This window comes from Alteromonas sp. I10, assembly GCF_003201515.1.
GTDB classification, from domain to species: Bacteria; Pseudomonadota; Gammaproteobacteria; order Enterobacterales; family Alteromonadaceae; genus Alteromonas; species Alteromonas macleodii.
Window position 1 is genome coordinate 403,700 of sequence record NZ_QJJN01000003.1, and the last position, 57,671, is coordinate 461,370.

The 57,671-nt window shown below is 45.7% G+C and carries 48 protein-coding genes (1 of these 48 cut by a window edge); 19 read left to right on the forward strand and 29 right to left on the reverse strand.

Annotated features, from left to right (window positions below):
• Positions 1-114: 114 nt before the first annotated feature.
• The gene (locus tag BZA03_RS08595) at positions 115-1,197 is read right to left on the reverse strand and encodes a hypothetical protein (protein ID WP_110288519.1); all 1,083 of its coding nucleotides are present in this window, start codon (positions 1,195-1,197) and stop codon (positions 115-117) included.
• A 236-nt stretch (positions 1,198-1,433) separates the two neighbouring features.
• Between BZA03_RS08595 and BZA03_RS08600 the strand changes: the two genes are divergently transcribed.
• Both BZA03_RS08600 and BZA03_RS08605 read left to right on the forward strand, forming a co-directional pair.
• The gene (locus BZA03_RS08600; protein WP_014948223.1) at positions 1,434-2,666 is read left to right on the forward strand and encodes a methyltransferase; all 1,233 of its coding nucleotides are present in this window, start codon (positions 1,434-1,436) and stop codon (positions 2,664-2,666) included.
• A 49-nt stretch (positions 2,667-2,715) separates the two neighbouring features.
• Complete coding sequence (locus BZA03_RS08605) at positions 2,716-3,324, forward strand: peptidylprolyl isomerase (protein ID WP_110288566.1); 609 nt, start codon at positions 2,716-2,718, stop codon at positions 3,322-3,324.
• Positions 3,325-3,361: 37 nt separating this feature from the next.
• On the opposite strand, the gene BZA03_RS08610 is transcribed toward BZA03_RS08605, so the two are convergent.
• The 5 genes from BZA03_RS08610 to efp form a co-directional block, all read right to left on the reverse strand.
• Positions 3,362-3,880, reverse strand: coding sequence for a GNAT family N-acetyltransferase (locus BZA03_RS08610; protein WP_110288520.1), 519 nt, complete (start codon positions 3,878-3,880; stop codon positions 3,362-3,364).
• Positions 3,881-3,979: 99 nt separating this feature from the next.
• Positions 3,980-4,597, reverse strand: a complete 618-nt coding sequence (locus BZA03_RS08615; RefSeq protein WP_110288521.1) for a gamma-glutamylcyclotransferase — start codon at positions 4,595-4,597, stop codon at positions 3,980-3,982.
• Between the two features lie 169 nt (positions 4,598-4,766).
• Entirely contained in the window at positions 4,767-7,253 is a 2,487-nt protein-coding gene (locus tag BZA03_RS08620) for a TonB-dependent receptor (protein ID WP_110288522.1), read from the reverse strand.
• Positions 7,254-7,426: 173 nt separating this feature from the next.
• A complete protein-coding gene (epmA, locus tag BZA03_RS08625) occupies positions 7,427-8,416 on the reverse strand; it encodes an elongation factor P--(R)-beta-lysine ligase (protein ID WP_258364616.1) in 990 nt (329 codons plus the stop codon).
• 64 nt (positions 8,417-8,480) lie between these two features.
• Positions 8,481-9,050 carry an elongation factor P gene (efp, locus tag BZA03_RS08630; RefSeq protein ID WP_014948217.1) on the reverse strand — a complete coding sequence of 190 codons (570 nt, stop codon included), beginning with the start codon at positions 9,048-9,050 and terminating at the stop codon, positions 8,481-8,483.
• A 36-nt stretch (positions 9,051-9,086) separates the two neighbouring features.
• Between efp and epmB the strand changes: the two genes are divergently transcribed.
• Positions 9,087-10,112 (forward strand): EF-P beta-lysylation protein EpmB, encoded by a 1,026-nt coding sequence (epmB, locus tag BZA03_RS08635; RefSeq protein ID WP_110288524.1) that lies wholly within the window; start codon positions 9,087-9,089, stop codon positions 10,110-10,112.
• A gap of 1 nt (position 10,113) precedes the next feature.
• Here the strand turns inward: epmB and BZA03_RS08640 are convergent, their stop codons facing one another.
• Positions 10,114-10,305, reverse strand: a complete 192-nt coding sequence (locus tag BZA03_RS08640; protein ID WP_014948215.1) for a hypothetical protein — start codon at positions 10,303-10,305, stop codon at positions 10,114-10,116.
• A 279-nt stretch (positions 10,306-10,584) separates the two neighbouring features.
• Between BZA03_RS08640 and BZA03_RS08645 the strand changes: the two genes are divergently transcribed.
• Positions 10,585-10,917, forward strand: a complete 333-nt coding sequence (locus BZA03_RS08645; protein WP_014975645.1) for a hypothetical protein — start codon at positions 10,585-10,587, stop codon at positions 10,915-10,917.
• Positions 10,918-11,019: 102 nt separating this feature from the next.
• On the opposite strand, the gene BZA03_RS08650 is transcribed toward BZA03_RS08645, so the two are convergent.
• Together BZA03_RS08650 and BZA03_RS08655 are read right to left on the reverse strand one after the other, a co-directional pair.
• Positions 11,020-12,315, reverse strand: a complete 1,296-nt coding sequence (locus BZA03_RS08650; RefSeq protein ID WP_110288525.1) for a hypothetical protein — start codon at positions 12,313-12,315, stop codon at positions 11,020-11,022.
• Between the two features lie 178 nt (positions 12,316-12,493).
• Positions 12,494-13,195 (reverse strand): HAD family phosphatase, encoded by a 702-nt coding sequence (locus BZA03_RS08655; protein ID WP_110288526.1) that lies wholly within the window; start codon positions 13,193-13,195, stop codon positions 12,494-12,496.
• Between the two features lie 212 nt (positions 13,196-13,407).
• On the opposite strand from BZA03_RS08655, the gene BZA03_RS08660 reads away from it, so the two are divergent.
• A complete protein-coding gene (locus BZA03_RS08660) occupies positions 13,408-14,082 on the forward strand; it encodes a hypothetical protein (RefSeq protein ID WP_014975642.1) in 675 nt (224 codons plus the stop codon).
• A 124-nt stretch (positions 14,083-14,206) separates the two neighbouring features.
• Here the strand turns inward: BZA03_RS08660 and parE are convergent, their stop codons facing one another.
• From parE to nudF, 5 genes are all read right to left on the reverse strand, one after another.
• A complete protein-coding gene (parE, locus tag BZA03_RS08665) occupies positions 14,207-16,102 on the reverse strand; it encodes a DNA topoisomerase IV subunit B (RefSeq protein ID WP_014975634.1) in 1,896 nt (631 codons plus the stop codon).
• 113 nt (positions 16,103-16,215) lie between these two features.
• Positions 16,216-16,797, reverse strand: coding sequence for a YqiA/YcfP family alpha/beta fold hydrolase (locus tag BZA03_RS08670; protein ID WP_014948209.1), 582 nt, complete (start codon positions 16,795-16,797; stop codon positions 16,216-16,218).
• A 127-nt stretch (positions 16,798-16,924) separates the two neighbouring features.
• The gene (locus BZA03_RS08675; RefSeq protein ID WP_110288527.1) at positions 16,925-17,728 is read right to left on the reverse strand and encodes a metallophosphoesterase; all 804 of its coding nucleotides are present in this window, start codon (positions 17,726-17,728) and stop codon (positions 16,925-16,927) included.
• The gene (locus BZA03_RS08680; RefSeq protein WP_014978277.1) at positions 17,725-18,120 is read right to left on the reverse strand and encodes a DUF1249 domain-containing protein; all 396 of its coding nucleotides are present in this window, start codon (positions 18,118-18,120) and stop codon (positions 17,725-17,727) included. Before BZA03_RS08680 ends, BZA03_RS08675 begins: the two co-directional genes overlap by 4 nt.
• Before the next feature lie 41 nt (positions 18,121-18,161).
• Complete coding sequence (nudF, locus tag BZA03_RS08685; protein WP_110288528.1) at positions 18,162-18,788, reverse strand: ADP-ribose diphosphatase; 627 nt, start codon at positions 18,786-18,788, stop codon at positions 18,162-18,164.
• A gap of 296 nt (positions 18,789-19,084) precedes the next feature.
• Between nudF and tolC the strand changes: the two genes are divergently transcribed.
• Positions 19,085-20,482, forward strand: a complete 1,398-nt coding sequence (gene tolC, locus BZA03_RS08690) for an outer membrane channel protein TolC (protein WP_014975630.1) — start codon at positions 19,085-19,087, stop codon at positions 20,480-20,482.
• A gap of 135 nt (positions 20,483-20,617) precedes the next feature.
• On the opposite strand, the gene BZA03_RS20410 is transcribed toward tolC, so the two are convergent.
• Entirely contained in the window at positions 20,618-20,770 is a 153-nt protein-coding gene (locus BZA03_RS20410; RefSeq protein ID WP_014948204.1) for a hypothetical protein, read from the reverse strand.
• Positions 20,771-20,980: 210 nt separating this feature from the next.
• On the opposite strand from BZA03_RS20410, the gene BZA03_RS08695 reads away from it, so the two are divergent.
• Complete coding sequence (locus tag BZA03_RS08695; protein ID WP_110288529.1) at positions 20,981-21,835, forward strand: ion transporter; 855 nt, start codon at positions 20,981-20,983, stop codon at positions 21,833-21,835.
• Positions 21,836-21,947: 112 nt separating this feature from the next.
• On the opposite strand, the gene prsT is transcribed toward BZA03_RS08695, so the two are convergent.
• A complete protein-coding gene (gene prsT, locus BZA03_RS08700) occupies positions 21,948-24,722 on the reverse strand; it encodes an XrtA/PEP-CTERM system TPR-repeat protein PrsT (RefSeq protein ID WP_110288530.1) in 2,775 nt (924 codons plus the stop codon).
• A gap of 305 nt (positions 24,723-25,027) precedes the next feature.
• Here prsT and BZA03_RS08705 point away from each other — a divergent pair, with 305 nt between their 5' ends.
• From BZA03_RS08705 to BZA03_RS08725, 4 genes are all read left to right on the forward strand, one after another.
• Entirely contained in the window at positions 25,028-26,818 is a 1,791-nt protein-coding gene (locus BZA03_RS08705) for a DEAD/DEAH box helicase (RefSeq protein ID WP_014948201.1), read from the forward strand.
• Between the two features lie 129 nt (positions 26,819-26,947).
• Positions 26,948-28,330, forward strand: a complete 1,383-nt coding sequence (cysG, locus tag BZA03_RS08710; protein WP_101563455.1) for a siroheme synthase CysG — start codon at positions 26,948-26,950, stop codon at positions 28,328-28,330.
• Positions 28,331-28,647: 317 nt separating this feature from the next.
• Positions 28,648-30,216 (forward strand): tryptophan halogenase family protein, encoded by a 1,569-nt coding sequence (locus tag BZA03_RS08715; protein ID WP_110288531.1) that lies wholly within the window; start codon positions 28,648-28,650, stop codon positions 30,214-30,216.
• Positions 30,217-30,350: 134 nt separating this feature from the next.
• Entirely contained in the window at positions 30,351-31,355 is a 1,005-nt protein-coding gene (locus BZA03_RS08725) for a hypothetical protein (RefSeq protein WP_258364613.1), read from the forward strand.
• A gap of 7 nt (positions 31,356-31,362) precedes the next feature.
• On the opposite strand, the gene ccoG is transcribed toward BZA03_RS08725, so the two are convergent.
• From ccoG to BZA03_RS08740, 3 genes are all read right to left on the reverse strand, one after another.
• Positions 31,363-32,736: a cytochrome c oxidase accessory protein CcoG gene (ccoG, locus tag BZA03_RS08730; protein ID WP_110288534.1), complete on the reverse strand. Its 1,374-nt coding sequence runs from the start codon at positions 32,734-32,736 to the stop codon at positions 31,363-31,365.
• Positions 32,737-32,971: 235 nt separating this feature from the next.
• Positions 32,972-34,369: a PLP-dependent aminotransferase family protein gene (locus BZA03_RS08735; RefSeq protein WP_014975624.1), complete on the reverse strand. Its 1,398-nt coding sequence runs from the start codon at positions 34,367-34,369 to the stop codon at positions 32,972-32,974.
• Positions 34,370-34,462: 93 nt separating this feature from the next.
• Complete coding sequence (locus tag BZA03_RS08740; protein WP_014978266.1) at positions 34,463-35,860, reverse strand: PhoH family protein; 1,398 nt, start codon at positions 35,858-35,860, stop codon at positions 34,463-34,465.
• A gap of 521 nt (positions 35,861-36,381) precedes the next feature.
• On the opposite strand from BZA03_RS08740, the gene BZA03_RS08745 reads away from it, so the two are divergent.
• Positions 36,382-37,779, forward strand: a complete 1,398-nt coding sequence (locus tag BZA03_RS08745) for a hypothetical protein (protein WP_110288535.1) — start codon at positions 36,382-36,384, stop codon at positions 37,777-37,779.
• A gap of 1 nt (position 37,780) precedes the next feature.
• On the opposite strand, the gene BZA03_RS08750 is transcribed toward BZA03_RS08745, so the two are convergent.
• Positions 37,781-38,572 (reverse strand): DUF4019 domain-containing protein, encoded by a 792-nt coding sequence (locus BZA03_RS08750; RefSeq protein WP_110288536.1) that lies wholly within the window; start codon positions 38,570-38,572, stop codon positions 37,781-37,783.
• A 329-nt stretch (positions 38,573-38,901) separates the two neighbouring features.
• Here BZA03_RS08750 and rapA point away from each other — a divergent pair, with 329 nt between their 5' ends.
• The 6 genes from rapA to BZA03_RS08780 all read left to right on the forward strand — a co-directional run bounded on the left by rapA (position 38,902) and on the right by BZA03_RS08780 (position 47,693).
• Positions 38,902-41,763, forward strand: a complete 2,862-nt coding sequence (rapA, locus tag BZA03_RS08755) for an RNA polymerase-associated protein RapA (RefSeq protein WP_110288537.1) — start codon at positions 38,902-38,904, stop codon at positions 41,761-41,763.
• Between the two features lie 49 nt (positions 41,764-41,812).
• The gene (gene rluA / locus BZA03_RS08760; RefSeq protein ID WP_014948190.1) at positions 41,813-42,529 is read left to right on the forward strand and encodes a bifunctional tRNA pseudouridine(32) synthase/23S rRNA pseudouridine(746) synthase RluA; all 717 of its coding nucleotides are present in this window, start codon (positions 41,813-41,815) and stop codon (positions 42,527-42,529) included.
• Between the two features lie 149 nt (positions 42,530-42,678).
• Positions 42,679-43,566: a DUF3530 family protein gene (locus BZA03_RS08765; RefSeq protein ID WP_039224451.1), complete on the forward strand. Its 888-nt coding sequence runs from the start codon at positions 42,679-42,681 to the stop codon at positions 43,564-43,566.
• 142 nt (positions 43,567-43,708) lie between these two features.
• The gene (locus BZA03_RS08770) at positions 43,709-44,032 is read left to right on the forward strand and encodes a hypothetical protein (RefSeq protein WP_014948188.1); all 324 of its coding nucleotides are present in this window, start codon (positions 43,709-43,711) and stop codon (positions 44,030-44,032) included.
• Positions 44,033-44,075: 43 nt separating this feature from the next.
• Complete coding sequence (locus BZA03_RS08775; protein ID WP_110288538.1) at positions 44,076-45,422, forward strand: MFS transporter; 1,347 nt, start codon at positions 44,076-44,078, stop codon at positions 45,420-45,422.
• Positions 45,423-45,500: 78 nt separating this feature from the next.
• Positions 45,501-47,693, forward strand: a complete 2,193-nt coding sequence (locus BZA03_RS08780) for a response regulator (RefSeq protein WP_258364614.1) — start codon at positions 45,501-45,503, stop codon at positions 47,691-47,693.
• On the opposite strand, the gene BZA03_RS08785 is transcribed toward BZA03_RS08780, so the two are convergent.
• From BZA03_RS08785 to rppH, 7 genes are all read right to left on the reverse strand, one after another.
• A complete protein-coding gene (locus BZA03_RS08785; RefSeq protein WP_110288539.1) occupies positions 47,688-48,677 on the reverse strand; it encodes a sensor domain-containing diguanylate cyclase in 990 nt (329 codons plus the stop codon). The genes BZA03_RS08780 and BZA03_RS08785 overlap by 6 nt on opposite strands.
• Positions 48,674-49,744, reverse strand: coding sequence for a response regulator (locus BZA03_RS08790; RefSeq protein WP_039224447.1), 1,071 nt, complete (start codon positions 49,742-49,744; stop codon positions 48,674-48,676). The genes BZA03_RS08785 and BZA03_RS08790 overlap by 4 nt, the downstream gene beginning before the upstream one ends.
• 9 nt (positions 49,745-49,753) lie before the next feature.
• Positions 49,754-50,587, reverse strand: coding sequence for a thymidylate synthase (locus BZA03_RS08795; RefSeq protein ID WP_110288540.1), 834 nt, complete (start codon positions 50,585-50,587; stop codon positions 49,754-49,756).
• A gap of 8 nt (positions 50,588-50,595) precedes the next feature.
• Positions 50,596-51,408 carry a prolipoprotein diacylglyceryl transferase gene (lgt, locus tag BZA03_RS08800; protein WP_014978255.1) on the reverse strand — a complete coding sequence of 271 codons (813 nt, stop codon included), beginning with the start codon at positions 51,406-51,408 and terminating at the stop codon, positions 50,596-50,598.
• Positions 51,409-51,412: 4 nt separating this feature from the next.
• On the reverse strand, positions 51,413-52,219 hold the full coding sequence (locus tag BZA03_RS08805) for a sulfite exporter TauE/SafE family protein (RefSeq protein ID WP_014975612.1): 807 nt from the start codon (positions 52,217-52,219) through the stop codon (positions 51,413-51,415).
• 3 nt (positions 52,220-52,222) lie between these two features.
• The gene (gene ptsP, locus BZA03_RS08810; protein ID WP_039224899.1) at positions 52,223-54,514 is read right to left on the reverse strand and encodes a phosphoenolpyruvate--protein phosphotransferase; all 2,292 of its coding nucleotides are present in this window, start codon (positions 54,512-54,514) and stop codon (positions 52,223-52,225) included.
• 123 nt (positions 54,515-54,637) lie between these two features.
• Entirely contained in the window at positions 54,638-55,180 is a 543-nt protein-coding gene (gene rppH, locus BZA03_RS08815) for an RNA pyrophosphohydrolase (RefSeq protein WP_014948179.1), read from the reverse strand.
• 113 nt (positions 55,181-55,293) lie between these two features.
• On the opposite strand from rppH, the gene mutH reads away from it, so the two are divergent.
• The gene (mutH, locus tag BZA03_RS08820; RefSeq protein ID WP_014948178.1) at positions 55,294-55,971 is read left to right on the forward strand and encodes a DNA mismatch repair endonuclease MutH; all 678 of its coding nucleotides are present in this window, start codon (positions 55,294-55,296) and stop codon (positions 55,969-55,971) included.
• 31 nt (positions 55,972-56,002) lie between these two features.
• Here mutH and BZA03_RS08825 read toward each other — a convergent pair whose 3' ends face one another.
• A complete protein-coding gene (locus BZA03_RS08825) occupies positions 56,003-57,082 on the reverse strand; it encodes an AraC family transcriptional regulator (protein WP_049587333.1) in 1,080 nt (359 codons plus the stop codon).
• Between the two features lie 76 nt (positions 57,083-57,158).
• Positions 57,159-57,671, reverse strand: partial view of an inorganic triphosphatase gene (locus BZA03_RS08830; protein ID WP_039224442.1) — the final stretch only. Its footprint extends 993 nt past the window's final position; the window shows 513 of its 1,506 coding nt (coding positions 994-1,506); its start codon lies beyond the right edge, outside the window; it ends in the stop codon at positions 57,159-57,161.

Genomic DNA, 57,671 nt, shown 5'->3' on the forward strand with positions numbered 1-57,671 from the left:
TTTTTAATTTTGGCTATGGGCACTTGATCTCAAAAGTGCTTAAACACACTTTTGAAGTTCCCCCAATTACACCTTAATTACGCATGCATTGCTAATGTGGATTGATGTTAACTTCTATAAGCGTGATTTTTCTTTGAAGTCGTCATCTGCAGGTGTGGCACTGTATGCACCGCTGTCTTGAATAACGCCTTTATTCTTGTTCATCCACGTTTTGATTACGGTACTGCTCGCCGATGCGCTCGGTACTTGGGTATTGCTTCCGTCAAGTGTCAACGGGCTGAAAGCTCGTGACCAAAAATAGTGAGTCACTGCAGCACCGTGCTTCTCAGCCACTTGCCACCAAGCAAAATTCCATGGTTTTAGCTCTGAAAATGCAATGCTATTCATTAGGCTAGCGTTATTGTCACCAGCAAGAAATGTGCTGGTAACCGGCGAGCTACGATACGCTTCAATGGCAATTCCCTTAGCTTTTAGTGCATCAACAGTGCTTTTACTTCTCTCACCAGTCCAATCGTTATTCAGATAAGATTTTTCACCTATGGAATAGAAAGGGTCGAGCAATGCGATACGATTTGGCCGATATGATGATGTCAGAACACCTCTATTTACCGCATCGTCTAATTTCTCTGAAATAGTAAGCGCTAGTTGATTCCCCAAAGAGTGACCCGCTATGCGGAGCTCGCTACCATTAAAGTTAGGCATTCCATTCGTGAGTGAGTTGTAAAGTAACTGTGTTACCGAAGAGCTTGGTCCCGAGCTGTAGCTGCCATTTGACGACTTCCAGCGCATATTTCGAGGACCAGAAGCCGAATGAATCTTGGCTTCTGCATCTTTAACTTCAGACTCATCTGCAAACTGGTTCCAATACAGAATCCCTACATTATACCCTCTATCTAACCAATACCATGCGAGGTCTTCGTTAGGTCCTCCCGAGTTTGAACGATTCAACGTCTCGCGACGACGCTCCGTTACCGAGCCATTTTGCCATCCGTGAATGTAGATGACCGTTTTATTATTGGCGTTGTAGTATGGATTAGGCTCATTAACATTCGCTTTTTTCGCGTCGTTGTAGTCAAACCAATACAAACCGTAATCTAAATTACTAAAGGCGGCATCAGGGAAAGTTACTTCAGCTTTAACATTTAGAGAGAGCGTTGAAAAGGCAATGGACAGTAGAATTATCAGTCGTTTTTTCATAGTTTTCTCAGTTAATTATCAAGTGGTCAGACGAGACTTAATTAACAATATTTTCACACAAATAAAACAAAGTAAACGTTTTACCTTTTATTTTCATCGAAACATTCGCGTTTTGAGTCGTCTTGGCTGTTAGAGCCGCGTAGCTGATATGATAAGATAGGCAGCGCGTACATAAACCAAATAGGCATTCCCAAAAGTATGTGAGTGCTTTGAGCCTTCTCTGAAAACAGACTCCAATGAATACAGAATTTATTTTTGCCGACCGACAATTCTCGCTTATTCGCTACCCTGAAAAGCACCAGCACATAAGCCTTCAAGCATGGGATAGCGCTGATGAACTCGTTATTGAGCACATTGAGAGCTTATTAAGTGAAGCGTCGCTTTCAATTGGCAGTGGTGACAATGATGGCTCAATGATGATTTTTAACGACGATTTCGGCGCGTTAGGTTGTTGGTTTTCGCACTTAGCACCTTACTGGGTATCTGACTCCTACATATCTTTGCGATCACTCTCTGAGAATTTAAAAGCCAATCATTTACTGGGTAATGCAGAAACGAGCAATAAAAACGGCCTGCTAACCGCGCCGCTGAAAACCTTGACTAGCGTGCAAAGCTTAACGTTTAAGCCAGAAAAGGCGCCGAGTCTTGTTGTGCTGAAGGTCCCCCGCGCCCTTGCACTTCTTGAACAGCAGCTTATTGATTTACAAAAATATATAACACCTGACACGCGTGTTATCGCAACCGGTAAAGTGAAGACCATCACAAAATCCGTACTCAACCTATTTGAACGATATATTGGCCCCACCACCACGTCCCTTGCCAAGAAGAAATCGCGGCTTGTGTTCGCTTCGCCTCGTGAGTCAATAAAACTATCTGACTCGCCCTATCCGACGCGTTGGCAGTGTAAAAGTACGATGGGAACGGCGTTAACTATAGACAATCTGGCGAATACGTTTTCCCGACAGTCATTAGATATAGGCGCTCGCATTATGCTTGAACATATGACGGTGAGCGCTAATGATGTGGTGGTAGATTTAGGCTGCGGCAACGGAGTACTGGGGGTTAATGCCCTTTCTCTTGCCCCTGATGCCAAAGTAATATTTGTGGATGAGTCCTATATGGCATTAGAAAGTGCCAGACTCAATGTGCTCAACAACTTCCCGGATAAAATTGATCAATGTGAGTTTGTTGCAAGTAATTGCCTTGAAACATTAATCAATAGAGAGAATAAACCTGCTGTTACCAAAATTCTGTGTAACCCACCGTTTCATCAACAAAACGCAATCACTGACCATATTGCATGGCAAATGTTCACTGATTCCCGGGACGTACTTATTAAAAGCGGTCACTTAGTGGTGGTTGGTAACCGACACCTCGACTATCACATTAAACTTAAAAAGTTGTTTGGTGGCGCTAAGGTACTTGCGAGTGACAAAAAGTTCGTTATCTTAGGCACTGCAAAACGATAAGCGATCAAAAAACATGCGCGAATTAAGGAAAACATCTAAAGGCATTTTTATGAAGAAAATACTTTTATCACTGCTGACCGCCATCATGCTAATAGGCAGCAGTTCACCCGTTATGGCCAAGAAAGACGATGGGTCTCAGGTTCAGCCAGATAACTATTACCCTCGGGTGAAAATAGAAACCACCATGGGCGATATTGTGGTTGAACTGGACAGAAGACGTGCGCCAATTACCGTAAATAACTTTCTTCGTTATGTTGACAAGCGCGCCTACGAAGACACCATTTTTCACCGCATCGTGCCTGGTTTTGTTGTGCAAGGTGGTGGTTATACGGCAGACTTCAACGGCAAGTCGAACTTTCCAGATATCTTCAATGAGTCTGGTAACGGTTTGACTAACGACCTGCACACCATTGCCATGGCAAGACAAGGTGACCCGCATACCGCAAACCGACAATTTTTCTTCAACGTGAATGACAACAGCAGCTTAAACCCCGGAAGAGACTGGGGCTACGCGGTTTTTGGCGTAATTGTTGAGGGCGAAGATGTTGTTGATGCCATGTCGGAAGTAGAAACTGAATATTCGATTCGCCTTAACGCGAATAACGTACCCATTGAGCCGATCATTATTAAAAAGATGACCGTGTTACCGCCCTTATAGCGATTAACAGATACAAGCAGCCATAAAGAGCAATGCTTTATGGCTGTAATTCCAACCTGAACAAATGCTGTTTTGGGAACGTTTTGTCGAAGTAAAAGCCTTGCTTGTTAAATCCTAAGCGCTGTAAAAGCTTCTGCGACGCCATATTTTCTGGGTGCGTCATGGCTGTTAAAAAACGATAGCCCTTAGACGCAGACCACGCAATAACACACTGACATGCCTCATAACATATACCCTTGCCTCTTGCTTCAGGCAGCATTGCAAAGCCTAAATCTGGACATTCAAATGCAAAGCGATTGAAGAGACCACAAACCCCTAACGGTTGTTTGGTTTCGGTTAATTCGACAGCCAGCAGGCCATACCCCCACTCTTCGCGCTGCGCATTTGTTTTGCCAATGTAGTCACACGCATCGTCTACTGTATCGACATTTTTACTTCCAATGTATCTAAGCCATAGCGGGTCCTGCTGCAGCGCAAGTACCCAGTGTTTATCATCAAAAGTAAGCGGCCGTAGCGTTATTTTATCGTTTGTAAAAATAGCGGTGTTTGTGTTCACACTAATCCTTTTAGCAAAGTTTTTATGACGCGCATGTAGTACTCGCTTTTGTACCTCTACATTTGAACGTATAACTAGAAGTAAGACCTAAGGCAAACACTATCTCTTTGATAGAAGCCTGTCTATGTGCTCAAAGTGGTCTGGGTTGACCACTGCCGCGCGGGGGTACTTCGGGTTCGCTCTGTCGTTTACTCTTGGGTGCTCCCACAACGATGTATGGACGATAAATCGCTCGGCTTCCTCTATACCACCGTGCTCTAAGCATCCACTCAAGCATGTATCTACGTACGTTTGATGTACGGGATAGGCGTCATTTGCCTGTGTACAGTCGAGTGTTTCGCAAATCCAAAAGGTAAATTGTGCAAGCACATCGTCTAGAGACGCAGAACCCTTGTGTTGATGAAAGTTGAGTGCTTTAGCGCTTACTTCGACAAACCGATAGTCTTTTTCTCTCTCCTGTAAGGCAGGGTTAATTTGTGTTGGGATAAGCTGGGCGTTTAATTTGCTATGCGCATTGGCCACGGCGCCAACGTAAGTCTGCTTTTCATGAAGACTTCGCGTCACCCATGCCCTTTCGAAGCCAGAAACCGTCACAGGGATCCCTGGTGTAAAAATGTTGGAGTAGCGCTCTCGGCTGTCTTTGCTAAGTAAGCTTCCATAACCTAACACCATGTGTTTTTCGGTTTGCGTACTTAACCAATTCGCTATTTCATTCATTTTCACCTCTACTTCACAACCGCTCGACGTTTACCATCTTAAGCATGTTTATCTTTGCAGTTTATTCAACTGGAAAAAATCGTACTGACCACTTTCCCCTAGTATAAAAAAAGGCGATGTACTGAGAGCCCCAATACATCGCCTTGTATACCGCAGTGGAGTTGTTTAATTAAAACAACGCTCTCACACCCATAGTAAAGTTTCTACCTGGAAGCGGTGCTTGGTCTTTTAAGAAAGATGTATGAACACGGGCTTCCTCGTCAGTTAGGTTTTCACCGCGCGCAAACACTACCCAGTCAATGCCCTGTGTGCCAAATTCATATTGCACGCTTGCGTTAACCAAGGTGTAACCGTCGGTTGCAGTCTCAAATGACGCAACTTCATTTTGGTCGTCGTACCACGTAAAGCCCACGTCAGCACTTAAACCATCGTTCACGTAGCTTAATTCACTACCAAAGCGCATAGGCGGCGTGCGCGGAAGGTTGTCGTCTTCTATTTCTGCGCGGATATAGTCACCAAATACGGTTAAGCGTAGCGTGTCTGTTAAATCAACGTAAGTTTCTGCTTCAAAGCCCCAGATGTCAGCGTCAGCCTGTTGGAAATAATAAATTGGCAAGCCTTCTTCATCGCCGTGTTCATCATGTCCATGTTCTTCGTGCTCGCTTTCTAATCCTTCCTCTTCGTGCTCATCGTGTTCTTCGTGCTCGCTGAGCGCAATTAAGCCTGTGCTTGTTTGGAAGATATAGTCATCTGCTTGATTGTAGAAGAACGACGCACTGTAGCCCCAGCTTCCGGTAAACTTACGGAAAGTAATATCTAGGTTGGTACTAACTTCTTCTTTTACGCCTTTAAGTGTTTCTTCGATATGGCCTTCCTCGTCCATATCAAATACTAGACCTACTTCGTAGCTTTGCGTTGCTAAATGCTGGCCAGCAGAGAAAAGTTCTTGCTGGCTTGGTGCACGTTCGCTGCGTGATAGGGTTACGGCAATTGAGTGACCTTCCTGGTATTCCCAGTTAGCGCCCGCTGAAAGTGATAGGCTGGTGAAGTCGTAGTCAGGGAAGTTGAAAGCAACAGCATGCTCTTCGTGTTCTTCACCCTCATGTTCCTCATCGTGCTCCTCGCCTTCATGCTCATCATGCAATACGTCAAGTTCCACTTCGCTGGCATCAGCGTCTAATGTCGTTCGCTCTAGTCGGCCACCAAGCTCAAAGGTTACATCACCTACTTTCTTTTGTTCTATAACATAAAGTGCGTAGCTTGATGTGGTATTAGCTGGGGTAAAGGCTTCTTCGCCCACGGCATTGTAGTCACTATGATTAAACTGTAGCCCGAATACGCCGTGCCAGCCGTTCACTTCTTCGTGGTAAGCAGAAAGACGGATATCGCTCGACTCATTAGTAAATACGGTACCTGGTTCACCATCTTCAATTTCAGCATGTTCGTAATCGGTGTAGGCTGCGGCAAACTTAAGGTTTGTAAGTCCACGTACTGGAGAGTGCCACTCACCGGCTGCTTGATAACGGGTCATATCTACATCAAGTAACACGCCTTCTTCAGCGTGTTCTTCATGATCATGTTCTTCAAGGTCGTGGTCTTCGCCCTCATGCTCTTCATCGTGCTCTTCCTCACCATGAGCATGACTATGGCCAGGTACGCCATATTTATTGTCGAGTTGTTCAACAGCAAAACCGAAGTAGCCTTCTTCAGCCACGTAAGATAAACCAGCAACGACGTTACGCGTCTCCATTGCGCTGCTTTCTAGCACACCGTTTGGTTCATCTTCATCGGGTTCGATAGACGCAAAACCCGGAATATCCGCGTTGTCTGTATCGCGATAAAACCCGTCGACATGCCATACAACATTACCACTGCCACCCGTTACATCTGCACGGGTATACGAGCCGTTATTCACTGTACTGTAGCTAGTTTCAGCTTCGCCTTCTACGCCGTCTATCTGATACTGAGGAATACGTTTGTCAACCACGTTAACAACACCACCAATAGCGCCACTGCCGTATTGAAGCGTCGCAGGACCGCGAAGTACTTCTACCTGGGTTGCACTTGAGAGTGTGGTGGCGACATTGTGATCTGGACCTACTCGAGATACATCAGATACATCCAAACCGTTTTGAACAATCTTGACACGCGGGCCATCGTTACCGCGAATAACTGGGCTGCTTGAAACCGGGCCAAAATAAGTGCTGTGCACACCAGGCGCGTTTTTTAGGGTTTCCCCTAAGGTTGGTGCTTCTATTTTACGTAATTTTTCAGCACCAATGACGGTCACTGGCGTAACAGATTCCAGTACTGATGATTGAAGCGCATTGGCGGTAACCACGATATTTTCGACGGATGCAGGCTTTAAAACGAAGTCTACATTTTGATCCGTATTTACGTCGCCTAAGTCGTTATCACCATGAATGTAGTTAGAAGAATAAACATGTAAATGAATATGCGGCTGCTTTACATCGTCAAAACGGTAAATACCATTTGCATCGGTGTATGCTACACGGCGGCTGCCTTCAATCTTTACTTCAGCCCCTGCAACAGGTTGCCCTGCCGTGTCGGTGACTTTTCCCGTTACTGTGGTGGCATACACAGGCGCACTTAACAGCCCTGCTATGGACAAACTTAGCAGCGAACGCATTTTCATGGGTATTCCTCTGAGGATGTTATAACATTATCTAGTGATGTTATAACATTTTTCAGCATTGCCGTGCTCATGTCAACCGCAGGCCGATGTAAGTTACCCCTTATCTACGCTAATTTAATGTTTTGTAACTATTTAGGTGCAAAGCCTTCGCTTTTCTGCCCCATTAAAAGTCTCTAAGCTCTGCTTACCGTGAAGTTGATCACTTCTTGAATGTGTTTTGCATTGGTTTTGAGCATAAGCAAACGATCGATGCCCAGCGCCACACCCGCACACGGTGGCAAACCTGCGTCAAGCGCACTTAGAAAGTTTTCATCAATGGGCTTAGTGGGAAGGCCATGTTCTTCGCGCTTTCTGTTATCCGTTTCAAAGCGCAGCCGCTGCTCTTTTGCTGCACTTAACTCATGAAAACCGTTAGCAAGTTCAGCGCCTTGGTAATACACCTCAAAGCGTTCGGCAACCCGTTCATCAACTGGACTTAGTTTGGCAAGCGCCGCCTGAGAAGCAGGGAAATCGTAGATGAAGCACGGTTTTTCGTTACCGATTTTAGGTTCGATTACATAGCTGAATAACAGTTGTAACTTGCTGTCATAGCTTAAGCTTTGCGGCGCATGAATATCTATGTTCTGCTCTTCCATTGCCTTTAGCAAAACGTCGTTATCAGCACTTAACGGGTCAATATTTAAATAGGTTTGAAAAGCTTTCTGATACGTCATCTTATCGGCCGAAGCCGTGTTTAAGGTTTCTTGCAGCAAGGCGTCAACCTCGTCCATTAGCGCAAAATGGTCAAAATCTAAGCGGTACCACTCTAGCATGGTGAACTCTGGGTTGTGCCAGCGCCCTTCACCTTCATGGCGAAACGCTTTACACACTTGATAAATACTACCGCTGTCAGCGCACAGTAACCGCTTCATGGCATATTCAGGGGAAGTTTGAAGATACAGCGTAGTTGGCTTACCGGATGAGGCAAAATTGAATTGTGTATCAAACGCATCTAAATGCTCATCGGTAACCGTACCGTTTGAAAGTAAAGGCGTATCGACCTCTAACACGTTTCTTGCGTAAAAAAACTCACGGATTGTTCTGAGTAATTCTGCTCGCGCAACACGGGCTTCATGAGTGGTAGTAGGCTGCCAAGATTGCATGTATTCAAACCTAAGAAGAATAGCTAAAACAAAAAACCGGTACACTAAGGCACCGGCTTTACACGTATACAGAATGTCTCAGATATTATTTTTGTGCGCGAGACACGTATTCGCCAGAGCGCGTATCTACACGGATAACTTCGCCTGTTTGAACGAATAGAGGAACGCGAACAACTGCACCCGTGCTAAGCGTTGCTGGCTTACCGCCAGTGCCTGCTGTATCACCTTTAAGGCCAGGATCAGTTTCAGTGATTTCAAGCTCAACGAAGTTTGGTGGCGTTACTGTGATAGGTGAACCGTTCCACAGTGTAATGGTGCAAACGTCGTTTTCTACCAACCACTTGGTATTCTCGCCTACCGCTTTTTCGTCTGCAGCGATTTGTTCGAATGTATCGTTGTTCATAAAGTGGTAGAATTCGCCGTCGGTGTACAAGTAGGCAAGTTCCGTATCCATTACGTCAGCGCCTTCTACTGATTCACCTGAGCGGAAAGTTTTTTCTAAAACTTTACCTGAAATAAGCTTGCGGATTTTTACGCGGTTAAACGCTTGGCCCTTACCCGGCTTTACGTATTCGTTTTCTAGAATGTTGCAAGGTTCGCCGTCCAGCATGATTTTCAGGCCGCCTTTGAACTCGTTAGTGCTGTAATTAGCCATAATTCCTCTGTCTAAACATAAGGTACAAAAAGTTTCGTGGAACAAATAATACCTAAAAAACCGATTTCTGTAGAGCATAACTGGCAAAAAGAATTAGCAAGTAGCTTTACTGATCCTGCAAAGCTATTGCAACACTTAGGTTTAGACCAAGAAAAATACGCACAACACATTAAAGCACGTCGTCTTTTTCCTATGCGTGTTCCACGACATTTTGTGGATCTGATGGAAAAAGAAAATCCCAACGACCCGCTGTTTTTGCAAGTCATGCCGCTCAGCGATGAATTCCTAACATCACCCGGTTATAGCGAAGATCCGTTAGACGAGCACGACACCGCAGGCAAAGGCATACTGCACAAATACGATTCTCGCGTGTTGTTAATGGTTCGCACTGGCTGTGCAGTAAACTGCCGTTACTGTTTTCGCCGCCATTTTCCTTACGCCGACAATGCGGTAAGTAAGCACCAATGGCTTGATGTGCTTGAATACCTTCGCAGTAATAACAAAATTAATGAGGTGATTTTTTCAGGTGGCGACCCACTGATGGCGAAAGATGATCATTTGTCGTGGTTAGCGAACGAAATTGCCGCCATTCCCCATATAAAACGCCTGCGTATTCATAGCCGTCTGCCGGTAGTGCTACCAGAACGAATTAGCCGTGACTTTGTTGAATGGTTTACCGCATTGCCGCTTCAAAAAGTATTAGTGCTGCACGCAAACCACGCAAATGAGATGTCAGAAACGCTAAAATCCCGATTAAACACACTACGAGAGAGAGGTGTGACTCTGCTCAATCAGTCGGTATTGCTAAAAGGCGTAAACGATTCCGGCGATGCCATAAGTGATTTAAGTGAAACGCTATTTGAGGCTGGAGTACTGCCCTATTACTTGCACGTGTTAGATAAAGTGCAGGGTGCGAGTCATTTTTATGTGAGTGATGATGAAGGCCGCGCAATTATGGAAGAAGCGATAAAGCGCCTGCCGGGCTTCTTGGTGCCAAAACTGGTGAGAGAAATTGGCGGACAACCCGGCAAAACGCCTATCGACTTACATTTGCATCCGTAACTTACGCGTAGGTATCAATGTTGGCGCCTAACGCGGGGTTTGAAGATGACGTTTTTGGTACGTCAGCGGCTGATTCCAGCAGCTGAAGCGACGCTTTTCCCTCTTGCTCTTGCTGGCTTTTTGCCAACTTAAGAGAGGCCAACTCAAGTGACGCACCGGACGTTCCAGAGGCACTAGTACCTTGTAGATCCATACCATTTTCCTTTGTTGCTTGTAGCAAAGTAAAAAAATGGGCAGAATTGCCCACCCTTACGGCGTGTTGTCCATTACATAAATAGCAAGCGGCTCAATTACCCGCAGACTTCGTAATTTACAACTGACTTCAGGTTATCGGCCTTGAAAGGCGAAACTTTAATCATTATTTACCGTGATACATTCGGCGTAGCATAAATGATAGCTGCGCAATATATATGAACATTAAGTGTGCGGCTAACGCGTGCACCGGATTACATTAGAAAGAAAAGGCGTGACCATGCAACAGAGCCAAGAGATGCAAGCTGTCCATCAACAACTTCAAGAAACACTTCAAACGCTGCACCGCAAAGCTGTTGATGCCGACCAAATACTAGATAGTTTACAGCGCGATCAAAAAGGGAAGTTTGCAGCCGTTTTCGCAGATGACAGTGGGTTTAGCACATCAGCAAAACGCTTTGGTCCATATGTTCAAGAGATTGCAAATGACTGGCAATCGCTAAAGGAACTGGATGATGATGCGGCCAAACAAGCCCTAGCGCCATTAGTTAAAAAAATAGAGCTGGCACTGGTGACCATTGCGCAATTTCAGCAATCCCTATCTAAAAGCTAGCGCGGGCTAAAATATATCTATAAACGAAAAGCCCGCTTTATTTGCGGGCTTTTTTTTGAAATTGGCTTCTCGCTTACGGCGAACTCTCACGCGCCTTACCGCTTATTTTTGATAAAGCGGAAGCAAGGCGATTCTACGCTTAATTTCCTGTACTTCTTTTAAGTACGCTTTACTGTCCACCCGCTGATATTGTTCAGTAAACGCTTGCTTACTTAAGCCTTCGGGCAGCCCTTCAATAGGCGGGATGATTTCAAGTTCACTTTGAATGCGCGCAATCGCATTTTGCACTTCCATCGCAGTATTTGGATGGGTAGCAACCTTTGCAAACTCAGTGCCCGACATATCTGCCGCCAAGTCTACAAAGCTATAGCCCGAACCACCGTTGCCCCGGTCCATTAGCTCTTTAAACTCGCCAATTGCTAAAGACATACCTTGTTCAGCCATTAACTCTAATGCAGCAGAAATAATAAAGTGACGAGCCAAATCGTTGCGCTTGTGCAGCACAGCACCTCTGCGAGGCTTTAACGCTTTTTCGGAATCTGGCTGTATGTCGCCCACCAGAGTCCCAACACGATGATGCCCAACGTAAACCGCTAAAGCGAGGATTACCGCATTATTATGCAGTACTGCATCTTGAGGGGTTTGGCTTTGCTCTCTCGCCCGCGCCATCCCTTCGCGCAAGTATTCAATAAGGGATACCGGTTTATTTGATAAGGCTATTTCTCTACCAGACAAATACCGTAAATAGTACGCAGATAACTGCTGAAGCTCGGTCTGTTCGCTTACCGACATGTTCGACGCCACCACGTTTAACTCGCTTAGCAGCTCATCTAAACGCCCAACATCAAGGGTAAGTTCACCGCTTCTCATGGTCACACGTTCAACCCGCGATAACGCAATGGTGGCTATTTCTGATTGCGTATAAGAGTTCACCGTACGCTCTAAAAACCCAAGTAAAAAACGACCCGGAATGGTTAAGTCCCCAACTTGGACTTGCTCTATACGCAAGCTATCTCCAGGCAGTACTAGTGCTGACGCATTTACATAATACCCCGTATTGTTGATAGCGTAAGTGACGTTAATGGTTCCCGCCAACGGCGTGATATTCACTACGCCCTTAAAGTCAGGTAATGCACGCTGTAACACACCCACTAAGCTTTCGACTTGGGTTTCGGTGAGCGTAACTTGATGCCCCTCTTCTCGGCGGGAAAACGCCTGTTGCAGCTGACCGAGGAGTTCATTAACGCTATCAGCACCATCTAGCTGTGTGGGCGCTGTCGATGCGACTAATGGCGTTTTTTGCACAGCCATAACCGTAATCGTAGCAACGCTTACTACAAGCAGAACAACAATGATGGCGAGAGTAATAAAAAGCCATTTTACGCTACGCAAAATCATGAGAAATCAGCTGTACCTGTCATAACAATGAATAAAAAATAAGTTAGCGCCTCTGGCGTTCTTTGCTGTAAAACAAAGAAAGTTACGCCCTAAGGTGCTGGTTATACTACGTTATCTATTTTCGCGCCACCAGTGACAAGTGGCACGACAAGTCGGCAATTAACCACCACCGCATTCACTAAAAATCGAGTTCGCAGTCCACCCAGTCTTTCAAGCTTGTATACCGCACTGTGGCACCAGACAAGTCATGATGTTTCGACAAATCCGTGGGTATCACAACGCAGGCTAGGTTTGCAGCAAGTGCCGCTGTCATGCCGGTTTGCGTGTCTTCAATTGCCACACATTCACCGGGTATTTTTCCTAGCTTGTCCATTGCAAGCGCGTAACAATCAGGTGCTGGTTTGCTGTTTTCGACATCTTCCACGGCAACCACGCAAGAAATATAAGCACTTAAACCATACTGAGATAAGGTTTTTTCCACCGACTTTTTACTTCCCCCAGTCACAATACCAATGGTGTAACCTTTGTTTGCACAATGTTCAATGGTTTCTTTAGCAAACGGCATTAAGGGAAAAGCTTGCTTATCTAAGTAGTCGCTAATGCTTTTGTGTTTTTGCTCTGCTAGCTGCTGCGGCGCTACATCAATATTAAAATGTTCGACGAGATCGACAGCATTTTGCTTTACTGGAATACCCGCCATCACTTCACAATAAAAATCCTCGCTTAATTCAACATCGTACCCCAGCAAAATGTCTTTCCACAGGTCAAAATGTACGGATTCTGAGTCAATAAGGGTACCGTCGTGATCAAATAATAGCGTTGTGGTTTTGTCGCTTACCGCTAGCTGGCGGGTTGATGAAGAAACTGAGTGCAATGCCAAAATAAACCTCCTTGCTAGTTCAATACCGGTTTTGAAAACATATTGGGTGTCATCGATACCGAAAAAACGATAACACCTTTAGCCCCTTCTGCAGTGCTTTGTTAATGGTGATTGTTTTCATGCCATATGTCAGAACATGCCAGAACAGTGCCAGTCCTGTGATACACTGGGGCATTCACAAGCCAGAACATTTTCAACGTGGAGTAAATTGGGTGCTTTACCACATTTTAGGCTTTGCCAGTGCCGCGCTGTTTTTACTGACATGGTTAGGATTATGGTCACAAATTAAGGCCATGACGCGCTTTCAAGTGCCCGTTTCTAGCGAAAGTGACGATGCTAACCACAGTCTGTCACTTAACCAGTTTGGCTCTAGCTATTTTGCCTTTTTCTCAATTTTCCTATTTGGCATTTCGGTAGAGCCTTTCAACCATTACTTGGTGTGGACACGATTTGGCGCGCTCATACTTACGCTCATTATCATTTGGAAAATATGGCAACACAGGCGCACTACAATTTCAGGCTATGTTGCCGCTGTTGCTCTGCTAGCTCTCATTGGTGGCACACTTTCCATTGCTTTTCGCCCTTTCCCAACGCTTGCACAGCTTGGCGCAAATACCTTAATGCTGGTCGTAACCGTTATCTTATTTCAAGGTTCACTGCACCAGTGGTTTGTACTGCAGCGCAGACAAAAAGTGGGGTCGCTGTCATTTGCGCTGTTTCGCAATATATTGATAAAAGACGTTAGCACTTTATTGTTTGGCCTAACAATGCCATTAAGCCAAAGCTGGCCGCTACTTATCCTAAACGGCACCAGCGTAATTATGCGTGGCAGTATTTTATTGCAGATGCACAAACTAAAACGCCGAGAAATTTCCGTATCAGGATAGTATCTCGGCGTTTTCGATTTGCTTCATGTAGCGTTAAGGTTGCTTGTCTAGCGGTCACTTGTTTGAACAGCGTTATCGATACAAGCTTCTATAAATAAGCACAAAAGCGGCGCGTTTCTGCAATCTACAACGCCACTTCGGCCATATTACCTTTGCTTTCAAGCCATGTTTTACGGTCGCCAGAACGCTTCTTAGCAAGTAGCATGTCCATCAACTCCATCATTTCTTCCGCGTCTTCAATGGTCAGCTGAACAAGGCGACGGGTGTTCGGGTCCATGGTTGTTTCGCGAAGCTGTAGCGGGTTCATTTCACCCAAGCCTTTAAAGCGCTGTACGTTGACTTTACCGCGTTTCTTTTCCGCTTCAATTCGGTCAAGAATGCCCTGCTTCTCGCCTTCATCTAGCGCGTAATACACCTCTTTGCCTACATCTATTCTAAATAGCGGCGGCATAGCGACATACACATGACCTTGTTCAACCAAGGTTCTGAAGTGACGTACAAAGAGCGCACATAGCAACGTTGCAATGTGTAGCCCATCGGAGTCAGCATCGGCAAGAATACATATTTTACCGTAGCGCAAACCAGACAGGTCCGTCGAGTCTGGATCGATACCCAGCGCAACTGAAATATCGTGAATTTCCTGTGATGCCAGTACCTGAGAAGAGTCAACTTCCCAGCTATTCAGGATTTTACCGCGCAGCGGCATAATTGCCTGAAACTCTCGGTCTCGCGCTTGCTTGGCCGAGCCACCCGCCGAGTCACCCTCTACTAAAAACAGTTCAGAGTAAGAAATATCTTGTGATGAGCAGTCGGTCAGTTTGCCTGGTAGTGCAGGCCCTTGAGTGACCTTTTTACGCGCAACCTTTTTGGTTTGACGAAGGCGGCGCTGTGCATTGTTGATACACATTTCAGCAAGGGCCTCGGCAATTTCCGTATGCTGGTTTAACCAAAGGCTGAATGCGTCTTTCACTACACCTGATACAAACGCGCTGGCCTGACGTGAAGACAGGCGCTCTTTAGTCTGCCCGGCAAACTGTGGGTCCTGCATTTTAGTCGACAGGATATAGGCACAGCGGTCCCAAATGTCATCTGGCGATAACTTAACGCCACGGGGCATTAAGTTTCTAAATTCGCAGAATTCGCGCATGGACTCTAGTAAGCCTTGGCGCAACCCGTTAACGTGTGTACCGCCTTGCGCTGTAGGAATAAGGTTAACGTAGCTTTCCGTTACCAAATCTCCACCTTCAGGCAACCACATTACTGCCCAATCGGCGGCTTCTGTATTGCCGCTGAATGTACCCACAAAAGGCGTGTCAGACGGTAAGGTTTCAAACTCTTCTACCGCTTGGTAGAGGTAGTCTTTAAGGCCGTCTTCGTAATACCACTCTTGGCTTTCTTTGGTGATCTTGTTGTCGAAACGAATGCGCAGACCCGGGCTTAATACCGCTTTAGCGCGCAAGTTGTGCACAAGTCGACTGGCTGAGAATTTAGCCGAATCGAAATATTGCGGGTCAGGCCAGAAGTGAACACGGGTTCCTGTATTGCGCTTACCGCAGGTATCAATAACTTGTAAGTCTTCGACTTTGTCGCCGTTTTCAAAGGCAATTTGGTATACGTTACTGTCTCGTCGAATAGTTACTTCTACGCGAGTTGAAAGCGCGTTAACTACCGAGATCCCCACCCCGTGAAGACCACCAGAGAAGGCATAGTTTTTATTTGAAAATTTACCACCCGCGTGAAGCTTACATAGAATAAGCTCTACGCCTGATATCCCTTCTTCAGGGTGGATATCTACCGGCATACCACGACCATCGTCGATAACTTCTAACGATTGGTCTTCATGCAAAATTACTTTGATGTTAGAGGCGTGCCCAGCAAGCGCTTCATCCACACTGTTATCGATGACTTCCTGACCCAAGTGATTTGGGCGGGTAGTGTCGGTATACATACCAGGGCGGCGTTTTACGGGGTCAAGGCCGTTTAAAACCTCGATAGCATCTGAATTGTATTGATTTGACATAGTTATGGTTGTTATTTAAGCCAGCGACAAAGAAAGAGGTACGCGGCGCTTAAGCATAGCGCCGCACAGCATAGGATTGATGTTAGCAGGGCGAGTACAGACTGGCAATGCGCTTATTTCAGCAAAAACTCGGCAATAGCAGGCAAGTGATTTTCGTAACCTACAAAGCTGTGATCGCCGCCTTCTTCAATAACCAGATGACTTTGTGCGTACTTTTCAGCCGCTAAGCGGTAATCCAGTGTTTCATCCTCGGTCTGAAGTAGCACTTTGTAATTGCCTGGCGTTTTAATTGAGGCAGCTTCTAATGCTTGGATTACCCCCATATCGCTTTCTACTATTTCAAACTTTTCTTTGCTGTAAGGGTTTTCGTGGGCACCGATAAACCCTTGCAATAGCTCGTAAGGGCGAACAGCGGGATTGATCAACACGGCTTTGCCACCAAACTTTTCAAGCAAAAACGTAGAGAGATACCCCCCCATTGAACTGCCAATAAGTTTCAGTCCGTTTTCAAGCAGTGCCGGTGTGTTCTCAATAAGTGAAATTAGCTGGTCTTCCACTTTGCTTGGAAAATTAGACAGCTCAGGAATGTGCAAGGTAACGTTCGAGTGATGCTGCTCAAAATACGCTTTGGTGGCTTGCGCCTTAATGGATTTCGGCGAACTTAAAAAGCCGTGGAGATATAAAATGTGCTGCATATTTTTCTCTACTCTGTGTTCTCTGTTCTTTTTTGTTTCTTTGTTTGCTCTAAACTCGATGCGAGTATGAAACGGGTTTTAACGCCAAACGCACCTAGCGCATCCTTCAAAGCCAAGCTCGACTGAGCTAAACCCTAACAACGGTAACGTTTACCGTGCCGTCACCCATTAAACTCATCACCTGATACCCCGGCGCTTCATTGCTAACACCAAACTCGGGCCGCATTTCCCACTGCCAACATGTAGAAGGGCTGCCGTAAGAAGGCGTATTGTGCTTTCCTATCAGCTGGCGCAACGGCGAATGTAAGTGTCCGTGTAGGAAGGCTTTTATCTGCGGATATTCATCTGTAAGCGATACTAACCGCTGAACATCAACCAAAGAGTGCTTATCCATCCAACTGTTTGAAGGCAATATGTGATGATGAAGCGCAACAAGATGATTTGTCTGCGGCGACGTAGTTAACGATTGCTCTAGCGCCTGTATATCGCTTTCTTTTACTTCCCCGGCTGCCGTTTGCTTATTGGTTAAAGCGCGGGTATCCATGCCGTGTATTTGCCAATTGCACAAGCTTAACGAGTCATTGCTTTGTAAGTGCCGACTGCCAAGATATTTTTCAAAGTACGAGTTATTGTCGTGATTACCCGCCAGCACAAACCATTTTATATTTGCTGGCTCAATATGTTGCTCCATCAATGCAATAAAATGCTGATAGCTCTCAGGGGAATTATCGCCGCTAATATCCCCAGTAACCAGCACGACTACTTGGTGCTTTGCTCTCTGCTGGGGCTCGCTGGCAACTTCTTGAACAATGTAATTTTGGATATCAGAAAGCACGCGTGCTAGTGAATCATAGGGCGCGATGCCCGCATATCCCGTCTTATCTTTGTCTTTTAGTAAGTGGCAATCACTTAGCTGAATGAGTGTTATCACGCTTCAGAAGTAACGTTTGAGGAGTGTTGCAAACAGAAGTTTAGCCATTCAGCTAAAAAGATATTCACCATGTGCTTTTCGTTACGCTGACGCATTTTTAAATTCGGATACTCGTACGACGGTTCAAGCGCTCCCGTATTTTGGCTATTGATAACCTCTGCCATACGCGCATCGTGATATAAGCGTACCGTCATGCTGGGCGTTAAATATGAGGGCATATCTTTAGTGGTTTGCTTAATGCTTAACGTACTGGTGTAGCGAGCAGACTCTACAATACGTATTTCATAAGACAGGCCGACACCAACCGAAAATTCATAGCTCAAATCTTCCGTATCGCAATCAGGCAAAATTCTCAGAACATGGGAGTAGTTCAGTTCGCAAAGCGCCTGCATTGAAGGAAGATGAGGTACGTATTTTCGTCGATTGCGTTGTGTCACGATGTCTGCCACTGCTCCAGAAGTTGTGTTTTGTGCATAAAGAACCATTGTAGCGCAATTACCGCTGCGGCGTTGTCAATATGGCCATTTTCCAACCATTCAAGGGCGGTATTTTCTTTTATTCGATGTACTTTAATGTCTTCAGACTCGTTTTCTAGGCCGTGAATACCTTGCGCTTGGCTAGCATCAGTCTTTGCTATAAAAATGTGTAATCTTTCGGTCGTGCCGCCCGGGCTCGATAAATAACTCAGCGCTTTGGTTAATTTATCTAGGGTAATACCTGCCTCTTCCATCGACTCTCTATGGCATACAGACTCCGGTGTTTCTCCTTTGTCGATCATGCCCGCGATAATTTCTATTAACCAAGGGCTTGAAGATGTGGCTAATGCCCCAATTCTAACTTGCTCAATGAGCACAAACTCTTGGAGTTCAGGATCGTAGGGTAAGACCCCCACCGCATGACCGCGTTCAAATATTTCTCGCGTGACCGTGTCGCTCCATTCTCCATTAAAACACTTGTGCTTAAATTGATACTGATTCATGGTAAAGAAACCACGATACACTGGCTTAATGTCGGTAATTTCGACGTCATTTGAGGTAAATGAAAGGAATTCCTTGCTCATTTGCTGACACTTATGGTTCAAATAGATTTATCATACATAGTACATTTACACACCAACCATGTATACGCATGAAAAATGCGATACGGCGTGTGAGCGAATAACAGAAAACTCATATTACAAGTCGTCTATTACTATAATAATTGCGTGGGTAGATCACATATTCTGTTACAGTTAATCGAATACTGTTACGAGTTTGGACTTTCGGTTTGTGGTTGAATTTTCATACACTTGGTTTTAATAAGTCGTCTCAACGAATAAACGACGACGCAACTTGAACACAACAGGAAGACGTAAGCATGAAACGAACACTTCTGTCGCTAGTTATCGGTGTTTCGATGACAACTGGTGCGCTAGCCGATGACCTAATGCAGGTATATCAACAAGCACTGGCGAACGATCCATTGGTAAACCAAGCGAAAGCGCAACGTGATGCTGCGTTCGAAGGAATCAGTCTTAGCCGCGCAAGCCTACTACCCCAAATCTCTGGCTCTGTGGGTTACACCCAATCTGAATCAGAACGCTTCCAACAAGCGGCTGGTGACAACGGCCTTCAAGTATTCACAACAGATACTGAAGTAGACACGCTTAACTACGGTTTATCACTTTCAATGTCTTTATACGACCACGCAAACTGGTTGGGTCTAGACCGCGCAGAGAAAGTAGCTGAGCAAAGCGATGCACAACTTGCCGCTAGCATGCAAGACGTTATCGTGCGTACGGTTACAGCTTACTTTGACGTATTGCGCGCGCGTGACAACGTAGAATTTGTAGGTGCTGAAAAACGCGCCATTGAACGTCAGCTTGAGCAAACACGCCAGCGCTTCGAGGTAGGTCTAACGGCTATTACTGACGTGCACGAAGCACAAGCGAACTACGACAGCACAGTAGCTCAGGAAATCCAAGCGAAAAACCAGCTTGAGTTTGCCCTTGAAGCACTTCGTGTTATTACCGGCAAGTACCACGATCGTCTTTTCGGTCTAAATACAGAGAATTTCTCTGCGACTATGCCAGTACCAGAAACGGTAGACAGCTGGCTAGAGACCGCACAGGACCAAAACCTTGCTCTATTAGTTGACCGTTTGGCCATGGACGTTGCAAAAGAAGATATTGCTATTGCGCGCTCTGGTCACTTGCCAACATTATCACTGTCTGGCAGCTACGGTCGCTCGAAAGATGATGTTGATGCTGAAGTATTAAATGACGACGGCTCTACCACACCGTTTGGGTATGAAACGCCGTACTTGGATAACCAATCAATTGGCATTACGCTGAACGTTCCAATCTATCAAGGCGGTAGCGTAAGCGCGCAAACGTCGCAAGCGAAGTACAACTACGTAGCGGCCAGCCAAGCTGCAGAGCAGACGTATCGTCAAACGGTACAGTCAGTTCGTAGCTCGTTTAATAACGTAAAAGCGTCTATCTCTACTATTCGCGCTCTTGAGCAGTCAGTGGTGTCTGCAGATAGCGCACTTAAGGCCACAGAAGCGGGCTTTGATGTCGGTACACGTACTATTGTTGACGTATTGGACAGCACCCGTAACTTGTTTGATGCCCGTCGTAACCTTGCGGGCGCACGCTATGACTTTATTCAGTCAGTGGTTACGCTTAAGCAAGCGGCAGGTACATTGACAGGTGAAGATGTGGCTATGATCAACCGTGGTCTTAAGCCAGCAGAAACCAAAACCAATGGCTAACATTAAGTAGTTGATTGCGCCAAGCGCTGTCAAAAGAATGAAAGGGTAGCCTATGCTGCCCTTTTTTATGCCTACTAGTTTTACTTAGTTAATAGCAAAAGCAGGCTCTATCCAAACGGTGATGAGAAAGGAATGCTACGCCGCGGGCGTAAATCTTTTTAGTGCACTGAGCAGTTGGCGATATTCTGCGCGCAAGGCTTCAGCATTTTGTTTTGTTGGCGCGAAATTAGATAGGCGTTCAGCCACGATATGCAATTTCTCTTGCAACAACCGTAATTCATCATCCATGATTATGCCCTTTATTTTTAAGCCTATGTATTTGGCTAGATAAACGTTTAGGTCACGTGTGGCGACACAGGTTTTAAAACGCCTTTTGTGCCCCTACATTTGTAAGCAATAAGTGCCTTTATTCAGCACTACTGATTATTTAGTATACCGCCAATCGCGCTTACCACAAGCCCTTTGGTTATTTGGTTTTTCTTTGAGTGATAAATAGAAATGCAAGCCTCTGAACTTCAAAATAAATTTGAGCGCATTCGAGCCAATAAATGGTTCGAAGCCTTTGTAATTAGCGTTATCGTTATTTCAGCGCTTCTCGTAGGTGCCAAAACCTATGAATTGCCAGCAGGCATGTCATCCGTCACGTTATTCTTAGATTGGTTTATCAGTGCATTCTTCCTGACAGAGATCACCATACGATTTTTGGCTGAAAAACGTAAACGCTACTTTTTCAAGAGCTTTTGGAACTGGTTTGACACACTGATTGTGGTTATTAGTCTCATTCCGGCAGACGATACCGAACTGGCACTTATCGCCCGTTTGGTGCGTGTGTTCCGCGTATTGCGTATGATCTCGATCATCCCCGAGCTTAGGATCCTGTTAGTTTCTTTGGTTAAAGCACTGCCCCAATTAGCATATGTCATGCTGTTGATGTTTATCATTTTCTACATTTACGCAGCTATAGGCAGTACTTTATTCGAAAACATCAATCCCGTGCTGTGGGGCGATATCACTATCTCGATGCTAACGCTCTTTAGAATTATGACATTCGAAGATTGGACCGATGTAATGTACGAGACTCAGGAGGTTTACTCGCTAAGCTGGATTTTCTACCTTACCTTTATTTTCTTTACTGCGTTCGCGTTCTTGAACATGGTGATTGGGATCGTGGTGAACGTGATGGAAAGAGAAAACGAAAAAGCACGAGCAGAAAAAGAAGCCGCTTTACTCGAAGAGCAAATTGCACAAGGAAACGTAGAGCCAACCCTTCAAGATGTAATGAAAGAACTACGAGAGCTAAAGGCGCAGATTACTGCTAATAACGAACATAGCACGGTAAGCAAAACCAGCTAGGCGCGTTTTGCTCCAATAGCATAATTGAAAAAGGCCACATTGATGTGGCCTTTTTCGTTTCTCGCAAATGGAAGGTTTAGATTTAAGCTACGGCATAATAAGCTATACGAGCCTAAATCCCGTACTGCTGCTTAAGCGACTCAGCCCTTTGTTTTGCAGCTTCAGACTTAAACTCTCGACTTGCTAGCTTGCGCGAGGCAAGCGCTTTTTTATCGAGTTCAAGCAATACACTCACGTGATTTAAATACACATCGTCGTTCGCAATAGGACGTGCAGAAACTTCTTCGTACAGTTTGAGGGCAGCGGCTTTATCACCTTTAGCCACATAAATCTGCGCTAGCGTATCTACTGCGTCAGCGTTCTCACGTTGCAGTGATACGGCTTTTTTAGCGAGTTCTTCAGCTCGAGTAAGGTTTTTATCTTCAAACGCCAAATACGCTAAGTTGTTTAAGACAACAAAGTTATCCGGTGTTTTAGTTAGCACCTGCTCATAGGTTTTAATGGCTGCTGCTCTGTCTTTGCCGATTTGACGCTCTGCTAACAGCATGGCGCTTGGAATGTCGTTACTGTGCGCCTGAACGTGTTTTTCAAGAAACGTAAATGCCTGAGCTTTTTTACCCGACATCTCAAGCGCCGCTATCAACAACAAAGCGTTATCTGAGTTAGGCGTAGCGTCATAGGCGGCTTTGGCATGCTCTACAGCTTGCTCAGGCGCTTTATCGATAAGATGCAAGCGCGCTATTACGCCTCTAACGAAAGGCAGAGCCTTAACATCATCGGCCGTGCTATTAATGATTTCCCATGCAGGTTTTGCCTGCCCAAGTCGGCTGTGAAAGTAAGCTTTCAATAAGGTTAACTGTGCATCTGGACGTTTAGCCAACACCTTATTGGTTAACGTCAGCCCCTGATCAAATTGCTTTTGAGAGTCGACAATCAGCAACTTACCCAATACCGCATTTTTATCTTGCGGGTAAAACGATAGCCAACGATCGAAAAACGCTGTCGCGTCTTCTACATTGTTGGTGGCGATAAGCGCTTGACCCTTTAAGTTCCAAAACGCTTGTGGCGACGCTTCATTACCTTCGACATCTGACAAAAGCGAAACCGTTTTATCAAGCTGACTGTTCAACGAGTACATTCTTGCAAGGAGAAGTCTTAAGTTCAGATTTGTTTTATTGGTGTTGAACTGTGTTTGAGTATGCTTGATAACGTCCTGTGCGTTCCCGTTTTCCATTGCGAGGGCAAACCATAGCGCTAGCGCCTGTACATCGGAGGGGTTCTTATCAATAAAGGCGCGAACAAAGGAAATCGCGTTATCGTTTTTACCTTCGGCTACCAGTAATTTAGCGCGAGAGTAAAACACCTCATTCTTTGCACCTTCTAGCTCACTGGCTTTATCTAGATATTGGGCGGCCTCTTGGTAGGCTCCCTCTGCCGTCGCAATATTCCCTAGGTAAATAAGCGGAGCTGCAGTATCAGGTGACTTTTCATGCCACTCTTTCGCTGCGCTTTTTGCTTTTTCAAGCTGACTAGTAGCAATGTAGGCGCGAAGTAATGTAGCTTGTGACGTCACAGACTCTGGCGACTGCTCTACGGCTTGTTCAAGATTAACTAAGCCATCAATATCATTTAATGATAACTGCAAAACACCTAAGCGAGATAAATCTTCTGCTGTGGTACTCACCGCTTCAGACTTTGCCACCATCTGCTGTGCACCGACTACGTTACCGTCTTTTAAAAGCTGATAACTTGCCTTAGAGAATAGTGCGGCATCAATACCTTGCTCGCCTTCTACCCTCGCTAATACTTCAAGCGCTTCATCATTTTCACCAAGCTGCAGCATGCTGTCTGCCAGCATACGAAGACCAGGGTGATTATCAGGAAGACTAGAAGCCACCATTGTCAGGTGACGCTGTGCCGCTTCAAAGTCTTGAATTTGATATGCACTGAAGCCCGCAACCAAACGCACGACCTGATCACTTCTTCCATTTTGAACGGCAATTTCCAAGTGCTCGAGGGCCTTAGCATAATTCTCGTTGGCCGACTCAATGATGCCTTTAAAGGTATTAAGCAGCGGATGGTTTTCATTTAAGGTCAACAAGTCATCTACAATAGGTTCTGCTTTGTCGAGCTCTCTTATTTCAATCAGTAGCGCTGCATAGGCAAATTTGCTGGTTACGTCGTCAGGATACTGACTCACATACACGCCGTAGACTTCGGCAGCTTTACTCGGCTCACCTTTTTGAAGATAAATTTTTGCTAACTGTTGTAGCACGTCTTTATTGGTGGGGGCTTGTTCTCGCAGCTTCTCGGTGGCGGCTAGCGCTCCATCCATGTCGTTCTCTAAAACAAAGGCATAACTGTCAATAAGGCCTTTGTAGACTGAGCTCGTATCTAGGGTTGATAAATCAGCCAGTAGCGTTTGCGCTTCTTCGTTTTTACCTAGCTGCATTAAAGCCTGTAGCTTATAAAAACCCACCTCGGCTGATTCAACTGCTGACATCCCTTCTGCGCGATAATCTACTTCGGCCAGCGCATTTTCTGCGCCTGACTGTTGGTAAGCGACCGACAATAGAGGAATGACTTGGCTAACAGGATGCCCAAGTTCCATTGCCTTGTTGAGTTCTTTTTCAGCAGCTGAAAAATTACTTTGCTGCAAGTACAGCTTGCCAAGTTCGAAGCGCGGTGCTGCGGCATCGGGCGCTTTTTGAATGGCATTTTTATATTCAACAATGGCGGCGTCGATTTGTTGAGAAGAGGCGTAGTTCCTTGCATCTGCTAAATGGCTTTCCATTGATTTTTCACTACATCCAGATAAAAGCGCGCTGGTCAGCATCACCGCTAACGTTGTGCTTTTAAGTAATGTATTGGGTTTCATTTTTGTCATTGTAATTCCTTGCCCTACCTCAACTTTTTATTGTCACATCGCTACACATTGAAAATAGCGCATGGTGTACTGTCTATTATTTCATCTAAACTGTGCAATTTCGTGGCAACCTTGCCATTATTCGAATATAATATGGTTTTTTGCAACACTGCTGGCAAGCATATCGCGAAATACGCTACGAATACGCTTCATAAACTCGCCCGAAAGGCCAGTTCATCGCTGTATAGCGTCTTGCGATAATAAACCGAAAAAGTACGGTTTAATCGTATGCCGCACCCTCCTTACTTAATGCACCAGGATCCTTAATGACCACAACTGTCGACATGACATTTAAAGACCTCAATTTACCAGAACCTATCTTACAAGCCCTTGAAAAAGTTGGCTACGAGAAACCGTCTCCTATTCAAGCTGAGAGTATTCCTCTTCTACTTGAAGGTCACGATTTACTCGGTCAGGCACAGACAGGGACAGGAAAGACCGCTGCGTTTGCCCTACCTATGTTGGCAAATATCGATCCTGAAGAACGTAAGCCGCAATTACTGGTATTGGCCCCAACCCGTGAACTAGCTATTCAGGTTGCAGAGGCGTTTCAGGTTTATGCGAGCTTTAGTCAAAAAATTAAAGTACTTCCAGTATACGGCGGTCAGTCGTACGACAACCAAATTCGCCAGCTTAAGCGCGGCGTTCAGGTTGTTGTAGGTACACCAGGCCGTATCATCGACCACATTAAGCGCAAAACGCTAGACTTAAGCGAACTTAAGTTCTTAGTGCTAGACGAAGCTGACGAAATGCTTCGTATGGGCTTTATCGATGACGTTGAACTTATTCTTAGCCACGCACCAGAAGAGCGCCAAACCGCACTGTTCTCGGCAACTATGCCTGGCCCAATTAAGAAGATTACTCAGCGATACTTGAAAGACCCTAAGCACGTTAAAATTGCGTCTAAGGTAAGTACAGCTAGCACCATTCGCCAGCGTTATTGCCAAATTGCACCACACCACAAGCTTGAAGCGCTAACGCGCATCATGGAAGTGGAAGTGTTTGACGGTATGATCATATTCGTACGTACGAAAACCGCTACGGTTGAACTAGCAGATAAACTCTCTGCTCGTGGTTACGACGTAGAACCACTAAACGGTGATATTCCTCAGGCAGCTCGTGAGCGCACTGTTGAAAAACTTAAACAGGGTAAAATTGATATCCTTGTCGCTACCGACGTTGTAGCCCGTGGTCTTGACGTTGAGCGTGTAAGCCACGTTATCAACTACGATATTCCGTACGATAGCGAATCTTACGTACACCGTATCGGCCGTACTGGTCGTGCTGGTCGTCAAGGTGATGCGATCCTATTTATCTCTCATCGCGAAAAGCGCTTGTTATTCTCTATCGAGAAAACTACCAAGCAGCCTATTGAAGCAATGCCAATTCCTTCAATTAGCGAAATTAATGAAACACGTTTAAGCCGCTTCAAACAATCAGTTGCCGAAGCAACCCAAGACGATAGCATTGAATCACTAATGCCTATTGTTGAGATGATTAAAGAAGAAAACGAAGCGTCCCCTGAAGTATTGATGGCGGCACTGCTTAAAATTGCGCAAGGCGACGAACCGTTAATTCTTAAAGAATCAGATCGTCCAGATATTAACAGCAAGCCTCAGCGCGACAGCCGCGAGAGAAACTCTCGTGACCGTGATGGTCGTGAGAGAAAGCCAAGAGTACCTCGTGGAAACCGCAAGCCTGAAGAAGGCATGCAGCGCTTCCGCATTGAAGTAGGTCACGTACATGGTGCGAAGCCTGGAAATATCGTTGGGGCTATTGCTAATGAAGCAAACATAAATTCGAAGCACATTGGCGCTATCGAAATTTATGACAACTTCAGCACGGTAGACCTTCCTGAAGGCATGCCTAAGGAGACGCGCGATACGCTACAGGGCACCCGTGTTGCTGGTCAGCGTTTGAATATTCGCGAATGGTCAGATACACCGCCGGCTAAAGGTCGTGGCGATCGTGGTAACCGTGGTGACAGAGCGCCTCGCGGCAATCGTGAAGACCGCCCTAATCGCGGAGATCGCGAAAACCGTAAGCGTAAGAACTAAATAGCAATACATTCAGCCTTTATATAACTAATAGCAATATAAAGGCTGTTTTCGTTGTTTTCTAATTAAAAAGAATTGGCGCAGAATAGTGTCAGTTCTTTTTTTGTATTTGAAGCTAAGAAAACCTTTATGGATTACTTTCCGTTATTCCTAGACGCCAGAAAACTCAATGTTCTAATTGTTGGGGCTGGTGAAGTAGCTGCCCGTAAGCTAGAGCTTATTATGAAGACACCTGCGACCATCACCGTGGTGGCGCCTTGGGTTTGCGATACGGTGAAGCAATTGGCGCAAAATGAGAAAGTAACACTTATTGAACGAGAGTTTGAAAATAGTGATCTCACCCATAAAGATATGGTCTTCATTGCCACAGATAAAGGCGATGTTAATCAACATATTCACGACTTAGCGCGCGCTAACAAAGTGTTGGTGAACGTGGTGGACAATACGCCGCTTTGCCAATTCATCACCCCCTCTATTGTTGACCGCTCTCCTATCGTTATTGCTATGAGTAGTGGTGGTGTAGCGCCTGTTTTGCTTCGTTATTTACGTCAAAAGTTAGAGACTGTACTGCCTGCTAACTTAAGTCGACTTGGCGCATTTTCTGAAAAATTCCGCGAAAAAGTAAAACAAACGCTTAATGGCGTTACCGCTCGTCGATACTTTTGGGAAGACGTGCTCGATGGTGACATTGCTGAAATGGTTGAAAAGGGCCAAGACAACAAAGCCGATGATGCATTCGAATTAGCACTGCAAGCCGCGGCTCAGGACAAAAAAGTAGAAGGGCAAGTGTATTTGGTAGGAGCAGGTCCTGGCGACCCCGATCTTCTTACCTTTCGCGCCTTGCGCTTAATGCAAAAGGCCGACGTGGTAGTCTATGATCGCTTAGTATCGCCGCAAATTCTTGAGCTTGTACGTCGTGACGCTGAGAAAATCTACGTGGGTAAGGCCAAAAGCAATCACACGCTTCCTCAAGACGACATTAACCAACTAATGGTTGATGAAGCTAAAAAAGGCAATCGTGTGGTGCGTTTAAAAGGCGGCGACCCATTCATATTTGGACGTGGTGGAGAAGAAATTCAAACACTTATTCAGCACGGCATCGACTTTCAGGTAGTTCCCGGCATTACCGCCGCAAGCGGGGCGTCTAGCTATGCTGGCATTCCACTTACTCATCGCGATCACGCCCAGTCTGTGGTATTCGCCACTGGTCACCTAAAAAATGGCACCATCGACCTCAACTGGCCTGCCCTTGCACAGAAGAATCAAACCGCTGTGTTTTATATGGGTTTGACAGGCTTGCCGATTATCTGCGAAAAGCTCATTGAACACGGTCTTGATGCCAATACGCCTATCGCTTTAGTTCAATCGGCGACTACCGAAAAGCAGGCGGTACTAACAGGCACGCTGAGTAATATTGTGGCTAAGCAAGAAGAGGCGCAATTACAGCCTCCTACACTTATTATCGTCGGTTCAGTTGTTAGTTTACGTGACGAACTAAACTGGTACCAATAATCCCTTCCTGCCCCTTTGTGTAAATAAAGGGGCTCTGTACCAGCTTTCCGCTTAAGAACGTCGGCTTCTACTTACCTCCTCTTCAACATTGCTCTGCCGCAATTTCCCAACCGACTACCAACATCTGCCCCAGTAATTTCCCTGTGTATTATTGGCAGTAAACAATGCTGCCTGCACTCGTAGTTAATTGCGTTATTTCCTGACTACCGACTAATTATGTAAACGTTTCCACTTACATTTAAGCCTCATTTAATATACATTTAAGAAAAACCAAATCGTTAACATTTTATTTTCATAAAGTAGGCTTTGGGAAAAATATGCATCAAGCGAATAGCCCCCTTCGTCGTATTGTTGTTGTAGGTGGTGGTGCCGCTGGCTGGTTAACCGCTTCAATCATCGCTGTAACGCACAAGCACGATGACAATATTAGTGTCACCTTAGTTGAGTCACCAGATGTCAGTATATTGGGTGTAGGCGAAGGGACGTGGCCTACTATGCGCAGTACGCTTCTTAATATTGGTATCAGTGAAGAAACCTTTTTAGCCCAGTGCAATGCGTCTTTTAAGCAAGGTACCAGTTTTCACAATTGGCGCTCAGACAACGTTGAACATCAGTACTACCACCCTTTCAGCCTACCATTTAGGTACTTTGAAAGCGACGTTGCGGCATGGTGGCAAAGCTACGCAGCAGAGCAAGATTTTGCACATGCTGTATGTTCCCAGGCCGCGTTATGCGACCACCATCTCGCCCCCAAGCAGCGTCAAACGCCTGCGTATGCTGGCATTGCAAACTATGGTTATCACCTTGACGCAAACAAGTTTGCAGCCCTACTTCAAAAGCACGCGACAACGGTTTTAGGTGTTCAACATATTGTGGATCATGTGGATGATGTGGTTGGCTCATCTTCAGAACCTATTTCTGCAATAGTGGGTCGTGAACACGGTAATATTACTGGTGATCTATTCATAGATTGTACAGGCTTTGCGGCAAGGTTAATTGGTCAGCACTATGGTGTCCCCTTAACATCTTGCTCCAACGTACTGGCCAACGACAGTGCTATCGCAATCCAAGCTCCCTACGTTGACAGCTCAGTTGATATTGCCTCTACCACACACTCAACAGCTCAAGACAGTGGCTGGATTTGGGACATTGGTTTGCCTTCGAGAAAAGGTGTGGGATACGTGTATAGCTCGGCGCATTGCAGTGAAGATGAAGCAAGAGCAACACTGGAGACCTACTTAAAGCACGACAAGAAAACCGCTGATGTGGATGTTAGCAAAGCGAGAAAGATCACATTCTCACCGGGCTACCGTAAAACGCTTTGGGTAGAGAATTGTGTCGCCATCGGCACATCTGCTGGCTTCCTGGAACCTTTGGAAGCGTCGGCGCTTGTCATGATTGAATTATCTGCCACCCACATAGCAAAACAACTGCCTAGAACATATAAAGAATGCCAAGCGGCTGGTCGACAGTTTAATCAGGCTTTCGAAAAAAAATGGGAAAGAATAGTCGACTTCCTAAAGCTTCATTATGTGTTGAGTGAACGTGAAGCTTCTGCGTACTGGCGTGATATGCGGAACCAAGAGAGCTGCTCCACCCAGTTACAAGATTGGCTAACCCTGTGGAAAAGCCGCAGCCCTATTTCATCTGATTTTGAACTTCGTGAGGAATTGTTCCCCGCGGCCAGCTATTTGTTTGTTCTATACGGCATGGGATTCAGGTCGCAGTACAATGATGTCTATCAAGCCAATTTGCACACTCCTGAACAGCGGCAGGCCTACGCAAAACATGTACAAAGTATTCAGCAACAACTCAGTGGTTTACCCACTAATCGACAGTTTTTGAATCAAGTAGCACAATCCCAAGGTCTCTCAATGCACTATTGACGACCTCTGCTAGGGTAATGGGCTGGCACGACCCAAAGCAAAGGCTTCAAAATAGCCTTTGCCTTGTTTTTTTCATTTTCACGCGCATACTCACAAAATGAGTGATCAATTATTGAGTTAACCCCACGATAACAATGAAGCTTCATACTTCCTCGAAAAAAAAGAACATTTGGCGCTTTATTAGCAAGGTAACGAAATACCTTGGTCTCGCTACGATCCCTGTGGTTTTCCATGTTCAGCATGCGCTCTCTGAACAACTCGAGTTCAAAAGAAAGAAGACTGATACCGGCATGCAGTTCTATTACGAATGGATTGACGGTGCGAAGCAGCGACATAACCTCAAGTTTGAAATTCCCTTTGAGTCAATTGAAGACTTGCCGCTAAGGCAAACTAATTACAAGCCCAAAATAGCACAGCGACACGTGACTGTTGCGTTGACCAAAGCAGCAAAGGCTATCGACCCCAAGGACGCAAAAGTAACAATCAAGCCCTTGAGAGAAGCCATTAATATTAAAGTGTCGGGGACTGACGAAGAGAAAATAGAAGACGTTCAAGCGCATTTACGTGACGTACAGCAAAACGCTTACGATAGCTACTTGCATGAACATTACTTCACGCGCTTTACGACTTTATTTAACCAAAGTGCCATAAAGCCAGATCACCTGCGTTACATCTCTGAGTCAGTAAAACCTTTGGTGTCCGTTTCTCAAGCGTTTTACGAGAAAGTCGCGTCTGAGTCAGATTCAAGAGCCTATTTTTCTTTAATTCTCAGTTGGCTGCAAAGCATCCCTTACGACACGTTAGAAGATAGAGTAGTGAGTAATGGCTCTGGGTATGCGCCGCCCATAAGTGTGCTTATGCAGAACCTAGGGGACTGTGACAGTAAAGCAGTGTTAGCGTCTTCAATGGTAAGAGCTTTTTTACCTACTACAAAGATGATTGTGCTTTACCTGCCCAACCACGCCTTGCTTGGAATTGCATTAACCCCCATGGCAGATGACCGAACCATAGAGCACGATGGCGACGTTTACGTGCTCTATGATCCTACGGGTCCGGCACTCATTCCTTTCGGGCAAGTATCAGAAGATACAGAGCGCAACATTGTGACCGGGCGCTACCAAGTGGAAGTAGTAGAGTAAGTTTCATCTACATTTGCCTGTTATTCCCTGAATAGAACATCACTTCACTGCCAATCACACTGTTGGTAGATTTATCGATAATAACAAAGCTAACAGATTGCATGATATTAGCCATTGGCGACAATGCTTCAACTGAAAACGGCACATTTCGCTTTTCGCCTAGTGCTACGTTTATAGTCGGTACGTTAATAAGCTGCATACCTGATGGCGTTTCTATAGCAATTTCATAGGTTTTGGCCACGCGGGATTTATTTAAAACGGTTAACGTATAAGTGTTTTCAATGTGTCCCGCGTTGTTCTCTCTGTAAAGCGCGTTGCGGTCACGGCTAATTGAAGCTTCGAAGTCCTGCCTGTCGATAGCCCACTCGCCCATTGCGAGCAGTATGGCAATGATTGCGGCGCCGTAAAGATAGTTAGTGAATTTACGCCCAGAATTCCTGCCGGCTCGCGAAAAATTGATAAGTTTGAGCGGATAGCCAAATTTGGCCATGACCTTGTCGCATGCGTCAATACACAGGCCACAGTTAATGCACTCGTACTGAATTCCTTCACGAATATCGATGCCTGCTGGGCAGACTTGAACGCATAAATTACAATCCACACAATCGCCCAAGTCTTTGTGCTGTGAAAAACGCTTCCTTGGTCCGCGGCTTTCTCCTCTGGTTTCGTTGTAAGTAACCAATGACGTACTGTTATCAAACATCGCAGCTTGAAAGCGAGAATAGGGGCACATATGCGTGCACATTTTCTCTCGAAGCCAACCGGCATTGGCATAAGTGCAAACGGCAAAGAACATTGTCCAGCCTGAAATTAACGCAGGCGCAGAGAAAGTGAAAAACTCCGTATATAGACGAGATGCCGGATAGAAGTAAGACATAAAAACCAGCGCAGTAATAAGGCTTAATGCCAACCATGCACTGTGTTTTGCCCCCTTTACGACTACTTTTGTTAGTGAGCTAGGCTGCTTATCTAAAGCCTTGCTTTGATTGTGCGTACCTTCAATACGGCGCTCTACCCAATTGAAAGCGAGAGTCCATACGGTTTGAGGGCAAGTAAAGCCACACCATACTCGCCCGTAATGACGGGTGACTAAAAACAAAACAAAAGCCGCAAGAATAAACAGAAAGGCAAAAATCATGAGGTCTTGTGGATACAACACCCATGTAAAAAGCGTGAGGGTTTGACGCCCCACGTCAAACAAAATCGCCTGCTGTCCTTGGTATTGAATAAAGGGGAGCGCAACAAACAGCGTCACTAATACTACATTCAAGTATCGACGTATTTTTTGAAAGTGCCCGGTTTCCTCACGGATATAGATTTTTTTGCTTTCTACGGGTGTACAAGCAATGATGTCTTCTTGCCGAATTTTAACTGCCGTCATTAGCTTTCTCCGAAAATTTTGCGCTAATGGTAGGGATTTAAGGCCGTTAAAATAGAAACAGATTAGGGGTTTCTTTATAGATCAGTTGCAATAGTTTTTAAGGCGCAGATATTTAAGGCGTAGGCTTTGAAGTCGCAGATTTTTAAGGTGAATGTTTTTCTTGTTTTCAAACCTGCGCCCTATACAGAATGTGCAAAAACTACGGTTTGCGTTACGCAGAGTGATAACACGTTATTTATGAAAGACTTTTTATAAATAACGAAAGCTTAAGCAGTTGATTGCGCTTCGCTTCATTCAGAGCAAACGATGCATTTAAACGAAAACAATGGTTAAACTCATTGGTTAAGCTAAACAGTTTTCCTGGCGCAATGGTGATGTGTAAACGCAACGCTTCTTTATAAATAGCCATTGCATCAACATGCCCCCGGCATTCCACCCATAAAAAATAGCCGCCGCTATGTGTATGAATAGTCGCAACGTCTGATAGAAGGTCGGTAAGCAGCGCCGTTATCGTCTTCTTACGAGCGATGAGTTTTTTTCGCAGCTGCTTTAAATGAGACTCGTAATTTTTTGTGGATAAATAGTCTACAAGCGCAAGCTGTATCGGCGCACTGGTTGCCAATGTACTCATAAGCTGCTGTTTTTGTATTTCAAGGGCACGCTTACCTGCGGCGACCCACCCTATTCTGTACCCTGCCACTAAAGACTTGGAGAACGATGAACACAACATACTATCTCCCTCTTTCATAAAATGCTTAATTGGCAGAGGTGGACGCTTATCAGCATAAAGCTCGGCATACACATCATCTTCAATAAGGGCAACATTATACTTATCCAGTAACGCGGCCACCTGCTGTTTTTGAACGTCACTCAATGAGTATCCAACAGGATTTTGAAAGTTGCTCATAAGCCAGCAGGCTTTCACATTATGATTTTTAAATGCGCGCTCAAGTGCAGCTACATCCAATCCAGTGTTGGGTGATACCGTTACAGTAATCGCTTTTAGACCTAAACGTTGAAGCGCCTGCAGCGTTCCGTAAAACACCGGCGACTCGACAACCACCCAGTCTCCTGGTGTGGTGCATGCCTGCAAACTCAAGTTCAGCGCCTCTAGCGCACCAGCGGTAATAATGATTTCATCAGGCGATATATTCACGCCTTTGGCGGCATAGCGCTTAGCGATGATTTTTCTAAGGTCCAGGTTACCTGGAGGCAAATTATCCATGGCGCTGGTCAAGGAAATTTGCTGGGCGGCAGCTGCAATAGACTTATTTAAATGTTGCCTTGGATAAAGGCTTGGGTCGGGGTACGCAAATCCTAAACTGAACATGTGAGGGTCGCGAGAGGCCTGCAGCACTTCATATACAAAGTCGTTAATGCTGACGGCTTCTGTGGCCTGTACACGTTCTTTTGAGGCATTGCTCGCTTTAGCTGTTACCAGAAAGCCCGAACGTTCTTGGGAGCTTACTATGCCTTGGCTTTCTAACATCTGATAGGCGTGCAGCACTGTCATTAGGCTGAAGCCTGTTTGTGCTGCCTGTTTACGAAGCGATGGGAGTTTTTCATTTTCTACCCACACGCCGCGCTCAATCTGCTCTTTAAGTTGGTGAGCTAAAACTTCGTATTTAGCCACGTTATACTCCGATAGTTCCCACCAGCGGAGTATAACAGTGAGGGCAGTATTCTGTTATAAAAACAATACTACCAATTTACGCGTTATCTTAGGTTATAGATTTTCTTCAGCAAAACTCGCAAGACGACTTCTTACCACGCCGTCTAGGTTTATGGTGGCACTGCCCGAGAAGTCTTTAAACTTCTCAACCAAGTAAGTAAGCCCCGATGTCACTGCGCTCAGATAGTTACTGTCTATCTGCGCCAAGTTACCGCCCACTATCAGCTTCGTTCCTTCACCACAACGTGTGATGATCGTTTTAAGCTGTGACGCGGTTAAGTTCTGCGACTCATCCAAAATCACAATCGCATTTTGAATACTTCGGCCTCGCATAAAGTTTACCGACTTATACTGAATGTTGGCTTTTTCCATGATGTAATTCATAGAACCTTTGGTATTTTCGTCGTGCTTGTGGAGTACTTCCAAAGAATCGGTAATTGCTGCCAACCAAGGCAACATTTTTTCTTCTTCCGTTCCCGGCAAGAAGCCAATGGACTCAGCAATTTCCGGCGTGCTTCGCGTGACAATGATTTTGTCATACATGTTACGCTCTACCACCATTTCAAGGGCTGCAGCTAACGCAAGGAGCGTTTTACCACTACCGGCAGGGCCTGTGAGAATAACCATATCAATGTGTGGGTCTAGCAGCGCATGAAGCGCCATGGCCTGCCCTATATTTTTGGGTGTGATGCCCCAGGCATGACGACCCATCAAGCGTTCGTAACCTAAATCCAACACCTCTAAATGATCGTCGGTGATCTCTTCTACTAAACCTGCAAACTGTTTAGTTTCGTCGAGCAAAAACTCGTTTACATACGCTTCTGGCAACATAGACTTGGGGATAGTGTGAATAGTGTCGCGCCCTTCGCTGCGGCTATCCACGCTTTTTACGCTATCCCAAAAATTACCTTCAAAGGTATGAAACCCGCGAGATAAATATTTGATGTCAGTAATTAGCTGGTCGGTGCGGTAGTCTTCAACATGAGCGAGGCCTGCCCCTTTCGCTTTAAGGCGCATGTTTAAGTCTTTGGTAACCAACACCACTTTTTGCGGCGCGAACGTCTTTTGCAAGTGCAGCGCTACGTTAATAATGCGGTTGTCATTCTCGTTGCTGGTAAACACTTGCTGAGCCTCAACCATGTTGAGGTCGGCGAATATAGATAGACTCCCTGTAGGTGCCGTTTGACCCGCGCCCAACCCTTCCATCGATACACCCGCTAGCATATCTTCTGGCGTTGCGTCGTGGAGCAAATCCTCCATAGCCCGAATGGATACCCGTGCATCACGCGCCACGTCTTTTTTGCTGTCTTTGATGTAGTCGAGCTCTTCCAATACGGTCATTGGAATAACAACGTCATGTTCTTTAAAGGAGAGAAAAGCGTGAGGTTCGTGCAGCAGAATATTGGTATCGAGGACGTAAATCTTAGTATCGGTAGAATTTTTTCTTGGCATCCTTCACTCCGGTAAATAAAGCCAGGTTAGACGTATTGTTCATTTATGAACGCACGCGCTAACAAGCTACAGTTACGGTTGTAGGAGAATGCCGCTCGAAACAGGACTTCTTCCCCTACTCGCGTCGACTGAGAAGCAGTACTACTCTTTCTGCCTCAAAGGTTCGTTTGTTAAATTAGCGAACCCTTAATTCCACCATAATCCAGTTTTTGAGATTTAGCACTGTTTTTTCTTTTTTATTTTTCGTTAGAGCAAGTGATAAGCGAAGAACCGTCCATTCACGTTATATGAGATAGCACAGCGCTCCCATTCTGCATTAACAAGAAACTGGCATACTTGGTTCGTAACAAATGCTCACACTTTAACTACAGTTAGCGCAGCTTTAGTTGCGTTTTTAATACCCAAATAGGCTAAGGTGTATTTGTTGAAGCGGTGAATTAAACACGGGGGCTAACCCATTGCCACAACACCTCAATAAAGTGGATGCGTTTAAATTAATAACACTCAGGGAAAGATCAGCTATGAATTGGCTTAACATCACAAAAATAAAAACGGCCATAAGCATGACGTTAGCGCTACTGGCGTGCTTTAACGTTGAAATTGCATGGGCGAATAGCCAAGCGCTCAATCATTCTTCCCCTTCTACTATTCTAATCAAGGTTGAGAAAAGCACGGCTGATACGTCTGAAAAATGGGTAGTCACTTACACATTAACTACGCCAGCCAAAACGCTGGCTTTTGTTAGAAACCCAGATACATCAAGAACAGCACGTTGGTTCGCGCAAGACAACGACATAGAAATCGTCTTTGATAACGTCAAACACCAAGAACTTGTACGTTCGAAGTCAGGCAAGCCCCTCTCTACCGTGTCATTTTTACTGACACCCACCTATAAACACTTGGGTAAAGATTACGCACCATTTTCTCCTTTTTCTGATGGTGGAAATACCTTTCACTCTGGGCGACTGTTTGCTTGTGCTAATGCCTGTACTGAAGAAGATAATAAATGGCACCTGACACTCAATGTTCCCAGTGATGAACACATAGTGTTGAATGGCAAAGTAATGAAAAGCAGCGTGTCGTGGACAGATAACAATGATGGAAGAGTCGTGTATGTGGGTAAGCAACAGCCAATTATTACCGATGATGTGGTTGCCCTAATTGATCCCGGGCTTCCTGAAAGCATTAAAGCTTCGCTAGAAGAAGATATACCCAACATGATGGCGTTTTTCTCCCATTCTCTTAATCCGCTTAAGGGCGAAAAGCCCATGTTATTTGCCTCTTATGCAAACGTAGACGATCACTCTACACAAGGTGGAACACTACCTAACCAGATATTTATGCATTGGAACAGACAAGACTTAAATGAGCAGGCGAATAACAGCAGCTTTGTTAACCAAACACTTTGGTTCTTTGCTCACGAAGTCGCCCATTTATATCAGCCTGGCAGTACCGAAGGTGTATCAGAGAACGAGGATCAGTCTTGGCTGCACGAGGGCAACGCCGACTACTTTGCGGCAATCGCCATGAACTTCCTCTACGAAGACGCCAATAGCTATGTTGAAAGCCGAATGACCCGCGCTTTCGAGAGCTGTACTGAAGGGCTGGCGCAGACAACGCTGGCTCGTGCTTATAAAAACGGACACTTCAATCTTTATTATTCATGCGGGATGATAATGCACCGCGCCATCGATAGCGTGGTGCAACAAAAAACGTTAGGTGAGGAGTCGCTGTTCACCGTATGGAAGCGACTTCAAAAAGCAGTGAATAGTGGCATGCCACCTGGCACAGCGACGTTCCTAACCTTGTTAGAGCCCTACAATGCACCTGAACTTATCAAAGCCATCAACAATGCAACGAGCGATGATGCTTTCAAAGCCATTCAAGGAATTGAAACTTTGTACCAGTTACCTGAGTAGGCTACTTAATGAAGTAGCCTATTGCTTTATATTCGCCATCAACTTCCACCATAGAAAGGGTCTCTACTTTCATTGTGGTCTGGGAATCAAAGTCAGTGGTGAACGACAAAATTAGGTAGTTTCCTTTAGGCAATCCAGGCAGTGAAGTTGGCGCTTGCGCTAACGCAATTTCCCTCGACTTGACTGCCCCCAATGGCTCCCTGACTAGCTGCATCGCCTCTGTCCATTTAGCTATTGAAATACCGCTTCTAAAAATAGCCCCACTCTCTTTCCAGCTTTGTTCATATTCACCGCTGTCGATAAGTTCCAGCCAACTTGTTGCATCTTCAAGGACTTCGCTACTGACATTAACTGGCTTGCCAGCTTCAATTACTTGGTTGCTACCATTGTTCGCATTGACCGTTTGCGCATAATAAATAGCAGCAAACAAACTGATGGCGAGCGCTAGCGTGATCCAAAGAACATGTTGGGGATTCAACGACGTTGGCCGGTCACCCTGCAGCTTAATTGAATGATGAGCTGCGGCATTTTCGCCCGCAGTAGAAGTTTGCGAGGTTGGCTGCCCTTGAGCATGACTTGTAGTGGCGTGGGTTTCACCCATTAAAAGCGCATCGGGCGTCGTTTCGAAAACTGAAGCAAGTGCGCCTATTGAATCGTGTGAAGCAGATTGTGTTTTCTCAATTCGCTGAATAGTACGCAAACTCAATCCAGACACATCTGCCAGATGCTGCTGACTCCATGCCCTAGCATTGCGAAGTTGTATAAGCTTTTGACTGTCTACTTTCATATCCATCTCGCGCTTCCTCCTGTTAGCTGCGATTCACATACGTTAAAAACGTAACGCGGTTAACAGTAAGAAATATCCATGGTCAGTGATACGACAGTTTTACGCTAACCCTGTGACAAAGCAAGCCTGATGGGCACGTCAACGTTATTATTCTTTTGCTACCAGCATTCTCGTTGTGAAGCAAAGAAGGCCTACTAGTGCTAATCGTCTTGTTAACGCAGGGCATAGGTACTCAATCCCCCCACCTGCAACCGCAAATCAAATGAGCTAGTATTAATGACTTATCACAACGCAATGCGTACAATACCGCCCCCCGAAAAATAGGTTGGTGATTTATGAGTTCAGATAGTCAATTTTCAGTTGGTCAGCGTTGGTTAAGCAACACAGAAATAGAGCTGGGGTTAGGTGTCGTTATTGGTAGCGACTTCCGTTCTGTCGAAGTGTTGTATCCAGCAACAGGCGAAGCGCGAAAGTATACTAAGCAAGATGCGCCGCTTACGCGACTAATTTTTGAAATTGGCGAAACGGTCAAAAGCCAAGACGGCTGGGAAATGACCATTACTGAAAAAGAAGAAAGCCAAGATCTTTTCATCTATCACGGGCTTCGCGAAGACACCAAAGCGCAAGCGCGATTACCTGAAACCATGCTAGACAGCCACATTCGCTTGAACCAACCTGAAAAGCGCCTGTTCAGTCAGCAATTAGACAACCCTAAATGGTTCGATTTGCGCGAGCGTGCTTTAGATCATCAGTATGATTACTTACGTTCAAACACCATTGGTCTTGCAGGTGCGCGCATATCGCTTATTCCGCACCAACTCCACATTGCGTCAGAGGTAGGCGGCAGACACGCACCTCGCGTATTACTTGCCGATGAAGTAGGTCTTGGTAAAACCATTGAAGCCGCGTTGATTATTCACCAGCAGCTTAAAACAGGTCGCGCAGAGCGCGTGCTTATTTTGGTTCCAGACTCGCTCATGCACCAATGGTTAGTTGAAATGCTTCGTCGCGTTAACCTTCCTTTTGCCATTTACGATGAAAGTCGTTGCGAGGCTATAGAGAAGAGCGAAGGCTTACAAGATGACGAAACGTCTGACGCGAGCGCTGTGAATCCATTTGAAAACGACCAGCTGGTACTTTGCAGTATCGACTTCCTAAGCAAGAGCGAAAAACGCCAGCAGCAAATTCAAGCTGCAGGATGGGATTTAATGGTTGTCGATGAAGCCCATCACCTTGCGTGGTCAAGTGAGGCTCCCTCTGCCGAATACTTGTGTGTGGAAGCGCTGGCAAACCAAACGCCAGGCGTATTACTGCTTACCGCAACGCCTGATCAACTTGGTCACGAAAGCCACTTTGCCCGCTTGCGCCTGCTCGACCCGGCTCGCTTCCATAGCTACGATGCATTCTTAGATGAAGAATCGAAATACAGCCAACTGGCCGATGCAGTAGCGCCATTACTTTCAGACGCCGAGCCTAACGACAAACAACGCAGCAAACTCGCAGAATTCGCGCCTGACGTAATGGAACATGCGGGTGATTTAAGCTCGCCGGAAAATCGCCATGCGCTGCTGCACCAACTTATCGATTGTCACGGCACAGGCCGTATGCTGTTTAGAAACCGCCGCGCCAATATCGAAGGCTTTCCGATGCGTAAATTAAGCGCTTACGAACTGGCTTTGCCTGAGGTTTATTCAGATGCCGTGAGCGGCGGCGACTTAACCTATTCACTGTATCCTGAACGTATGGCAAGCGTGGTTAACAGCTGGACCAAGCAAGACCCGCGCGTTGAATGGCTGCTTGATTTCATGCAAAGCGTTAAGCTAGAAAAGATTCTGCTTATTTGCGCAAGCGCCCGTACAGCGCAAGAGTTAGGTGAGGTTATTCGCACGCAAACCGGTATTCGCCACAGTGTATTCCACGAAGGCATGAGCATTGTGGAGCGCGACAAAGCGGCTCATTATTTTGCCGATGAGGAAGACGGCGCACAAATTCTACTGTGTAGTGAAATTGGTAGCGAAGGCCGTAACTTCCAGTTCGCTCACCATTTGGTGCTGTTCGATTTGCCTATTACGCCAGATCTGCTTGAACAACGTATTGGTCGTCTTGACCGTATTGGCCAAACCCAAACCGTACAAATTCACGTGCCGTATTTAGCGAAAACCGCGCAGCACGTATTACTAGATTGGTATCACGAAGGGCTGAATGCCTTCGAAAAGACCTGCCCTACAGGTTCTGGCGTGTTCGACGACGTTAAGCCTTTGCTTATTGGTGCCTGCTTACACCCTGACGATATGAGCGCGCGTGACGAGCTAGTGAACATGAGTGTTACGCTTAATAGCCAGCTCGTAGCGCAGCTTGAAGCCGGTCGCGATCGTCTTCTTGAGCTTAATGCCTCGGGTGAAGGCCGCGTAGAACAACTGCTTGAAGACATTATTACCCTTGATAGCGAACAAGATTTGTCGCGCTTTATGGGTCGCGTTTTCGATGCTATCGGTGTTCAGCAGGATGAAAAAGGCAATGACTGCTTTATTCTTATGCCAACCGAGTCGATGGTGAGCCAGCTTCCAGGTCTTGACCCAGAAGGCATGACAGTCACTTACAAGCGCCGTGTTGCCACCACGCTAGAAAACGTGCAGTTTTTAAGTTGGGATCATCCACTTGTGCATACCGCCATGGACGTAGTACTCACCGACGTACACGGAAAGAGCAGCATGGGCTTCATTGCCGAGCCGTCTTTGCCAAAAGGCGCTTATTGGGTTGAGGCGTTGTTTGTGCTGCAAGCGCAAGCGCCTAAAGCGCTTCAGTTGGGTCGCTTCTTACCTCAAACGCCCGTGCGCGTGTGTTTAGATGCGCAAGGAAACCCGTCTGAATTGAGCTTCGACGTTAAGCGTAAAATTGGACGTAAGATCTCGGCTCAGCTTCTAAAAGCCTTGCAACAGCCGCTTGAGCTTGCCATTGAAAAGGCGCGTAAGCTTGCCCATCAGCAAGCTAACCAAAAGCAACACGACGCACTTAACAGCATGCACAGCACGCTTAACGAAGAAATACAGCGCTTGCGCGATCTTCAAAAGCGTAACCCAGCAGTACGTGACAGCGAAATCGAGTTTATTGAAACGCAAATGAACGCCCTTGATAAAGTTATTCAGGATGCAGATGTTCAGCTGGACGCCATTCGTATTGTGGTAAATAACCCGTAACCTCGAAAGGTTAAACATTCAAGAGCGACTGTGAAGTAACGAGTACATAATGGCGAACCCAAGTTTTGTTTATAACCCACCGATGACACCTTATCTTGATATTTTGTATCAAGATGAGGACATGGTGGTTGCGCATAAACCTAGCGGGCTATTGAGCGTTCCGGGCAAAGCTTTAGAGCACCGCGATTCGCTGATTAGCCGGGTGAACCGTGTGTATCCCACCGCCACAGTAGTGCATCGCTTAGACATGGCGACTTCGGGTATTTTGGTGCTGGCGCTTAATAAAGATAGCCATCGCCATATCTCGAAACAGTTTGAGTTACGCCAAACTAAAAAGCGCTACTTCGCACGTGTTCATGGGCATGTAGAACAAGACAGCGGAGAGGTTAACCTTCCCCTTATTTGCGACTGGCCAAACAGGCCAAAGCAAATGGTAGACTTCGAGCGCGGTAAAAAAGCCGTAACGCACTTTGACGTCATTGAGCGCACACTGGATGAAAAAGAGCGACCCTATTCTCTCGTTGCCCTTTATCCCATTACCGGTCGCTCTCACCAACTGCGAGTACATATGCTTGCTTTGGGTCACCCTATTTTGGGAGATAGACTCTATGCCCATGAAGAAGCGTTATCCATGGCGCCTCGTTTACAGCTTCATGCTGAAAGCTTGAGTCTTTCGCACCCGACACTTGGGCATTGGCTGCACTTTAATGTCGCCATCCCTTTTAGTCCGTTTTGCCCAAAGCCGCTCTCAGAAAGTTTTGAGTAGCGTTTTAACGCTATTCAACTTTATCAATAGACTCCATTTTAGTTTTAACGCACCCTGCCGATAACCTTTGTATACGCTTGATGTACGAATTAATTTGATGCTGTCCAAGCTGAATAGATCCAGATTAAGGTAAAGGCAAACCACATTTTATGAAAAGGCACGCTCTCCTTTTAACATTTGCTGTTATTGTTTCGCTATTGCCTATGACAGCTCACTGTGACTTTTTCACAGATGTTAGTCACGCCTATCTGCCTGGAGAAGTGAAACCTTTGATGATTGGAGAAGTTGAATCCCCAATTATTGAAATTGAAGCGCAAACACCATTACCTTTGGGTGTGGCTATCATACTCACCGAGCCTTTTCCCTCTAGCCTTACGCTCGCGCAGGGAAATAGCCTTGCCAACATGCTTGCAGAAAAAGGCTGGAATGTAGTGATAAGTCCGTTTAATTTGCCGGTTAATGTCACTTCCCAGCAGAACCTACCTGCTGAATCTACAAACACCGACATATCAGACTCTGAAACTACGTCTATGTCAGCCCAAAATATCCACCCCAGAAGTAATCAACTTACGCAGTATCTCAATTTCGAATCAGCAACTTCAGCACTGAGTTTACAACTCAATGCATTGAATAATTATTTACAAGACAATTCAGGCTACCGTATGGTCATTGCACAAGGCATGCTGGCCACAACTTACTTGTCCGTCGTAGAGCAACAGCCTCAACTTCATCCAGACACTTTCGTAGCCATTTCACCTTTTTGGCCAGAAGAATCAACGAACACATTAGTTATAGATAATATAGCGCAGTCCAGCTTTCCAATATTGGATCTGTCACTAAGTGGATTTAACGACTGGGCGAACAGTACCACGCAAAAGCGAAAGATTAGCGCAAAAAACGCACTAAAGATGCACTATCGACAAATAATTATTCCCAGCAATTTATTAGCCTTTAGTATAAAGGAGTTTCAGAAATCCCCTCATATTCAGATAGTTGCAAATAGCACTATTGGTTGGACTCGCCACCTAGGCTGGTAATTCGATAATTAACCGATTACGCTAAATTAGTATCCAAAACAATTACCTAAATTTAATGGTGTAAATAGCAAGCCTCTGTCCTAAGCAGTAAGATTGTTATGAACTATAATACTTTTAGCAAACATAAACGGTTGAGTTACTTGTGAGTGTTCAAGATTTCGTAGATAACAAAGCAAAGCAGCTGTGTTTCTATTTGAGAGCATTTTGGCAAGGAGAGCTTCCTATCGAGGAGATCGAGCTATTCTTTTGGGATAGTATGGAAGAATGGGGGCAAATTGATTACACCTTAACGCAGCCCTACACACAAAAAGAACGGGTTTTTTGGCATTTACTTCATCAAGTGCATTATTGGAATGAAGACAAGCTAATTAACGACCAGTTTCTTGTAGATGAACTAAATAACTGCGTGAATTTCCTTGAAGGTTTGGGTCATTGCCCACTCGACTGCGTAGGCATTCGTCCATAGTAAAACTTTCACTTCAACGCGTTATTGCTTCTCACTGTGGTTCATGGCTCAATATGCTTTTGTATTCTTGCCTAAGGCCGCAGTTTTGCTCAACGCTTTAAAAACGTTTAACGACAAACGATACCTCAGTATATTTCTTTTCGGCATTTCCAGTGGCTTCCCTTGGATCATGATTGGTTCAGTGCTATCTGCTTGGCTCAAAGATGAAGGTTTGTCTCGCTCGGCCATCGGCTTATTCGGCATTATTTTCGCGACATACTCTTTTAATTTCCTCTGGTCTCCGCTTGTCGACAAAATCAAGCCCCCACTATTAGGTCAACGACGAGGTTGGATTTTCGCTATGCAAGGCTGTGTAGTTTTGCTGTGTTTAGTGATGTCTCAACTCACTGCAGACCAAGATTTGTTTTATGTTGCATTAGTCGGTTTGCTTATTGCTATTGCCTCAGCCACGCAAGATATCGCCATCGATGGTTTTCGCATTGACTGTATTGCCCAAGACGACAAAGACGGCATGTCAGCTGCGTCTTCAGTAGCCACCGCTGGCTGGTGGACAGGTTATGGCGGGCTTGGTGCTATCCCGTTCTTCTTGGCTGACATGACATCTTGGACTTGGCCAAACATTTATCTTTTACTCGGTGCTCTCATGGCTTTATTAATGTGCGCCACGTATTTAGCGAACGAGCCACAAATTGACCGCGAAGCCTTGCTTGAAAAGATAACAGCCAAAGATACAAAGCGGTCTCCCGTTTTTCACTGGATACAAACTACTCTGGTCACGCCATTCGCCGAATTTTTCAATCGAAACGGCGTTAAATTAGCGGCGTCGTTTTTACTGTTTATATTTCTATTTAAAATCGGTGAAGCCTTTCTAGGCCGCATGAGTATCGTGTTTTATAAAGAAATTGGCTTTTCTAATAGCGATATCGCTACTTACTCAAAATTGCTCAACTGGTGGGTAACCATCGTGTTTTCACTGTTAGGTGGATTGGTTAACATTCGCTACGGTATTTACCGCGGATTAATGATTGCGGGTGTGGCCATGGCCGCGTCTAATTTACTATTTGCACTGATCGCGCAAACAGGCCCTTCCACATCTCTTTTAGCCATAACCGTTATTGTCGATGGCTTTACAGGGGCTTGGAGCACCGTTGCCATGGTCGCGTTTATCTCACTATTGTGTAATCGGGCGTTTAGTGCAACCCAGTACGCACTCATGGCCTCCCTGAGTGTTGCGGGCAGAACCTTGGTCGCTTCTAGCAGCGGCTTTGTTGTAGATGGTCTTGAAGGCAATTGGAGCTTGTTCTTTATTCTCACAGCAGTCATGGTAATTCCCAGCCTTTGCTTTTTGTATTCAATTAGGCACCACATAAAGCGCGTTGAGTCACCGTAATTTTTTCTACTTCCTTGCAAGTTAGCGTTAGTTGCCTACATTTAAGGTAGGTATCTCTACCGCATATTACTTGCAAGGATGAACGTGAGCTCAAACCAGGCTGGCCAGTCGCAGCGCAAATCATCATCAATTTCGCGGACATTCACTTTTTCAAAAGTGAGTGTTACAGCACTGTTGATCGCTATGGTTGTTATTGCGGTTTTAATCGCGCTGATGAGCAAGCAACAAGCACTCATAACAGCCTTAAAGCAGCAGAGTTATTTAGAGGATAATATTCTTGCCACTGAGTCTAGTATCAATCAATTTACGTTTCGGATGGAGAGCAGCGCGTTTTCTGGACCCGCGAATTACACTATTTTAAAGCGCGAGCTACAGGTCACCGTTCAAGGTATATCTGAATACCTTCGCAGTAGTGCAGGCCAAGCAATCTCGCCCACAGTCTTATCCGAAAGAGACTTTGCAATAGCAAAAGAAGGATTGAATAGCGCGTCTGCACGGCAGGTCGCGCAAACCACACTAGATTTACTTCATACTCTTATTGAGTTGCCGATAGCCGACGCAACTCAACGTATTCAACAGCAATTTAGCCTGCTGCCTATGGTCAATGCCATGCAGGCGGAAGAAAACGCGTTGTTACTACGTATTCAGGCGATGCGCAATAAGATGCTTCTCACTACTATTTTGGGCGCAGTCGTCATTGTACTTTGGTATTTTATTGCATGGCTTTTTTACAAAAGTAACGCAAACAAGTCGCCTAAAAAGTTTGGTAAATCGAAGTTGAGACTTGCCGTTGTGGATGACGATAGAGATTTGCAAAACAAAGAATTTTTGCAACTGATTAGTCATGAATTCAGAGCGCCAATAAGTGCAATTATCAGTGCTCTTGAACTTATTCCTAACATGGAAGAACAGCGTACCAGACTAATTCAGCAGGCTGAACAATCCAGCTATCGACTTCTTAATCTTACCAACAACCTTACCGATGTATTAACCAATAACACTGAAGACGATCTGCACTTTTCAGATGTCGACCTAATCAGCTTGCTCGACGAATGTATCTCGCCGTTTTCTGTACGCGTAAAAGACAAAAAAATAGAATTTAACATGCACTGTAGTCACAGTGTGCCCCATTACGCAGAAACGGATCCTGTCGCCCTTTCTAAAGTAGTAGTTAACATTCTTGATAACGCCGTTAAATTTACGGCTAATGGACTGATCGACGTCACCGTTACAACCTTGGTGAAAAACCAAGGGATTTTTCTCGTTATTATAATTAGTGATACTGGAATAGGAATTGATGAGGCGACGCAAAAGCGCATGTTTGAACGCTTCTATCGCGGCGAACACTCAACTGGCCAACGCTTCCCGGGTGCAGGAATTGGCTTGTCTGTAGCTAAACGCAGCGTTGATAAGCTGGGCGGTGCACTTCAGGTAACCAGTACAGTTGGAGTGGGTACAGAGTTTAAAATTTTACTGCCTCTGAAACCTATTGAGGACCTTCCCGCTACCAATTCAGCACCGTCTAATGCGACCTTCGCCGTAGTTGACGATTTAGAGATATCTAGGCTGCATTTACAGTCAATTATTACCAAAGAGGGCTTTAGCGCACGCACGTTTTCATCTGGTGCGAACTTGCTCAATCTGCACGAAGAAATACTCCAGTTTTCAGGCATTATTGCCGATTTGTATATGCCGGGCATGAATGGTCTTGAACTAGTGAGGACGCTTAAGGCGATTTTTGGTGAACGGGTACCGCCCGTTATTGTGCTGTCAGCAACCCCAGATATTGCCAACATTATTGCAAACAGTGAACTGCCCATCTATCAAAGTTTTGTTAAACCCATCGATAGAAACCGGTTTGTAGATGCGCTCCATCACCTTACAGCAAGTAACGCAAGAGTTGTTGAAACAACGAAAAAGGCCAATGTGTTGCTGGTAGAAGACGAGCCCATTAATGCAGAAATGGTGGAGTATATGCTTCAATGTATGGGCCACGAAGTTACTGTGAGTTACACCGGTGACGACGCTATTATTAGAGTGAGTGAAAATGCGTTTGACTGTGTGCTGTTGGATATCAACTTACCAGATATCAATGGTTTGGAAGTCGCTAAAATAATGAAAGAAGGTCACCCTGACCTTCCGATCATCGCCCTTACGGCCAATGCCCACAGAAGCGATAAAGAAGCGTCGCTGCAGGCAGGTATTCGATATCACTTAGTGAAGCCTGTCACCTTTCAAGAGCTCAAAAACACCCTACGCCTAGCACTATAACGCGCCAGGCGCTGCATAAATGCGATATTGATTTCGGCCGTTTTCTTTTGCTTCATAAAGCGCTTGATCGGCACACTCAAGCCATGCCATAGCTCCTTTAAAGTCAGGAGAGAATTGTGCAAGGCCTAAACTAACAGTGAAACTTATTGACTCACCTTCGTGTTCTACCACTAAACGCTGTGCTAATTGTCGGATACGTTCAGCAACGATCTTGGCATCTTCAACTGAAGAGTCATTCAGAATAATGGCAAATTCCTCTCCTCCGTAGCGCCCTGCAAGGTCGGTTTCCCGCACACAGCGCTTAATCAGCGCTGCTAACATCTTAATCACCTTATCCCCAGCCTGATGACCATAAGTATCGTTAATGCGTTTGAAATGGTCGATATCGAGCATAAGCGCAGTACTTGGCTTTTCTCGGCGCACACAAAGTTTGTGCATCTCATCAAAGCGTTCCTGCCAGTAGCGACGATTATATAGCCCTGTTAGACCGTCCACGCGGCTCGCAGTTTTCAACTCTTCGTTAAGATGCTCCATTCCACGCTTACCGAGCGCCTGCTCAGTGACATCGTAAACAAGCATACAAAACCGCTCTACGTTGCCGCGCTTATCAACAATAGGGAACATGGTCACGTTTTGGTACATGAACTCTGCAGCGCTGGTTACAGGGCGATTACAACCAAACTTAAACAAGTAAGGGCGCTGCTCCCAAATAATAAACACCGGGCTCTTCAAATTGAACACAGGGTCGACTTTGGTTCTCAGCCATTTTTCTTCTATTTCTGGGAAATGAGAAAAAAGACTGTCTCCAATGATTGCTTCCGCTTTCTTTGCACCATGGTTTTCAAGAAACTTGTTCCACACTTGAACCTTGAAGTTGCGGTCTAGCACTGCAATGCCCACTTCAATGGAATCGAGAAGCTCTGCGGGTACTTGAGAAGAATTAACTGAAGCACCGGTGGAAAGTGCGTCTGTAGATGCATTCATAGACTTTCCTTGTCTTGTGTCACAGCGTCATCATCGAGCAGCCGAGAATAGATATGGTTCATGGCATCACCAGGAAATAGCAACAGCAGGTCAAAGGAAATATCTCTGGCCTTAATGGCATAACCTATTTCGATAGCCATGAGCTTGCCCCAACGCTGCACGTTATCACTTAAAAGCGTTGATAGTCCTTGGTGCTGCCCCAGTAACACCGGATGCGTGTGGCTAAAGGCGACATTTAACTGCTCTGACAAACCGTTTAAACAGGCCCCGATAAGAATATTGGAAACATCCATTAGTGCTTCTAGCGCTAGTTTGTCGGAGGAAGCCGACGGCGGATACTTTAATAGTTCAACGATGTTTTGAGAGTTTGTGTCGTTAAAAATGACCAGCGCTTCGCCGCTTATACCTTCACTAATAAAGCCTTTTGAAACTGCCGACACGCTGTCGTTACGATTAATTTCCGCAACCGCCATAGACAGTTCGTTGCTTTCAATTAAGTTGACGTTTGGGATAGGCAAATCAATAAATTCACCTAGCAGTTGAGCAAGATTCTCACCCGCACGTCCCATGGCAATATTGACCATTTCACGACATGCGTCTAATTGATCTTCTTTACTCATCTGGCGCTTGGCTAAAACGGCATTTGAGTCACTATCGTCTTGCGCTTTTTGTAAGCTCGCACCAGAAGAATGCGTCTCGCCACTGTAAATCCCGTAAGAGGCTAGGATGTGGCTGAGTTTTTCGTTATCAATTGGCTTTCTTATGAAATCCAGGGCACCAAGAGCGAGCATTTTCTCTCGCGCTTGCGCTTGTACATCACCGGAAACGACAACTACCAAGCAAGGAAGATCCTGTTGGCGAATGGCTTCCATGGTTTGATAACCGTCCATTACCGGCATGTTTAAGTCGAGAAACACCACATCGCCTTTGCCTTCGCGAACAAGCGCTAGGGCTTGCTCACCATTCTCGGCAAACGAAATATCCACGTCCCACCCATCAGGTAAACTGCGCGCCATCTGGCGCCTTGCGAAACCTGAGTCATCGCAAATCAATATCGGAGTACTCATGGTAACTCCTTAAATAGCTACAGGGGCTTTAATGTGTGGGTGTGACTGATAGTTTTTAAGCGTAAAATCGTCGAAAGAGAACCCAAAAATGTCTTTAACCTCTGGGTTAATTTCCATAGTTGGACGCGCAAACGGTTCGCGACTAAGCTGTAGCTCTACCTGTTCAAGATGGTTTGAATACAAATGCGCATCGCCTAGCGTATGAATAAAATCGCCGGGCTCTAAATCACACACTTGCGCCATCATCATGGTCAGTAAAGCATAACTTGCGATATTGAACGGAACGCCCAAGAAAATATCGCCGCTTCGCTGGTAAAGCTGGCAGCTAAGCTTACCGTCTAATACATAAAATTGGAAAAGTGTATGGCAAGGTGGCAATGCTTGTTTGCCCATCGCTGCATTTTCTTTAGGAGAATAATTGGTATCAGGGAGCACTGCAGGGTTCCAGCCGCTAACGATAAGTCGACGAGAATCTGGATTGTTTTTGATTTGCTCAACCACTTCGGCAATCTGGTCTACCGATGTGCCATCACCGCGATCCCAACTGCGCCACTGGTGTCCATAAACCGGACCAAGCTCGCCTTCTTCGGTAGCCCACTCGTCCCAAATACTCACACCGTGCTCTTTCAAATAAGCGATGTTTGTCTCGCCTTTAAGAAACCAAAGTAGTTCGTGAATAATGGATTTAAGGTGACACTTCTTTGTTGTCACCAAGGGGAAACCTTCCTGTAGATTAAAACGCATCTGATAGCCGAATACACTTAACGTACCTGTACCAGTTCGATCTTCCTTTTTCACACCCGTATCACGTACATGGCGCATTAGAGCGAGATATTCTTTCATCGTTATTCTTATATTTTTTGCTGTTCAACATGGTCTTTTCCGCGCATGTAAGCACGGACTATTAATCCTATTCCTAAAGCTATCATAGGTAAACAAAGAAGTTGCCCTTGGCTTAGTCCCATTTGATATAAGCCAATATGTGCGTCGGGTTCTCTGAAGTATTCAACGATAAATCGGAAGGTGCCGTAACCAAGTAAGAACAAGCCGCTGACCGCCCCTACTGGACGCTTTTTGGCAGAATATAGCCATAGGATAATAAAGAGTAGTACGCCTTCAAGCGCAAACTCGTAAAGCTGTGATGGGTGACGGGGGATATTACCCGCGTTGGGGAAAATGACCGCCCAAGGCACATCGGTGCTACGCCCCCAAAGTTCAGCGTTTAAGAAGTTACCTATGCGTCCAGCACCCAAGCCGATGGGTACTAACGGGGCAACAAAGTCGCCTAGTCGAAGGAAGGTCGTGTTCATACACTTGGCGCGCCAGAATAAGGCTGTTAGCACCCCTAAAAGCCCGCCGTGAAAGGACATTCCACCAGCCCAAATTTTGAATAAGTACAAGGGATCGTCGAGAAACATACCAAACTGGTAGAAAAGCACATAGCCTATTCGACCGCCTAATATTACGCCAACGAAGCTCCAGAAAAGCAGGTCGCTTAACTGCTCACGGCTCCAGTTGGTTTGTGAAAGACGCTTTTGTGCCAATAGATACGCGGCGATAAAGCCCACCAAATACATAAGGCCGTACCAGCGGACACTTAACGGACCGACACTGAAGATAACGGGGTCGATACTGGGAAATACCAGATAACTGCTCTGTTCCATTACTTTATTCAATTCCTAAAATCATTCTAATGCTCACCAACACGAGTAAGCACGCCAACATCGCTTTTAACACACGAACATTTACTCGCTGCCCAAGCTTTGCACCTATGTTTGCGGTAAACATAGAGGTGGCAACAATACCAGCTGTTGCCGGTAAATACACATAACCTAAACTATGTTCTGGTACATCTATCGCATTGTAACCGGCCACGATAAAACTCGTGGTACCAAAAACGGCAATAATAAGTCCGCAAAAGGCTGCACAGCCAATTGCCGCCCGTACATTAACACGAAACCATACCAGCGCAGGTACCAATAATGCACCGCCACCAATCCCCATAAGTGCACTTAGTAAGCCAGCTCCACCACCAACAGTCGCAAGCGTACCTTTTGATGCGTCATTTTCTGAGGCTTTTTGCTTACCAAATATCATCTGCATCGCAATCAAAATAACCAGCACCGCAAACACATCTTTAAGCAGTTCACCCGAAATATGGCTTGCTACCTGAGCTCCGGCAAATGCGCCAAAAGCAATACCTAAGCCTGTGTAAAGCACAACATGCCTTTGAATATTACCCAGCTTGTAATGCGCGAAGGCCGACGACATTCCTGTGAAGATGATGGTAGATAATGAGGTAGCGATAGCGACAGGCATTACGGTTTCAGTGGTCATTCCCATGAAATGTATAAGCAAATACGACAACACAGGAACGATGATAAGCCCACCGCCAATGCCCAGCATACCCGCCAGAACACCTACCACAGAACCTAAAATAAGGCAGCTGAGAACTATTACAACTAACGGATCCATTCCTTAAGCACCTGCTCGGATAAGGCCTCCCAGGCCCTTGGTTTCAAGATATTGATTCAAGTGCACAAAAACTTCTTCTTGGCTAACAGAGGTGAGCGCCAATGACAGTAACTGCTTACATTCATCCAGCGTGACTTTTCTAATAAGCCAGTTTATTTTTCTTAAGTTAAAGCCGTTCATACTTAGGCGGCGATAACCCATTCCCATTAGCAGTAATGCTCCAGCTGGCTCACCTGCAATTTCACCGCAGATAGTTACGGGCACTTGATTTTGATTGGCTTTTTGAACCACGTCGTAAAGCGCCCCTAATACCGCAGGATGATAGCTATTGTAGAGCCCTGCCACCCGCGTATTGTTTCTATCCACCGCGAGCAGATATTGGGTCAGGTCGTTACTGCCTACCGAAAAGAAATCCACGTGCTTTGCTAATTGAGGTAGCTGATAAAGTACCGACGGGACTTCTAGCATAATACCTAACTTAGGCTTGGTTAACGTTTGTCCTGACTCTGCAATCTCATCACAAATTTCATAATATGCCTGATTAATTAGTCGCTTAGACTCCTGCACTTCAGATACGGTGGAGATCATAGGCAGCATAATTTGCAAATTGCTTAGGCCTACACTTGCACGCAGCATGGCGCGAACCTGAACCAAGAAAATTTCTGGATGATCAAGGGTTAGGCGGATGCCTCGCCACCCCAAAAATGGGTTTTCTTCATTAATTGGGAAGTACGGTAGTGGCTTATCGCCTCCTACGTCGAGAGTACGCATAGTGATAGGCAATGAAGGCGCGGCCTCAAGCACTTGGCGGTACAGCTTTACTTGCTCTTGTTCTGAAGGAAAACGCTCGCGTAACATAAAGGGGATCTCGGTGCGATAAAGCCCTACACCCGCACCAATTTGTTCAGCGTTTAGCTCGACTTCAGCTGAAAGGCCAGCGTTGATATAAAGAGACATTCTACAGCCATCAACGCTTTCGCAAGGTTTATCAGCCTCGGCGTCAATTTTCTCCGCGATGGCCGACTCTTCTTCAATGAGCTGTATAAATTCAGACTTGATGTTACGTTCAGGCGATACAATGACCTCGCCTGAATACCCATCAAGCAAAATCTCTTTGTCTTCGAGTAGTGCTGGCGTGACGTTTTGACAGCCCATCACTGCAGGCACGCCCATGGCTCTAGCCAATATTGCCGCGTGAGAGTTATTTGAACCGCGAATAGAAATAATGCCTTTTAGCTTACCTCTTGGAAATTCGGCAAGCATAGGCGCTGAGACTTCATCAGCTACGAGAATACTGGCTTCGGTTATCGTTTTTTCAGTAACCTTTTTGCCATTCGCTTCATACAAAATGTTGGCAAGAATACGGTCGGATAAATCGACAATATCAATGGCGCGCTCTTGCATGTAAGGGTCGTCCATTGCCTGAAAGCGCGCGGCATAGCTTTCTACAACCATTTTTAGTGAAGACGCCGCATCCCAACCTTGGCGAATTTTTTCTTCTACTTCCCGCCCAAGGCTGTTGGCATCTAGCAGATGATGATACAGCTGAAAAATGGATTTAACATCGTCGGGAATGCCGTCATCTAACCGCTTCGATAACGCATCGACATGACCTCGCGTAACTTCAACCCCTTTGCGATAGAGTTGAATTTGATCTTGAGGAGATTGCGTGCGCTTTACGACCCAGTTTTTAAGGTTAATAGATTTGTCTGGAGACACTCCCTTGCCAATAGCAAGGCCTGGAGAACCCGCAATACCACGCACATTTTTTTGCCGCGCAGTATTGTCGTTCGAATTTGACAGCGTCAAAGCCCCGCGAATATCAGCATTGGTTATTTCTAACGCGAGCTGCGCAGCAAGGGTGACTAAAAATGCTTCTTCGTCTTCACTGAAGCGGCGCATTTGTGATTGCTGAAGGGTAATAACACCAAGCACACGCCGTTGGTTGATAATAGGCGTACCTAAAAAGGCGTTATAGTTTTCTTCCTGAACTTCGGGGTAATGTTTGAATCGAGGATGGCTATGAGCATTAACGATATTAAGAGGCTCTTCCCGCTGACCTACCAGCCCGATAAGCCCTTCTGAGAAGCCAATGCGTACCTGCTCGACTGCATCGGGATGTAGTCCGTCAGTTGCTTTAAGGATAAATTCTTGGGTGTCGTAATCGGCAAGGTAAATAGAGCATGAATCGACATCTAGGGTCTGTTTAACCCGTGAGGCTAGCCTAAACAACGCCGTATCGAGAGCAGGAATTTGATTCATTTCCTGCACGATACGCTTTAACGTGGTTAACATTGTTCCTTGCTGGCTCTGAGGGCTCACTGGTTTTTCCTTTTTTACTCGCAGTTTACTCGCTGCTTACTCCGCACACCGCAATATTGCACACCTCTTTCTTGCGTACCTGAACTTCGCATACGCTTATCCACGCCTGCGTTTCTTGCCACGTTTATGTGGCGCTGCGTTTTGGCGCTGTTGAGGCCGATGCTGCGCAGACATAACTACAGGCGAGAACTCCTTCATTACTCGTCTGTATACATCGCGCTTAAACGATACAACGTTTCTTATTGGATACCAGTAACTTACCCACCTCCAGTCATCGAATTCAGGATGACCTGTTTTAAGTACATTAACGTCTCGCTCGTTACAATCGAGCTGCAACAAGAACCATTTTTGTTTTTGCCCTATACAAACAGGGTTGCTGCCTTGTCGAATTAATCGCTTCGGCAGCTTATATCTAAGCCAGTTACGGGTAACACTTAAAATAGTGACATCTTTCGGTGTCAGCCCTACTTCTTCGTGAAGCTCGCGGTACATAGCTTGTTCAGCAGATTCCCCTTCATCAATTCCGCCTTGAGGGAACTGCCATGAATGTTGACCATAACGTCTTGCCCAAAATACTTGACCCATTTTGTTGCAAATCACTATGCCCACATTCGCACGGAATCCATCGGCATCTATCACATAGACTCCCGGGCACACTATACTGTTATATGTTTTCATTCTTCCACAAACTATGCTCCAATCATAGTCTTAATATTCGTACCCGCTTTTCAAACAGGAAATTAACCTTATTTATGCAGCCACCAGCGTCTCCCCCGTCATCTCCAGATAGCCTTTTAGCTCGTTGTCATGCGATAGCAGGCTTGACGCTTGGAGAGCTTGCGGACATGGCAAATGTAGCCATTCCGGCCAATTTACAACGTCATAAGGGGTGGCCAGGCATGCTGATAGAGAAGTGGCTGGGCGCGAGTGCAGGTTCGAAGCCTCAACAGGACTTTCCTGAACTTGGCATCGAACTTAAAACCATTCCCATCGACGCCCATTTTTCGCCTTTAGAAACCACCTACGTCTGTTTTGCCCCGCTTTTGATGGCGCCTGGCATTACATGGGAAACGTCTAACGTGCGAAACAAACTACAGCAGGTATTGTGGCTACCTATTGAAGGTGACAGAGCTATTCCGCTGGCCCATAGGCGGGTAGCAACAGGCTTCTACTGGCGACCGAATGAACACGAAGATGCGGTATTAAGACACGATTGGGAGGAACTGGTCGAGCAAATTGCAACTGGACAGGTTGAGTCGATCACCTCTCGTCAAGGCGAGGCCTTACACATTCGTCCTAAGGCGGCAAACGGGAAAGTGCTCACCGACGCGTTGGGGCCAGAAGGTCAGCGTATTAAAACCCGTCCTCGCGGCTTTTATTTACGTAAAACCTTCACCCATCAAATATTGATAAATGCATTTGGTGGCTAACGCGAACTCAACGCCTAGCACAATACTCTTGTTATCTTAGCGGCGTGGAGTTTAGGTGTTTAACCAAATATTCACTCAAAAACTTTTCTGAATTTATCCCCATGCGTTTTGCCACGGCTTCAAGTTTAGCGTCGCTGCGCAGCAGTACATTCTTGGCGTACTCTAAGCGGTAATGGAAAATGAAACGTCTAAAGTTCTTCTTTTCAGTAAGTTGCAAAGCCAATGCGAGCGAGGTGGGATCGATATCAGCCCCTTTACAAAACTCACTGAGGGTAAGGAAGCGAACCTTGTACGCCTTTGATTCTATGGTGTAGCGTTCTGCTTTAGAAATAATACTGCTAATTTCATAAGGCGTTGCTTTGCCTTCATCTAAGCGTTCGTAATCGAGTGGCGACGGGGACGTCCGTCGTATAAAGGTTAGTGAAAACAGTACAATTAGAATTGCCGTTCCAATCATCAGATGATGAAACCCTTCCCAAAAAGGAACAGGGAAGAAGCCGAATGTTGCGGCCGTCACTAGTAAAATACTCATAAACGCAACGCCAACCAAGCTCCCCATTACTCCCGCAAGCCTAGGCATTTTCAGGTTTTTTATATCCACCGCCTGCTCTGGTAGGTGCCTATGGTACATTTGAATATGCTCGGTAATAAGAATACCTATGAGCAACACGCTAAACCCCGTTAACAGTGATGCAATATAGGCAGGCCACAATAGCAGAGGCTGCCCATGAGGTGACGAGGAGAGCCATTGCTGCTTATCGTCTACGGGTATCAGGAGAATGGCGCACTGAAAAACGCCGGTCACTACTACCGGCCACCACAACCGCTTTCGTGCCGTAGGATAAGCTAACAGCATGGGTTTTATTGCGCGGTAACAACACGTAATCGCGATAACAGCAAATACTTCTGATAACCCGTAAATACTAGCCAATCCTGTGGCATTTGCCATACGAAGCCACTCATCCAGCATAAATACAGGCCAGCACAAAAACGCTGCCGTTAGCCAGCGTCCACTGCGTAAATTGACTTTTTGAACGAACAGACGCACAAAGCCAATGGCATAAATGCCAAGCAGTGCGTAAAGGAAATAGTCATTTATGGCTGAGGTCATCAGCGCCCTCCATCCTTGAGATTCGAGTTGCCTTTACCGTGCATGTTTACAGTAACCACATATGCATAGAAAACAATTACCAGTAAACGTCACGTTGCATAGCCACTGTGCGAGTTCGTTCCATAATTCGAATAAGCGTGCTGAGTTTCTCTGCTGTCCATTTACGCACTTCGTCATGGGAGTCTACTTCGGCGTCGTCTATCGACTGCTTTAACATAAGCAGCGCATTCAGCTCATCAATACCAGTGAGCAAATCTAACCACGGTGCGCGAAAATTACCCCGCTCTTCTACAAACAAGTCACCGAGCAGAAATCCACTCCATAATGTCTGCCTAAGCATTACTTCTACAGCGCTGTAATTGGCAGGCCCCATGGTTTTATTTAGAGGCATACTTTGCTGTACAGTTTGCCAACCTTGCGACAGCCAGCCTTTTGCATGATCAAGCACGGGATGATCAAAACCCGTTGCGACTTTTTGCCACGGCTTATTCTGAATAAGACTTATGGCGTGTAGCTTAATGTCTGTGGCATCGTTGTCGAAAAACAGCTTTTCGGGCTCATGAGCCTGCATTAAACCTGTTTGTCGTCC

Excerpts from the sequence above, each read along its gene's own strand:
- BZA03_RS08595 (WP_110288519.1), bottom strand. The coding sequence starts at position 1,197 with ATGAAAAAACGACTGATAATTCTACTGTCCATTGCCTTTTCAACGCTC.
- BZA03_RS08600 (WP_014948223.1), top strand. The coding sequence starts at position 1,434 with ATGAATACAGAATTTATTTTTGCCGACCGACAATTCTCGCTTATTCGC.
- BZA03_RS08605 (WP_110288566.1), top strand. The coding sequence starts at position 2,716 with ATGAAGAAAATACTTTTATCACTGCTGACCGCCATCATGCTAATAGGC.
- BZA03_RS08615 (WP_110288521.1), bottom strand. The coding sequence starts at position 4,597 with ATGAATGAAATAGCGAATTGGTTAAGTACGCAAACCGAAAAACACATG.
- BZA03_RS08620 (WP_110288522.1), bottom strand. The coding sequence starts at position 7,253 with ATGAAAATGCGTTCGCTGCTAAGTTTGTCCATAGCAGGGCTGTTAAGT.
- efp (WP_014948217.1), bottom strand. The coding sequence starts at position 9,050 with ATGGCTAATTACAGCACTAACGAGTTCAAAGGCGGCCTGAAAATCATG.
- BZA03_RS08640 (WP_014948215.1), bottom strand. The coding sequence starts at position 10,305 with ATGGATCTACAAGGTACTAGTGCCTCTGGAACGTCCGGTGCGTCACTT.
- BZA03_RS08645 (WP_014975645.1), top strand. The coding sequence starts at position 10,585 with ATGCAACAGAGCCAAGAGATGCAAGCTGTCCATCAACAACTTCAAGAA.
- BZA03_RS08650 (WP_110288525.1), bottom strand. The coding sequence starts at position 12,315 with ATGATTTTGCGTAGCGTAAAATGGCTTTTTATTACTCTCGCCATCATT.
- parE (WP_014975634.1), bottom strand. The coding sequence starts at position 16,102 with ATGTCAAATCAATACAATTCAGATGCTATCGAGGTTTTAAACGGCCTT.
- BZA03_RS08670 (WP_014948209.1), bottom strand. The coding sequence starts at position 16,797 with ATGCAGCACATTTTATATCTCCACGGCTTTTTAAGTTCGCCGAAATCC.
- BZA03_RS08680 (WP_014978277.1), bottom strand. The coding sequence starts at position 18,120 with ATGCAGGCGCTTTGCGAACTGAACTACTCCCATGTTCTGAGAATTTTG.
- nudF (WP_110288528.1), bottom strand. The coding sequence starts at position 18,788 with ATGAGCAAGGAATTCCTTTCATTTACCTCAAATGACGTCGAAATTACC.
- tolC (WP_014975630.1), top strand. The coding sequence starts at position 19,085 with ATGAAACGAACACTTCTGTCGCTAGTTATCGGTGTTTCGATGACAACT.
- BZA03_RS20410 (WP_014948204.1), bottom strand. The coding sequence starts at position 20,770 with ATGGATGATGAATTACGGTTGTTGCAAGAGAAATTGCATATCGTGGCT.
- BZA03_RS08695 (WP_110288529.1), top strand. The coding sequence starts at position 20,981 with ATGCAAGCCTCTGAACTTCAAAATAAATTTGAGCGCATTCGAGCCAAT.
- prsT (WP_110288530.1), bottom strand. The coding sequence starts at position 24,722 with ATGACAAAAATGAAACCCAATACATTACTTAAAAGCACAACGTTAGCG.
- BZA03_RS08705 (WP_014948201.1), top strand. The coding sequence starts at position 25,028 with ATGACCACAACTGTCGACATGACATTTAAAGACCTCAATTTACCAGAA.
- cysG (WP_101563455.1), top strand. The coding sequence starts at position 26,948 with ATGGATTACTTTCCGTTATTCCTAGACGCCAGAAAACTCAATGTTCTA.
- BZA03_RS08715 (WP_110288531.1), top strand. The coding sequence starts at position 28,648 with ATGCATCAAGCGAATAGCCCCCTTCGTCGTATTGTTGTTGTAGGTGGT.
- BZA03_RS08725 (WP_258364613.1), top strand. The coding sequence starts at position 30,351 with ATGAAGCTTCATACTTCCTCGAAAAAAAAGAACATTTGGCGCTTTATT.
- ccoG (WP_110288534.1), bottom strand. The coding sequence starts at position 32,736 with ATGACGGCAGTTAAAATTCGGCAAGAAGACATCATTGCTTGTACACCC.
- BZA03_RS08740 (WP_014978266.1), bottom strand. The coding sequence starts at position 35,860 with ATGCCAAGAAAAAATTCTACCGATACTAAGATTTACGTCCTCGATACC.
- BZA03_RS08745 (WP_110288535.1), top strand. The coding sequence starts at position 36,382 with ATGAATTGGCTTAACATCACAAAAATAAAAACGGCCATAAGCATGACG.
- BZA03_RS08750 (WP_110288536.1), bottom strand. The coding sequence starts at position 38,572 with ATGGATATGAAAGTAGACAGTCAAAAGCTTATACAACTTCGCAATGCT.
- rapA (WP_110288537.1), top strand. The coding sequence starts at position 38,902 with ATGAGTTCAGATAGTCAATTTTCAGTTGGTCAGCGTTGGTTAAGCAAC.
- rluA (WP_014948190.1), top strand. The coding sequence starts at position 41,813 with ATGGCGAACCCAAGTTTTGTTTATAACCCACCGATGACACCTTATCTT.
- BZA03_RS08765 (WP_039224451.1), top strand. The coding sequence starts at position 42,679 with ATGAAAAGGCACGCTCTCCTTTTAACATTTGCTGTTATTGTTTCGCTA.
- BZA03_RS08775 (WP_110288538.1), top strand. The coding sequence starts at position 44,076 with ATGGCTCAATATGCTTTTGTATTCTTGCCTAAGGCCGCAGTTTTGCTC.
- BZA03_RS08780 (WP_258364614.1), top strand. The coding sequence starts at position 45,501 with ATGAACGTGAGCTCAAACCAGGCTGGCCAGTCGCAGCGCAAATCATCA.
- BZA03_RS08785 (WP_110288539.1), bottom strand. The coding sequence starts at position 48,677 with ATGAATGCATCTACAGACGCACTTTCCACCGGTGCTTCAGTTAATTCT.
- BZA03_RS08790 (WP_039224447.1), bottom strand. The coding sequence starts at position 49,744 with ATGAGTACTCCGATATTGATTTGCGATGACTCAGGTTTCGCAAGGCGC.
- BZA03_RS08795 (WP_110288540.1), bottom strand. The coding sequence starts at position 50,587 with ATGAAAGAATATCTCGCTCTAATGCGCCATGTACGTGATACGGGTGTG.
- lgt (WP_014978255.1), bottom strand. The coding sequence starts at position 51,408 with ATGGAACAGAGCAGTTATCTGGTATTTCCCAGTATCGACCCCGTTATC.
- BZA03_RS08805 (WP_014975612.1), bottom strand. The coding sequence starts at position 52,219 with ATGGATCCGTTAGTTGTAATAGTTCTCAGCTGCCTTATTTTAGGTTCT.
- ptsP (WP_039224899.1), bottom strand. The coding sequence starts at position 54,514 with ATGTTAACCACGTTAAAGCGTATCGTGCAGGAAATGAATCAAATTCCT.
- mutH (WP_014948178.1), top strand. The coding sequence starts at position 55,294 with ATGCAGCCACCAGCGTCTCCCCCGTCATCTCCAGATAGCCTTTTAGCT.
- BZA03_RS08825 (WP_049587333.1), bottom strand. The coding sequence starts at position 57,082 with ATGACCTCAGCCATAAATGACTATTTCCTTTACGCACTGCTTGGCATT.